The 50,360-nt window shown below is 59.4% G+C and carries 52 protein-coding genes (1 of these 52 running past the window's edge); 23 read left to right on the top strand and 29 right to left on the bottom strand.

Features of this window, described 5'->3' with window-relative positions:
- Window positions 1-1,644: polyphosphate kinase 1 (ppk1, locus tag HCU66_RS14675; protein WP_205889158.1), on the bottom strand; the 1,644-nt coding region annotated here is incomplete at its 3' end.
- An 18-nt stretch (window positions 1,645-1,662) separates the two neighbouring features.
- Complete coding sequence (hemB, locus tag HCU66_RS14670) at window positions 1,663-2,676, bottom strand: porphobilinogen synthase (protein WP_205889157.1); 1,014 nt, start codon at window positions 2,674-2,676, stop codon at window positions 1,663-1,665.
- A gap of 207 nt (window positions 2,677-2,883) precedes the next feature.
- Here hemB and HCU66_RS14665 point away from each other — a divergent pair, with 207 nt between their 5' ends.
- Entirely contained in the window at window positions 2,884-3,516 is a 633-nt protein-coding gene (locus HCU66_RS14665; RefSeq protein ID WP_205889156.1) for a DedA family protein, read from the top strand.
- Here the strand turns inward: HCU66_RS14665 and HCU66_RS14660 are convergent.
- Window positions 3,497-4,732, bottom strand: coding sequence for a sterol desaturase family protein (locus HCU66_RS14660; RefSeq protein WP_205889155.1), 1,236 nt, complete (start codon window positions 4,730-4,732; stop codon window positions 3,497-3,499). The two genes, HCU66_RS14665 and HCU66_RS14660, sit on opposite strands and share 20 nt — an antisense overlap.
- A 114-nt stretch (window positions 4,733-4,846) precedes the next feature.
- Between HCU66_RS14660 and elbB the strand changes: the two genes are divergently transcribed.
- Window positions 4,847-5,515: an isoprenoid biosynthesis glyoxalase ElbB gene (gene elbB / locus HCU66_RS14655; RefSeq protein ID WP_205889154.1), complete on the top strand. Its 669-nt coding sequence runs from the start codon at window positions 4,847-4,849 to the stop codon at window positions 5,513-5,515.
- A 124-nt stretch (window positions 5,516-5,639) separates the two neighbouring features.
- Here elbB and HCU66_RS14650 read toward each other — a convergent pair whose 3' ends face one another.
- Window positions 5,640-6,092, bottom strand: coding sequence for a YaiI/YqxD family protein (locus HCU66_RS14650; protein WP_205889153.1), 453 nt, complete (start codon window positions 6,090-6,092; stop codon window positions 5,640-5,642).
- Between the two features lie 106 nt (window positions 6,093-6,198).
- Entirely contained in the window at window positions 6,199-8,097 is a 1,899-nt protein-coding gene (locus tag HCU66_RS14645) for an FTR1 family protein (protein WP_205889152.1), read from the bottom strand.
- A 327-nt stretch (window positions 8,098-8,424) separates the two neighbouring features.
- On the opposite strand from HCU66_RS14645, the gene HCU66_RS14640 reads away from it, so the two are divergent.
- From HCU66_RS14640 to HCU66_RS14625, 4 genes are read left to right on the top strand one after another with little or no spacing between them, the layout of a single operon-like run.
- Entirely contained in the window at window positions 8,425-9,819 is a 1,395-nt protein-coding gene (locus HCU66_RS14640) for a COG3014 family protein (protein WP_205889151.1), read from the top strand.
- Window positions 9,820-9,834: 15 nt separating this feature from the next.
- Window positions 9,835-10,206, top strand: a complete 372-nt coding sequence (locus tag HCU66_RS14635; RefSeq protein WP_205889150.1) for a YcfL family putative periplasmic lipoprotein — start codon at window positions 9,835-9,837, stop codon at window positions 10,204-10,206.
- Window positions 10,207-10,245: 39 nt separating this feature from the next.
- Complete coding sequence (lpoB, locus tag HCU66_RS14630) at window positions 10,246-10,833, top strand: penicillin-binding protein activator LpoB (RefSeq protein WP_205889149.1); 588 nt, start codon at window positions 10,246-10,248, stop codon at window positions 10,831-10,833.
- A 3-nt stretch (window positions 10,834-10,836) separates the two neighbouring features.
- Window positions 10,837-11,580, top strand: a complete 744-nt coding sequence (locus tag HCU66_RS14625; protein ID WP_205889148.1) for a penicillin-binding protein activator LpoB — start codon at window positions 10,837-10,839, stop codon at window positions 11,578-11,580.
- A gap of 206 nt (window positions 11,581-11,786) precedes the next feature.
- Here the strand turns inward: HCU66_RS14625 and HCU66_RS14620 are convergent, their stop codons facing one another.
- From HCU66_RS14620 to HCU66_RS14610, 3 genes are all read right to left on the bottom strand, one after another.
- Complete coding sequence (locus HCU66_RS14620) at window positions 11,787-12,419, bottom strand: LysE family transporter (protein ID WP_205889147.1); 633 nt, start codon at window positions 12,417-12,419, stop codon at window positions 11,787-11,789.
- 107 nt (window positions 12,420-12,526) lie between these two features.
- Window positions 12,527-13,108, bottom strand: coding sequence for a mechanosensitive ion channel family protein (locus HCU66_RS14615; RefSeq protein ID WP_205889146.1), 582 nt, complete (start codon window positions 13,106-13,108; stop codon window positions 12,527-12,529).
- Entirely contained in the window at window positions 13,108-15,018 is a 1,911-nt protein-coding gene (locus HCU66_RS14610) for an ATP-binding cassette domain-containing protein (RefSeq protein ID WP_205889145.1), read from the bottom strand. Before HCU66_RS14610 ends, HCU66_RS14615 begins: the two co-directional genes overlap by 1 nt.
- A 50-nt stretch (window positions 15,019-15,068) precedes the next feature.
- On the opposite strand from HCU66_RS14610, the gene HCU66_RS14605 reads away from it, so the two are divergent.
- Entirely contained in the window at window positions 15,069-15,533 is a 465-nt protein-coding gene (locus HCU66_RS14605; protein WP_205889144.1) for a TIGR02444 family protein, read from the top strand.
- Here the strand turns inward: HCU66_RS14605 and HCU66_RS14600 are convergent.
- The gene (locus tag HCU66_RS14600) at window positions 15,530-16,618 is read right to left on the bottom strand and encodes an AlgP family protein (RefSeq protein WP_205889143.1); all 1,089 of its coding nucleotides are present in this window, start codon (window positions 16,616-16,618) and stop codon (window positions 15,530-15,532) included. The genes HCU66_RS14605 and HCU66_RS14600 overlap by 4 nt on opposite strands.
- A 192-nt stretch (window positions 16,619-16,810) precedes the next feature.
- Between HCU66_RS14600 and HCU66_RS14595 the strand changes: the two genes are divergently transcribed.
- Entirely contained in the window at window positions 16,811-17,476 is a 666-nt protein-coding gene (locus tag HCU66_RS14595; RefSeq protein WP_205889142.1) for an FKBP-type peptidyl-prolyl cis-trans isomerase, read from the top strand.
- A gap of 78 nt (window positions 17,477-17,554) precedes the next feature.
- On the opposite strand, the gene HCU66_RS14590 is transcribed toward HCU66_RS14595, so the two are convergent.
- The 7 genes from HCU66_RS14590 to HCU66_RS14560 form a co-directional block, all read right to left on the bottom strand.
- A complete protein-coding gene (locus HCU66_RS14590; protein WP_007941595.1) occupies window positions 17,555-18,025 on the bottom strand; it encodes an Rsd/AlgQ family anti-sigma factor in 471 nt (156 codons plus the stop codon).
- A 173-nt stretch (window positions 18,026-18,198) separates the two neighbouring features.
- Window positions 18,199-18,750: a disulfide bond formation protein B gene (locus HCU66_RS14585; RefSeq protein WP_205889141.1), complete on the bottom strand. Its 552-nt coding sequence runs from the start codon at window positions 18,748-18,750 to the stop codon at window positions 18,199-18,201.
- A gap of 251 nt (window positions 18,751-19,001) precedes the next feature.
- Window positions 19,002-20,240, bottom strand: a complete 1,239-nt coding sequence (locus HCU66_RS14580; protein WP_205889140.1) for a heme biosynthesis protein HemY — start codon at window positions 20,238-20,240, stop codon at window positions 19,002-19,004.
- Window positions 20,237-21,391, bottom strand: a complete 1,155-nt coding sequence (locus tag HCU66_RS14575) for a uroporphyrinogen-III C-methyltransferase (protein ID WP_205889139.1) — start codon at window positions 21,389-21,391, stop codon at window positions 20,237-20,239. Before HCU66_RS14575 ends, HCU66_RS14580 begins: the two co-directional genes overlap by 4 nt.
- 16 nt (window positions 21,392-21,407) lie before the next feature.
- Window positions 21,408-22,175, bottom strand: a complete 768-nt coding sequence (locus HCU66_RS14570) for a uroporphyrinogen-III synthase (RefSeq protein ID WP_205889138.1) — start codon at window positions 22,173-22,175, stop codon at window positions 21,408-21,410.
- Window positions 22,172-23,113: a hydroxymethylbilane synthase gene (hemC, locus tag HCU66_RS14565; RefSeq protein WP_205889137.1), complete on the bottom strand. Its 942-nt coding sequence runs from the start codon at window positions 23,111-23,113 to the stop codon at window positions 22,172-22,174. Before hemC ends, HCU66_RS14570 begins: the two co-directional genes overlap by 4 nt.
- Window positions 23,114-23,243: 130 nt before the next feature.
- Window positions 23,244-23,990: a LytR/AlgR family response regulator transcription factor gene (locus HCU66_RS14560; protein WP_205889136.1), complete on the bottom strand. Its 747-nt coding sequence runs from the start codon at window positions 23,988-23,990 to the stop codon at window positions 23,244-23,246.
- Between the two features lie 462 nt (window positions 23,991-24,452).
- On the opposite strand from HCU66_RS14560, the gene argH reads away from it, so the two are divergent.
- Complete coding sequence (gene argH, locus HCU66_RS14555) at window positions 24,453-25,847, top strand: argininosuccinate lyase (protein WP_205889135.1); 1,395 nt, start codon at window positions 24,453-24,455, stop codon at window positions 25,845-25,847.
- A 118-nt stretch (window positions 25,848-25,965) separates the two neighbouring features.
- Here argH and HCU66_RS14550 read toward each other — a convergent pair whose 3' ends face one another.
- Complete coding sequence (locus tag HCU66_RS14550; protein WP_205889134.1) at window positions 25,966-26,625, bottom strand: glutathione S-transferase family protein; 660 nt, start codon at window positions 26,623-26,625, stop codon at window positions 25,966-25,968.
- A gap of 126 nt (window positions 26,626-26,751) precedes the next feature.
- On the opposite strand from HCU66_RS14550, the gene HCU66_RS14545 reads away from it, so the two are divergent.
- The 3 genes from HCU66_RS14545 (at window position 26,752) to HCU66_RS14535 (ending at window position 30,554) form a co-directional block, all read left to right on the top strand.
- A complete protein-coding gene (locus tag HCU66_RS14545) occupies window positions 26,752-27,036 on the top strand; it encodes a hypothetical protein (RefSeq protein WP_205889133.1) in 285 nt (94 codons plus the stop codon).
- Window positions 27,037-27,267: 231 nt separating this feature from the next.
- Complete coding sequence (locus HCU66_RS14540; protein ID WP_007894898.1) at window positions 27,268-27,513, top strand: TIGR02647 family protein; 246 nt, start codon at window positions 27,268-27,270, stop codon at window positions 27,511-27,513.
- Window positions 27,514-27,707: 194 nt separating this feature from the next.
- Window positions 27,708-30,554 carry a class I adenylate cyclase gene (locus HCU66_RS14535; protein WP_205889132.1) on the top strand — a complete coding sequence of 949 codons (2,847 nt, stop codon included), beginning with the start codon at window positions 27,708-27,710 and terminating at the stop codon, window positions 30,552-30,554.
- 6 nt (window positions 30,555-30,560) lie between these two features.
- Here the strand turns inward: HCU66_RS14535 and rnk are convergent, their stop codons facing one another.
- The 3 genes from rnk to cyaY all read right to left on the bottom strand — a co-directional run bounded on the left by rnk (window position 30,561) and on the right by cyaY (window position 31,779).
- Window positions 30,561-30,971: a nucleoside diphosphate kinase regulator gene (gene rnk / locus HCU66_RS14530; RefSeq protein WP_105340669.1), complete on the bottom strand. Its 411-nt coding sequence runs from the start codon at window positions 30,969-30,971 to the stop codon at window positions 30,561-30,563.
- Between the two features lie 252 nt (window positions 30,972-31,223).
- Window positions 31,224-31,442 carry a DUF1289 domain-containing protein gene (locus HCU66_RS14525; RefSeq protein ID WP_205889131.1) on the bottom strand — a complete coding sequence of 73 codons (219 nt, stop codon included), beginning with the start codon at window positions 31,440-31,442 and terminating at the stop codon, window positions 31,224-31,226.
- A 4-nt stretch (window positions 31,443-31,446) separates the two neighbouring features.
- Window positions 31,447-31,779 carry an iron donor protein CyaY gene (gene cyaY, locus HCU66_RS14520; protein ID WP_205889130.1) on the bottom strand — a complete coding sequence of 111 codons (333 nt, stop codon included), beginning with the start codon at window positions 31,777-31,779 and terminating at the stop codon, window positions 31,447-31,449.
- Window positions 31,780-32,006: 227 nt separating this feature from the next.
- Here cyaY and lptM point away from each other — a divergent pair, with 227 nt between their 5' ends.
- Genes lptM through HCU66_RS14490 form a run of 6 tightly spaced genes read left to right on the top strand, consistent with a single transcriptional unit; the run spans window position 32,007 to window position 36,614 of the window.
- Window positions 32,007-32,180 carry an LPS translocon maturation chaperone LptM gene (lptM, locus tag HCU66_RS14515; protein ID WP_105340665.1) on the top strand — a complete coding sequence of 58 codons (174 nt, stop codon included), beginning with the start codon at window positions 32,007-32,009 and terminating at the stop codon, window positions 32,178-32,180.
- A gap of 9 nt (window positions 32,181-32,189) precedes the next feature.
- Window positions 32,190-33,437: a diaminopimelate decarboxylase gene (gene lysA / locus HCU66_RS14510; protein ID WP_205889129.1), complete on the top strand. Its 1,248-nt coding sequence runs from the start codon at window positions 32,190-32,192 to the stop codon at window positions 33,435-33,437.
- Between the two features lie 4 nt (window positions 33,438-33,441).
- Window positions 33,442-34,272 carry a diaminopimelate epimerase gene (gene dapF, locus HCU66_RS14505; RefSeq protein ID WP_205889128.1) on the top strand — a complete coding sequence of 277 codons (831 nt, stop codon included), beginning with the start codon at window positions 33,442-33,444 and terminating at the stop codon, window positions 34,270-34,272.
- A gap of 13 nt (window positions 34,273-34,285) precedes the next feature.
- Window positions 34,286-35,011, top strand: coding sequence for a DUF484 family protein (locus tag HCU66_RS14500; RefSeq protein WP_205889127.1), 726 nt, complete (start codon window positions 34,286-34,288; stop codon window positions 35,009-35,011).
- A 2-nt stretch (window positions 35,012-35,013) separates the two neighbouring features.
- Entirely contained in the window at window positions 35,014-35,913 is a 900-nt protein-coding gene (gene xerC, locus HCU66_RS14495) for a tyrosine recombinase XerC (RefSeq protein WP_205889126.1), read from the top strand.
- Window positions 35,910-36,614, top strand: a complete 705-nt coding sequence (locus tag HCU66_RS14490; protein WP_205889125.1) for an HAD family hydrolase — start codon at window positions 35,910-35,912, stop codon at window positions 36,612-36,614. Before xerC ends, HCU66_RS14490 begins: the two co-directional genes overlap by 4 nt.
- 182 nt (window positions 36,615-36,796) lie before the next feature.
- On the opposite strand, the gene sutA is transcribed toward HCU66_RS14490, so the two are convergent.
- The 4 genes from sutA to glnK all read right to left on the bottom strand — a co-directional run bounded on the left by sutA (window position 36,797) and on the right by glnK (window position 39,572).
- A complete protein-coding gene (gene sutA, locus HCU66_RS14485; RefSeq protein WP_018927530.1) occupies window positions 36,797-37,120 on the bottom strand; it encodes a transcriptional regulator SutA in 324 nt (107 codons plus the stop codon).
- Window positions 37,121-37,221: 101 nt separating this feature from the next.
- Entirely contained in the window at window positions 37,222-37,647 is a 426-nt protein-coding gene (locus tag HCU66_RS14480) for a secondary thiamine-phosphate synthase enzyme YjbQ (RefSeq protein ID WP_007941276.1), read from the bottom strand.
- Between the two features lie 213 nt (window positions 37,648-37,860).
- On the bottom strand, window positions 37,861-39,198 hold the full coding sequence (locus HCU66_RS14475) for an ammonium transporter (RefSeq protein ID WP_205889124.1): 1,338 nt from the start codon (window positions 39,196-39,198) through the stop codon (window positions 37,861-37,863).
- 35 nt (window positions 39,199-39,233) lie between these two features.
- Window positions 39,234-39,572, bottom strand: a complete 339-nt coding sequence (gene glnK / locus HCU66_RS14470) for a P-II family nitrogen regulator (RefSeq protein WP_002555808.1) — start codon at window positions 39,570-39,572, stop codon at window positions 39,234-39,236.
- A gap of 416 nt (window positions 39,573-39,988) precedes the next feature.
- Between glnK and HCU66_RS14465 the strand changes: the two genes are divergently transcribed.
- Window positions 39,989-40,255 (top strand): accessory factor UbiK family protein, encoded by a 267-nt coding sequence (locus tag HCU66_RS14465; RefSeq protein ID WP_019580496.1) that lies wholly within the window; start codon window positions 39,989-39,991, stop codon window positions 40,253-40,255.
- Between the two features lie 397 nt (window positions 40,256-40,652).
- On the top strand, window positions 40,653-41,180 hold the full coding sequence (locus HCU66_RS14460) for a BRO-N domain-containing protein (RefSeq protein ID WP_205889123.1): 528 nt from the start codon (window positions 40,653-40,655) through the stop codon (window positions 41,178-41,180).
- A gap of 11 nt (window positions 41,181-41,191) precedes the next feature.
- Here the strand turns inward: HCU66_RS14460 and HCU66_RS14455 are convergent, their stop codons facing one another.
- Window positions 41,192-41,455, bottom strand: coding sequence for a HigA family addiction module antitoxin (locus HCU66_RS14455; protein ID WP_205889160.1), 264 nt, complete (start codon window positions 41,453-41,455; stop codon window positions 41,192-41,194).
- A gap of 441 nt (window positions 41,456-41,896) precedes the next feature.
- Here HCU66_RS14455 and HCU66_RS14450 point away from each other — a divergent pair, with 441 nt between their 5' ends.
- Together HCU66_RS14450 and HCU66_RS14445 are read left to right on the top strand one after the other, a co-directional pair.
- Entirely contained in the window at window positions 41,897-42,070 is a 174-nt protein-coding gene (locus HCU66_RS14450) for a hypothetical protein (protein WP_205889122.1), read from the top strand.
- Window positions 42,071-42,112: 42 nt separating this feature from the next.
- A complete protein-coding gene (locus HCU66_RS14445; RefSeq protein ID WP_205889121.1) occupies window positions 42,113-43,693 on the top strand; it encodes an anti-phage dCTP deaminase in 1,581 nt (526 codons plus the stop codon).
- Between the two features lie 353 nt (window positions 43,694-44,046).
- On the opposite strand, the gene HCU66_RS14440 is transcribed toward HCU66_RS14445, so the two are convergent.
- Together HCU66_RS14440 and HCU66_RS14435 are read right to left on the bottom strand one after the other, a co-directional pair.
- Window positions 44,047-46,866: a TrlF family AAA-like ATPase gene (locus HCU66_RS14440; RefSeq protein ID WP_205889120.1), complete on the bottom strand. Its 2,820-nt coding sequence runs from the start codon at window positions 46,864-46,866 to the stop codon at window positions 44,047-44,049.
- A complete protein-coding gene (locus HCU66_RS14435; protein ID WP_205889119.1) occupies window positions 46,863-47,096 on the bottom strand; it encodes a hypothetical protein in 234 nt (77 codons plus the stop codon). The genes HCU66_RS14440 and HCU66_RS14435 overlap by 4 nt, the downstream gene beginning before the upstream one ends.
- Before the next feature lie 228 nt (window positions 47,097-47,324).
- On the opposite strand from HCU66_RS14435, the gene HCU66_RS14430 reads away from it, so the two are divergent.
- Window positions 47,325-48,818 carry a YifB family Mg chelatase-like AAA ATPase gene (locus HCU66_RS14430; protein ID WP_205889118.1) on the top strand — a complete coding sequence of 498 codons (1,494 nt, stop codon included), beginning with the start codon at window positions 47,325-47,327 and terminating at the stop codon, window positions 48,816-48,818.
- A gap of 110 nt (window positions 48,819-48,928) precedes the next feature.
- Here the strand turns inward: HCU66_RS14430 and glyA are convergent, their stop codons facing one another.
- Complete coding sequence (glyA, locus tag HCU66_RS14425; protein ID WP_205889117.1) at window positions 48,929-50,194, bottom strand: serine hydroxymethyltransferase; 1,266 nt, start codon at window positions 50,192-50,194, stop codon at window positions 48,929-48,931.
- Between the two features lie 33 nt (window positions 50,195-50,227).
- Window positions 50,228-50,360, bottom strand: partial view of an aspartate aminotransferase family protein gene (locus tag HCU66_RS14420; protein ID WP_205889116.1) — the 3' end only. 1,040 nt of this gene lie beyond the right edge of the window; the window shows 133 of its 1,173 coding nt (coding positions 1,041-1,173); its start codon lies beyond the right edge, outside the window; it ends in the stop codon at window positions 50,228-50,230.

Genomic DNA, 50,360 nt, shown 5'->3' with positions numbered 1-50,360 from the left:
CAGGGTTTTACCCATGCCGATCAACTGGCTGAACAGTTTGCCGACGTCTTCGCACAAGGCATCGTCGGAGGTCAGCAGGCTGTAGTCGGTGTACAGACGGGCGTTGGCGGCGTGGTAGTTGCCGGTGCCCAAGTGGGCGTAGCGGACAATCTCGCCGGCCTCGCGACGCAGAATCAGCATCATCTTGGCGTGGGTCTTGAAGCCGACCACGCCGTAAATCACCACCGCACCGGCCGCTTGCAGACGGCTGGCCAGTTGCAGGTTGGATTCTTCGTCGAAGCGCGCGCGCAATTCGATGACCGCCGTCACTTCCTTGCCGTTACGTGCGGCGTCCACCAGCGCATCGACGATCTCCGAGTTGGCGCCGCTGCGATACAACGTCTGGCGAACCGCCAACACGTGCGGATCCTTGGCCGCCTGGCGCAGCAAGTCGACCACCGGGGTGAACGACTCGAACGGGTGCAGCAGCAGGATGTCCTGCTTGCTGATCACGCTGAAAATGTTCTCGCTGTTCTGCAGCAGTTTCGGGATCTGCGGGGTGAACGGGGTGTATTGCAGCTCCGGATGACTGTCCAGGCCGGTGATGCTGAACAGCCGCGTCAGGTTGACCGGACCGTTGACCTGGTACAGCTCGGTCTCTTGCAGGTTGAATTGCTTGAGCAGGTAGTCGGACAGGTGTTTCGGGCAGGTGTCGGCCACTTCCAGCCGTACCGCGTCACCGTAGCGACGGGAGAACAACTCGCCACGCAAGGCGCGGGCCAGGTCTTCCACGTCTTCGGTGTCGACCGCGAGGTCGGCGTTTCGGGTCAGGCGGAACTGGTAGCAGCCCTTGACCTTCATGCCCTGGAACAGGTCATCGGCGTGGGCGTGGATCATCGACGACAGGAACACGTAGTTGTCGCCAGGGCCGCCGACTTCTTCCGGCACCTTGATGACCCGCGGCAGCAGACGCGGTGCCGGGATGATCGCCAGACCGGAGTCGCGACCGAAGGCATCGATGCCTTCGAGCTCGACGATGAAGTTCAGGCTCTTGTTCACCAGCAACGGGAACGGGTGCGTCGGGTCGAGGCCGATCGGGGTGATGATCGGCGCGATTTCATCGCGGAAATAACGACGGACCCAGGTCTTGAGCTTGGTGGTCCAGTAACGGCGACGGATGAAGCGGACCTGATGTTTTTCCAGTTCCGGCAACAGAATCTCGTTGAGGATCGCGTATTGACGATCGACGTGACCGTGTACCAGCTCGCTGATGCGGGCCAGGGCCTGGTGCGGTTGCAGGCCATCGGCGCCCGCCTGTTCACGGGCGAAGGTGATCTGCTTCTTCAGGCCGGCCACACGAATCTCGAAGAACTCGTCCAGGTTGCTGGAGAAGATCAGCAGAAACTTCAGCCGCTCCAGCAAGGGGTAGGACTCATCCAGCGCCTGTTCCAGCACGCGGATATTGAACTGCAGTTGCGAGAGCTCGCGATGGATGTACAGGCTGCTGTCATCCAGGCCGGGAATGGCAATCGCTGGCGCCGCCACAACGGGCTCGGCCACCACCGCGGGTGGAGCAGGCTCCAGCTCCGGCGGGGTTTCGGCGATTTGCTCCACCACGGGTTGAGCGTCTTTTACGGCAACTTCAGTGAGCACTTCGGTATTCATCGAATGTTCCTGGGAGGGCTATTTCTGCTCTCGTAACAATTGAGCAGCGCGGACGGCAAAGTAAGTCAGGATGCCATCAGCGCCTGCACGTTTAAAAGCGGTCAGGGATTCGAGGATAACCCCTTCGCTCAACCAGCCATTCTGGATCGCCGCCATGTGCATGGCGTATTCGCCGCTGACCTGATAGACAAAGGTCGGCACTTTAAATTCTTCTTTGACCCGGCAGAGGATGTCCAGATACGGCATGCCTGGCTTGACCATGACCATGTCCGCGCCTTCTGACAAGTCCGCCGCCACTTCGTGCAGGGCTTCGTTGCTGTTGGCCGGGTCCATCTGATAGGAGGCCTTGTTGGCCTTGCCCAGGTTCAGCGCCGACCCCACCGCATCGCGGAACGGGCCGTAATAGGCACTGGCGTACTTGGCCGAGTAGGCCATGATCCGCACATTGACGTGACCGGCCAGCTCCAGCGCTTCACGGATCGCCTGAATGCGGCCGTCCATCATGTCCGAGGGAGCCACCACCTGAGCACCGGCTTCGGCGTGGGACAGGGCCTGTTTAACCAGTGCGTCGACGGTAATGTCGTTCTGCACGTAGCCTTCTTCGTCGAGAATGCCGTCCTGACCGTGAGTGGTGAACGGGTCCAGGGCGACGTCGGTGATCACACCCAGCTCCGGGAACTGCGCACGCAGAGCGCGGGTGGCGCGCTGGGCGATGCCGTTGGGGTTCCAGGCTTCGGCGGCGTCCAGGGACTTGAGTTCCGGTGGCGTCACCGGGAACAGGGCCAGCGCCGGAATGCCCAGCTCGACCCACTTGGCCGCCTCTTCAATCAACAGATCGATCGTCAGGCGTTCAACACCCGGCATCGACGCCACTGCTTCGCGGCGGTTTTCACCGTCCAGCACGAACACCGGCAGGATCAGGTCGTCGACGGTCAGTACATTTTCACGGACCAGTCGACGCGAAAAATCATCACGACGATTGCGACGCAGGCGGGTTGCAGGAAACAAACGATTGGCGGGGGTAAAGCTCACGGCAGACTCCTGAGCCCGCGCTGGCGGGCGAGCGTGACAGTTATAAGCGGCCATTATGACGAACGAATGACAGTTGTGCTTAGCCCTGTGACGGGTAGTCGCATCCATTGTCCTTGTAGGAAATGTTCACGTCGAGACACATTTTGACACTTTCCTGAATGTGTCCGAGGGGTTAGGCTGCGCGTTCATTTCGCCAGCACCCAGACAATGCTCCAACAATTCCTACATGACTTCGGCTACTTTGCCCTATTCCTCGGCACGTTTTTCGAAGGCGAAACCATTCTCGTGCTCGCGGGCTTCCTCGCGTTCCGCGGATACATGGACATCAATCTGGTGGTGGTCGTGGCGTTCTTCGGCAGTTATGCCGGCGATCAGCTGTGGTACTTCCTGGGGCGCAAGCACGGACGCAAATTGCTGGCGCGCAAACCGCGCTGGCAACTGATGGGCGATCGGGCGCTGGAACATATCCGCAAGCATCCGGACATCTGGGTGCTGAGCTTCCGTTTCGTCTACGGTCTGCGCACCGTGATGCCGGTGGCGATCGGTCTGTCGGGCTATCCGCCAGGCCGTTATCTGCTGCTCAACGGGATTGGCGCTGCGATCTGGGCCACCGCGCTGGCCGCCGCCTCTTATCACTTCGGTGCGGTGCTCGAAGGCATGCTGGGCAGTATCAAGAAATACGAGCTGTGGGTGTTGGGCGCCCTGCTGGTTCTGGGCTTTGTCCTGTGGCTGCGGCGGCGTTTCAAGAATGCCCGTCTGGCGAAGAAAATCTACGCCGACGAACAGGCGCTGAAGGCCGAACAGGCCAAGTCCAGCGAACCTACGACGCCCATCGAGTGAAGCGGTTTCTACAACAGTAGAGACCGATGCCGCTGAGCAGGCTGTAACTGAGCAGCCCCAGCCAGCCCACCACACTGCCCGGCCATAGTCCGACCATTGGCGCCAGCCATACCAGCGGCAGGTTCGACGCCAGCCGCAACAGCTCCAGCGTCAACGCCTGCGGGCGATTCTCCAAGGCCATGCCCAACACAAACAGCCCCCACGCCACGGCTCCCCAGCCCAATATCAGGGCTGCGGTCGGCAGGCGTTGTTCCAGGTTCATCAAGTAACTGCCCAAGGCGATGTAGACGCAGAACTGCAGCGCCACATACCACTGCTGACGCCCGTCCAGCGGCACCTCGAATTTGCGGAACTGGCTCAGGTCCGGTTTGTTCATCGGGTAATTGGCCGCCACATCCGCTGGCCGCCAACCGGTGCGCATGAACCAGATCCGCAGCTTGTCCCACCAGCGCTCGGCGCGCCGTGCGTCATCCCACAGCTGCGCATAGAACTGCACGTTCGCCCATAAGGGATTCCAGCTCGCCAACGGTGTGGTCACGCCGAAAATCACCGGTTCGTTGTCGTCCTCTTCCTGGAACGAGCCAAATAGACGGTCCCAAATAATGAACACCCCGCCGTAGTTGCGATCCATGTAGAGAGCATTCTGTGCATGGTGAGCCCGATGGTTGGACGGCGTGACGAAGAACCATTCGAACCAGCCGAGCTTGGGAATGTGCCGGGTATGCACCCAGAACTGGTACAGCAGATTCAGCGCCGCAACGCTGACGAACACCAGCAGCGGCACGCCGATCACGGCCATGGGCAGGTAGAAAATCCAGCTCAACAGAAACCCGGTGCTGGTCTGGCGCAACGCCGTGGAGAGGTTGTAGTCCTCGCTCTGGTGATGCACCGAGTGGGCGGCCCAGAGAATATTGCGCTCGTGGCCCATGCGGTGCAGCCAGTAATAGCAGAAGTCGTAGAAGACGAAAGCAAACACCCAGACCCAGACGCTGTCGGCCGACAACTCAATCACGGCCAGATGCTTCAGGGCGAAGGCATAAGTCACCAGGCCGACGCCTTTGGTCAACAGCCCCGTGGTGGTCGACAGCACGCCGGTACTGACGCTGTTGATCGCGTCTGCCACGCGGTAATTGCTCACCCCGCGCCAACGGTCGGCCAGCAACTCGACTGCAATCAGCACAAAGAAAAACGGCACCGCAGACAGAATGAAATCCATGACGCGCCCTGATCGGAATCTTTCAGCAGAGATTAGGTGTAGCCGCGAATTAACCCTATGGCAACGAGTGACAAATTAGTGGACATTTAACGCCATGAATCTGGAGAAAAGCCCATGAGCAAAAAAATTGCAGTGATCCTTTCCGGCTGTGGCGTGTACGACGGCGCCGAGATCCACGAAAGCGTGATCACCCTGCTGCGCCTGGATCAGCGTGGCGCCCAGGTGCAGTGCTTCGCACCCGATATCGCGCAATTGCATGTGATCAACCACCTGACCGGCGAAGAAGTGCCCGAGTCGCGCAATGTGCTGGTGGAATCGGCGCGGATCGCCCGGGGCAACATCAAGGATATCCGTGAAGCGGACGTCGAAGACTTCGATGCGCTGATCGTGCCCGGTGGTTTCGGGGCGGCCAAGAACCTGTCGAACTTTGCCGTCGAAGGCGCCGGATGCAGCGTTCAACCTGACGTCCTGGCGTTGACCGAAGCGTTCGCCGAGGCCGGCAAACCGGTGGGGCTGATCTGCATCTCGCCAGCCCTGGCGGCAAAAATCTACGGCCCGGGCGTGACCTGCACCATCGGCAACGATGCCAATACCGCCGCCGCGATGAACAAGATGGGCGCCACCCATGCCGAGTGTGCCGTGACCGACATCGTCGAAGACAAGGCACGCAAGCTGGTGAGCACTCCGGCCTACATGCTCGCGCAATCGATCAGCGAGGCCGCTTCCGGCATCAACAAACTGGTCGACCGGGTACTGGAACTGACCCACGAAAACGACGCCTGAGATTACCTACGCGACCTGATCATTCCCACGCTCCGCGTGGGAATGCAGCCCGGGACGCTCTGCGTCCCAAAGCGGACGCAGAGCGTCCATTGAGGCATTCCCACGCAGAGCGTGGGAACGATCATTAACTACGCGACAACCGCGTGAGTATCCGGTCCAGCGCATTGGCAAACGCCTGCTTCTCACGATCGCCGAACGGCGCCGGTCCGCCGCTCATCTGACCCTGTTCACGCAGATCGGTGAACAGGTTACGCACCGCCAGCCGATCGCCCATGTTCTGTGCATCGAACTCCTTGCCCCGCGGATCCAGCGCCGCAACGCCTTTCTTCACCAGCCGATCTGCCAGCGGCACATCGCTGCAAATCACCAGCTCCCCCGGCACCGCGTGTTCCACCAGGTAATCGTCGGCGGCATCCGGGCCGCTGGGCACCACGATCAGCTTCACCAGGGCCAGGCCCGGTTTGATCTGCGGCTGCCCGGCCACCAGCACCACTTGGAACTGGCGCTTGAGGGCGAACTTCACCACCAGATCCTTGGCCGCCCGAGGGCAGGCGTCGGCATCGATCCACACACGCATTGGGTTCCCTCTGTTGAAAAGCATCGCGGGCAAGCCCGCTCCCACAAGGTTAGCGCTGAACCTGTGGGAGCGGGCTTGCCCGCGATTATGAGCGCAGCGAATGCTTTTAAGAAACCGACACCCGCCGCTTCTCAGCCATCCGGCTACGGCTGTACAACACGATGATCGCAATGATCGCCACCGCCTGAGCACTCAGCGAATAGGCATCCGCGTGGATACCCAACCAGTCGAAGTCAAAGAACGGCACCGGCCGGGTGCCGAAGATCCCGGCTTCCTGCAAGGCCTTCACGCCATGGCCGGCAAACACCACCGACAACGCGCACAGCAGCCCGGCATTGATGCCGAAGAACAACGCCAGCGGCAGTTTCGCCGAACCGCGCAGAATCACCCAGGCCAGACCGACCAGCGAAACCAGCGCCGTCGCCCCGCCAGCCAGTACGGCGTTATGCCCCGCAGGCCCGGCTTGCAACCACAGGGTTTCGTAAAACAGGATCACTTCGAACAGTTCGCGATAGACCGAGAAGAACGCCAGGATCGCAAACCCGAAACGCCCGCCGCCGCTCACCAGGCTGCTCTTGATGTAATCCTGCCAGGCCGCTGCGTGGCGACGGTCGTGCATCCACACGCCGAGCCAGAGCACCATGACACTGGCAAACAACGCCGTCGCGCCTTCCAGCAGTTCACGCTGGGCACCGCTGACGTCGATCACATACGCCGCCAACGCCCAGGTCGCCAGCCCGGCCAACAGCGCCAGGCCCCAACCGACGTTAACGCTGCGCACCGCCGATTGCTGGCCGGTATTGCGCAGAAACGCGAGGATCGCCGCGAGCACCAGAATCGCTTCCAGACCTTCTCGCAACAGAATCAACAGACCGGAAATGTAGCTCAGCGACCAGCTCAAGCCGTCACTGCCGAGCAGGCCAGCGGATTCTTTCAACTTGACCTTGGCCGCCTCCAGACGCTGCTCGGCCTGGGCCACCGGCAAACCGTCCTGCAACGACTGACGGTAAGCCATCAGGGACTTCTCGGTGTCTTTGCGCACGTTGGCGTCGACGTTGTCCAGAGAGCTTTCGACCAGCTCGAAGCCTTCCAGGTACGCCGCCACCGACAGGTCGTAGGCCTGATCGTGCTCGCCAGCGCGGTAGGCGGCAATGCTCTTGTCCAGCGTAGCCGCGGTGTATTCAAGCAATTGCCCCGGACCACGCTTGACCTGCGGCGGTTGCGCTCGCTGCGCGCGGAAGATCGCGGCCGCTTGCGGACCTTCGGCGGCCTGCACTTCGGCTGGGGTCTGACGCGCCAGGTCGGCGATGTTGTAGGTTTTCTCGGATTTTGCCGCGGCCGGATCGGCGCTGAAGCTGGCGATGTAGGTCGCCAGGTCCCAGCGCTGGCGATCGTCGAGCTGATCGGCGAAGGCCGGCATGTCGGTGCCTTCGACGCCCATGCCCAGCGTGTTGTAGATCGCGTAGAGGCTCAGACGGTCCAGTCGCACGGCATCGCGCAGATTGGCCGGCGGTGGCGTCATGCCGACGCCTGCCGGGCCATCACCAGCGCCCGCATCGCCATGGCATACCGAGCATTGCTGGGCATACAGCGGCGCACCGCGGGTCGGGTCCGGAGTGATGACCGGGGCCTGGCTGACCTCGTAGGTCACCGCCAGTTTTGCCCCCAGCTGCCGCGCCTGACGGGCGACCTGCGCGCCGTCCTTACGAGCGGCGATCGCGGTGCGCAGGCTACTGACGCCCTGCTCCAGCTCTGCGCGTTCGGGTTTGGCCGGCAAATCGGCGATCAAGCCTTGCAGCACCTTCAGAAATTCCTGCTGCTCGCGGTATTCAGACTCATCAATGACATTGCCCGCCTCGACCGTCGCTGGGTAATCGGCGCCAATGTAATCGAGCAGATGCAAGGCCTTGGGCGCACCTTCTGCAGTTTCAGCCAGCGCATTGAAGCTGCAGAACGCGATCATCGGCAGCATGAGCCACGCCAGAAAACGAGAGGAGGCAGTCATGAATAACTCTCAAATGGAAATACGAAGTAACACATTGTTCACTTCCAATGAGTTTCACTCAAGCTTTGTTGTGTTGGGTTTGTCGATAAGGGAACCGCAATAGCTGCCTCAGGCTTGAAATAAATGATGGCACAACCCAACAAACATGACGTTAAAAAGCCATTACATAGCCAGCATCCCTGTTTATAATGCCGCGCCGTCGTTATTGCGATACGGCATTTAAGCTCCTCTTTTTATGAGGAATTGGCAGGAGACAAACCGCCCTGCCAATGGGTCCCAACAGCCCGACCAGCACGCGGCTGCTTACATTCAGGGAAGAAGTACCCTATGGCCTCCCGTGCCCTTACCTCGATCGCGCTCAGCGCTGTCACCCTGCTTTGCGGCTGCTCGGCCTTTCGCAACTATGATTCCGAACTTGCACAAACCAACCAGCAACTGGCTTCCGGCAACGTCGACGCCGCCTTGACCCTGCTGGAAAAGAACAACACCAGCAAAGACAAAGACCTGCTCTATTACTTCGAAAAAGGTGAACTGCTGCGCGCCAAGGGCGACTTGTCCGGCAGCCAGAACGCCTGGACCAGCGCCGATCAGGTGGTGGCCAAGTGGGAAGACGCGGTCAAGCTCGACACCGAAAAGTATCTGGCCCAGTTCGGCAGCTTCCTGGTCAACGACAAGGTCCGTCGCTACGAAGGCTATGACTACGAAAAAGTCATGCTGACCACACAGATGGCCCTCAACCTGCTGGCGGTGAACGACTTCGACGGCGCGCGCACCGCGATCAAGAAGACTCACGAACGTGAAGCGCTGATCGCCGACCTGCGCGACAAGGAATACCTCAAAAGCGAAGAGCAGGCCGAGAAAGAAGGCGTTAAAACCCAGTACAAGGATCTTCGGGGTTATCCGGTGGCCAGCCTCGACGCGCCGGAAGTGGTCAGCCTGAAAAACAGCTACCAGAGTGCGTTCAGCCATTATCTGGCCGGTTTCGTCTATGAAGCCCTGGGCGAGAAAGATCTGGCGGCGCCGGGTTATCGCAAGGCCGTCGAGTTGCGCCCGAACACGCCGCTGCTGGAACAGGCGCTGGTGAACCTCGACAAACCCGCCAAGGACGCGGACAGCGACATTCTGATCGTCGTGCAAAGCGGCCTGGCGCCGGCCCGCGACTCAATCCGCATTCCGCTGCCGTTGCCGATCAGCAACAACGTGGTGATCACACCGCTGTCGTTCCCGATCATCAAACCGGATACCTCCACCACCCCCTTCGCCCAGATCGGCGTGGACGGTCAGCAGCTGAACCTGACGCAACTCAACAGCACCACCGCCATGTCCCGCCGCGCGCTGCGTGACGACATGCCGGGCATCATCCTGCGCACCACCGTGCGGGCGATCACCCGTGGCGTGGCGCAGAAGCAAATCAACGAAACCAACCCACTGGCAGGCCTTGCGGTCGGTATCACTTCAGCCGTGCTCGAAGGTGCCGATACCCGTACGTGGCGCACCCTGCCGGACAACACCCAAGTGGTGCGACTGCGCTTGAAGAAAGGCGAACACCACGTCTCGCTGCCGAGCGCCGTGGGCGGTTCGGTGGTCAAGATCACCGTCGATCAGCGCTATCAGGTCATCAGCCTGCGCGCCGTGGGCAATCAAGTGTTCGCCAGCGGCCTGGCCGCTCATGTGACCCCGAGCGCCAACCCGACCGCCGTGGCCAGCCTCAAACAACCTTAAGAACGGAGTCTTTGCATGCGTTTCAAACTCATCGCCGTCGCAGCCCTGGCCTTGCTGGCCGGCTGCGCCACCCCGCCGCCACCGGAGCCGGGCAGCGCGGCCAGCAAGGTTGTGGCCGTGGGCCCGCAGAAACACATCGTGGTCGGCGCCATGCGCGTCGCCCGCGAGAACGGCTTCATGACCGTTAATGTGCAGTTGAGCAACACCCTCAACAGCAACAAGACGTTCTACTACCGCTTTGCCTGGCTCGGCCCGGAAGGCTTCCCGGTGGCCGAGGAAGAAGTCTGGAAAAGCCAGATGATGTACGGCGCGCAGACCAGTTTCATTCAGGCCATCGCGCCAACCGCCAAAGCCGTGGATTTCCGTCTCGAAATCAAAACGCCTTAAGCCCGACACCCTATTCGTTCAGTTCCAGAGAGCATTCCCATGTTTGCACGCTTTTCGTTCATCGCCGTTGTCGCCCTTCTGGCCAGCGGTTGCGCCAACACTTCGCCGACCCTGGGCAGCAAAAACATCAGCTACGGCGACACCAAAGCCGTGGAAACCGTGACCAACGAGTTCGGCTCCACCGACCTGCAGATGATCGCCGAATCCATGACCCGCTCCCTGGCCCAGTCCGGCATCCTGCAAGGCCGCCCGGTGGTTCAGGTCTATGACGTGAAGAACAAGACCAGCGAGTACATCGATACCCGCGAAATCACCACCAGCATCAAGACCCAGCTGATGAAGTCCGGTGTCGCCCGTTTCGCCAGCGACAACACCGCGATGCAGAGCCAGGTTGACCAGCTCAAGCTGCAAAACCAGAGTGGCCTGTACAAGAAAAGCACCGTGGCCAAGACCGGCAACATGATCGCCGCCCACTACCGTCTTGAAGGCTCAATCAGCTCGATCGTCAAGCGCAGCAGCGATTACAAGGACGTCTTCTACAAATTCAGCCTGCAACTGATCGACGTTGAAAGCGGTCTGGCCGAGTGGATGGACGAAAAAGAGATCCGCAAAACCACGGAGCGTTAATCGATGCGCGCATGGATTGGCATGATGGCCCTGGCTTGCGCGTTCAGCGTGCAAGCGGCCCCGAAAGTCGCGGTAGCGGATCTGGCGTATCAGGAACGGGTAGAGCAATACGTCCATACTATTTCGGCCCAGAGCAACCACAGCCAGAGCGATTACGGCTCCAGTGGTTCGTCCAGTTACGAAGAGTACGAAGCGACCAGCAGCTACATCGAGCAAGGCGAGCTGCGCAAATTCACCGGCGACATCAAGGGCGAGATCCTGCGCACCGGCATGTTCCAGCTGGTGCAGGGCACGCCTTACACCGCATCGTCCAAAGGTGATGTGTATGACGTGATCAAGCGCATCAAGGCCGGCAGCTTCAAGGGTGCCGACTATGTGCTGTTCGGCACCGTGTCAGACATCGACTTCACTCGCGATATGAACGAGCTGGCCAACACCGACAGCTATTCGGCGGTGCTGGGGCTGACGCTGGTGGCGGACTTCAGTCTGATCAACACCAAGACCTTCGAGATCACCTCGGCCTTCACGGCAATGGGCGAAGGTCAGGACACCAAACTGGTGAATGGCCGGGACATTCGGGTTTCCCTGAACCGCCCGCGGGTGGTGCGTGACGTGTCCAAGGCGCTGGGTGAGGACGTGGCTTCGCAACTGAGCCAACAGCTCGGTGGCGGTGGTTACGAACAGCCAGGCCAGGCGCCGCTGCGCAATAACCTGCCGCGGGATACGGCGCCGGTGATTCTGCGCTGATAGTTAAGCGAGTGAGCCGCTTTTCGTAGGAGCCAGGCTTGCCGTAATGCCAATGTAGGAGCGGGCTTGCCCGCGAAAGCGGTGTGTCAGGCAACATCAATGTTGACTGTACCGACGTCTTCGCGGGCAAGCCCGCTCCTACAGGGCGCCTTCGTCGGCAAGCCTGGTTCCTACAGGCCCGATTTTCCCCTAAGTGCCTGACGGTTTTACGCCGCTGCTTTGCGCAATGTCGCCATGAAAGCCGCCGCGCCGATGAACAGCCCGGCAAAGGTGCGGTTCATGCGCTTCTGCTGCTTGGGTGTACGCAACAAACGCAGGACCTTGGCCGCCAGCCCGGTGTAGCCGGCCATGACGATCAGGTCGACACAAATCATGGTCACCCCGAGGATCAGGTACTGGGCCACCAGCGGCGCGTGGGGATCAATGAATTGCGGCAGCACCGCGAGCATGAACACCAAGGCCTTGGGGTTGCTGACATTCACCAGAAAACCGCGGAACATCAGCGCCATCGGCTTGCCGATCTGCCGAATGGCTGCGTCGTCATTCATGTCATTGGGCAGCGCGCGCCATTGCTTGACCGCGAGGTAGACCAGATAGGCCACGCCGAACCATTTGATCGCATAGAAAGCGGTGGACGACGCCGCGAGGATCGCACCCACCCCGGCAGCGACAATTGCAATCTGCAACGCCAGGCCCAGTTGCAGGCCCAAGGCGTTCCAGTAACCGCGCCAGAAACCGTATTGCAGACCGCTGGACATCGACGCAATGGCGCCGGCACCGGGAGACAGACTGATTACCCAGCAGGCGGCAAAAAACGCCATCCATGTTTGAAGCTCCATTGCACACCTCGACTCAGACTCGTGACAGATGTCTAAGCTAATGTGCCTTTGGGGCGATGACTACCAATTTTTTGTAGGACAGAGCGACTGCCGACCAGCGTAGTCGGCTATTTTTCAAACCCGTTGGACGGGAACACATCGGTGCCGCGCCAGCGTCGAACCGAACGCTGGAAGAACAGGCTGTTGGGCACCTGCACCATGGCGCTGCCGGTACCGAGTTCCTCGGCTTCGATCAGCGTGGTGTAGAGCAGATTGATCGCCACCACCCGGCCTTTGACGCCGGGCTTGTCGGTAGTGTCCACCAACTCGACCACATCGCCGATACGGAATGGGCCGACGGTGAAGATCAGGATCGCGCACAGCAAGTTGGACAGCACGCTCCACATGGCGAAAAACGCCACGGCGGCCACCGCCACGAAACCGGACAATGCGGTCCAGAGCACCGTTGCCGACACCCCGAGGCGCTCCAGCACGAAAATCAGCGCGCTGCCCATGATCAGCCAGCGCAATCCACCGCGCAGTGGCATCAAAAACTGTGGCGGAAACGGGTAACGCTCGCCCAATCGCGTCAGGCATTTAGCGACGACACGCTGGGCGATATAGCCGGCCAGCAGGATCAGCAGGATTTGCACGACCAGCCAGATAGGATCGACCCACATCGCCGGCAACGGCAGCTTGAAGGCCTCCATCAGGACAGCGCCTCCAGCTCCGCCTGCATGCTTTCAAGCAGTTCGAGCGCTTCCATCCAGGCTTCTTCCAGTTCGGCTTCACGCACCTTCAGTTTGGCCTGCTCGGCCAGCAGATCACGCAATTCGTTCTTGCGCGCCGGCTCGTAAATATCGCTGTCGCCGAGGCTGGCATCGATCTTCGCCAGCTTCTCGTGCAGCTTGCCCAGTTCGGCTTCGAGCTTGTCGGCCTCACGCTTGTGCGGTGCCAGTTGCTGACGCAACGCGGCGGCGGCCTGGCGCTGGGCTTTCTTGTCGGTCTTGTCCGGGTTGCCCGGGGTATTGCTGACCGGCACGTTGCGCTGACGGTACTCCACCAGCCAACGGGCGTAGTCTTCCAGGTCGCCGTCGAACTCCTCGACCTTGCCGTCGGCCACCAGATAGAAATTGTCGGTGGTGCTTTTGAGCAAATGACGATCGTGGGAGACCACCAGAACCGCACCACTGAATTCCTGCAAGGCCATGGTCAGCGCCAGGCGCATTTCCAGGTCCAGGTGGTTGGTCGGTTCGTCGAGCAGCAACAGGTTCGGCCGGTCCCAGGCGATCAGTGCCAGGGCCAGTCGCGCTTTTTCGCCACCGGAAAAATTCAGCACCGGCTCATCGATGCGCGCACCCCGGAAGTCGAAACCACCGAGGAAGTCACGCAGCGTCTGCTCACGTTCGGTCGGCGCCAGGCGCTGCAAATGCAGCAACGGGCTGGCCTTGGAATCGAGGGAGTCCAGCTGGTGTTGGGCGAAGTAGCCGACCACGGTGTTCTCGCCCCGGGTCAGTCGGCCCGCCAATGGTTCGAGCTCACCGGAGAGGTTTTTGATCAGGGTCGATTTACCGGCACCGTTGGGGCCGAGCAAACCGATCCGCGCGCCAGGGGTCAGTTGCAGCCTGACCTTCTCCAGCACGGTTTTTTCGCCATAACCCAGGCGCGCATCCGACAGATCGATCAGCGGACTGGAAATCTTCGTCGACTCGCGGAAGACAAAGTCGAACGGCGAATCGACATGGGCGGCGGACAGCTCTTCCATCCGTTCCAGCGCCTTGATCCGGCTCTGGGCCTGACGGGCCTTGGTGGCCTGGGCCTTGAAGCGGGCGATGTAGCTTTCCATGTGCGCACGTTGCGCCTGCTGCTTCTCGTAGGCTTGCTGTTGCTGGGCCAGACGTTCGGCGCGGGCCCGTTCAAACGCTGTATAACCGCCGCGATACAGGGTGATCCTGCGTTGATCGACGTGGGCCACATGATCGACCACGGCATCGAGGAAGTCCCGGTCGTGGGAAATCAGCAACAAGGTGCCGGGGTAGCTGTTGAGCCACTCTTCGAGCCAGATGATGGCATCAAGGTCCAAGTGGTTGGTCGGTTCGTCGAGCAGCAACAGGTCCGAGGGGCACATCAAAGCCTGCGCCAGATTCAGACGCATCCGCCAGCCACCAGAGAAATCTCCTACTTGCCGGTCCATTTGCTCGTTGGTGAAGCCAAGGCCTGCCAGCAGCTTTCGCGCCCGGGCATCAGCGGTGTAACCGTCGGCGCTGTCGAGTTCCGAGTGCAGGCGGGCCTGAGCGGCACCGTCATGGGCCGCTTCGGCCGCTGCCAGGTCACGTTGCACCTGGCGCAGGCGCAAGTCGCCATCGAGCACATAATCGACCGCCAGGCGTTCGAGAGTGTCGACCTCCTGGCGCATGTGGGCGATGCGCCAGTCGGCCGGCAGGAAGCAATCACCCGAGTCCGGGTGCAACTCGCCCCGAAGCAAGGCGAACAGGCTCGATTTGCCGGCGCCGTTGGCACCGATGAGGCCGGCTTTGTGGCCGGCATGCAGGGTCAGCTCGGCGTCTTCTAGCAGACGTTGCGGGCCACGCTGTAAAGTCAGGTTCTGAAGTCGAATCATAATGGCGGCGGAGTCTACCAGCTTCGCTCGCAACTGGCGCGAGTAGCACTATGTCCTCTGACCTGTGGAGCTTTTCCGTTACCACTTACTCCCTTCGTGGCGTTGAACACGCGTGCCTGCAATTGCAGTCGACGGGTGTGAACGTGTGTCTGCTGCTGTGCGGGTTGTGGCTGGGAGAACGTGGCGTTACCTGCAACGAACAACGCTTGCAGCTACTTCGCGACGTAGCCGGGCCTTGGGATGCGGATGTTGTGCAACCGTTGCGCGCCTTGCGCCTGCAATGGAAAGCCGCCGCTAGCGAGGATGCCGGGCTGAATGCTTTGCGCGAACAAGTGAAGTCACTTGAGACGGAAGCCGAACGGCACGTGTTGTTGCGACTGGAACGTTTGGCCCAGAGTTGGCCGCAGTGTGAGGCGACCGATCTAACGGCCTGGCTGGAAGGTGTGACGGCGGGCGCCGTCAACCTGGACCGCGACGCGCTGCATCAGCTGCGCGTCGCGGCAACCGGCGCTTAGGAAGCGCTGGTTGGGGTGGTGCTGGTGCTCGACGATGCAGCTGGCGTTGGCGCAGGCGTAGCTGTCGAGGTGGTCGCGGCTGGTGCAGGCGAAGCCGATGCAGCCGGGGCCGGGGTTGCTGGCTTGGCAGCAGGTGCGGCCGTCGGCTTTGCAGCAACGACTGGTTTTTTCACGGCCGGTTTTGCTGCTGGCTTGGCGGCAGGTTTTGCAGCGGGTTTGGCAGCGGCGGGTTTGGCGGCAGCTTTTACAGCAGGTTTCACTGCCGGTTTTGCAGCAGGCTTGGCTGCAGCGGTTTTAGCCGCGACAGGTTTAGCGGCTGGCTTGGCAGCAGGTTTCGCCGCGGCAGCTTTGGCTGCTGGTTTAGCGGCCGGTTTTGCCACTGCAGTTTTCGCCACTGCAGGTTTCGCCACGGCCGGTTTCGCCACGGCCGGTTTCGCAGCAGTGGTTTTTGCAGCCGGTTTAGCGGCAGCTGTTTTGGCAGCAACTGGCTTGGCGGCGGGTTTGGCAGCCGTCGTTTTAGCCGCCGGTTTCGCCGCGCTGGCAGCGACTGGTTTTTTCGCCGCAGGTTTTGCGGCTGGCTTGGCTGCGGCTTTGACCGGTGCCTTGGCGGCAGGCTTGGCCGGCGCTTTTGCAGCAGCCGGTTTGGCAGCGGCTTTCTTCGCAGGTGCCGCAGCTGGCTTGGCCGAACGCAGGGACAACGCCTTGCCGACAGCCTCTTGGACACGACCGACACCCTGGGCCAGTTTCAGGCTTTCTTGGGCGTCGCGCTTGAGTTGCAGGATGTAGCTGCGCGTTTCGGACTGACGATCCTTGAGGGCGTCGAGCAGGTCCTCAAGTTCTTTCACCGCATCTTTGGCCTTGGCTTGTGCCTTGGCTTTGCCGGCCGCCGCAGCGTCCTGCAATTTGGTGCGGGATTTGTGCAGTTTCTCCTGCGCTTTTCCGCGCTGCTTTTCCAGTTTGGCGAGCAGTTTTTCAGCATCAGCCAGGGCTTGGGAACAAGCGTTTTCCAAATGCTCGAGCAGGCTGCCCGAGAGTTGTTGGAGTAAGTGCAACGGAGTATTTACTGGCTTCTTGGTGGCCGACATGGTTTACCTCCTGGCTGGCGTTAATGCGGCTCATACTAGACCTCTGCTGCTGCCGCCGCTAGGGCATGTTGACAGTATCGAAAGCGCTGCGTTGCAACGAAGTCAAAATGTTCTGTGCTGATGTAAAACCAGTTCACCTTCGAGCGCATTCACACTGGCATAATCCTGCGCATCTCAGGCCGGAGAGTGCCCATGTCGCGCTACTTTTTTTTATCGCTGTGCGTGTTTTTTTCCGTGGCCCAGGCCGCCGAAAAAACCACCACGAATGACGCTCACGATCTGGCTTACAGCCTGGGTGCGAGCCTTGGCGAACGCTTGCGCCAGGAGGTTCCGGATCTGCAATTGCAAGCACTGCTCGACGGTTTGCAACAAGCCTATCAAGGCAAGCCGCTGGCGTTGAAAGACGAGCGGATCGAACAGATTCTTGCCGAGCATGAAGCCCGGGTCGCCGAGCAACCCGCCGTCCCGCAAAGCGAAGTCGCCCTCGAAAAAGAGCGGCGTTTTCTCGCCGAAGAAAAAGCCAGGCCGGGGGTTCGCGAATTGGCGGATGGCATATTGCTGACAGAGCTGACGCCGGGCACCGGCGCCAAGGCGGGTCCAGGCGGCAAGGTCCAGGTGCTGTATATCGGACGCTTGCCTGACGGCACAGTGTTCGACCAGAACAGCCAGCCGCAGTGGTTCAATCTTGATAGTGTGATCGCGGGCTGGCGCAGTGCATTGCAAGACATGCCGGTCGGCGCGAAATGGCGCCTGGTGATTCCATCGGCGCAAGCCTATGGCGCCGACGGTGCCGGCGACTTGATCGCGCCGTTCACGCCGCTGGTATTCGAAGTCGAATTGCGTGGTGCTACAAGCTGAGTACCGGAAACGAAAACGGTGCGCATTGCGCACCGCTTTTGGTTTCTTGCTGGAAGGGGGTTTCTGGCCGGGAAGGGTTCAGGCCTGAACCGAACTCTCTTCCTTGTGGGCGGTGTGCAGCACTTCGATCAGGCAATCTTCCAGTTCGAAGCGTTCACGCAGTTGGCTGCCCAGTTTTTCCAGCGCTTCGGCGAAACGCTCGGTGTCGTTGCAGTCACCCTTGTGACAATGATCATTGAACGACAGCGCCATCTCGGTGCTCACATCGATACGCGGGTTGATCTGCTTCACCAGTTCAAGGCCGCCATCGTCGCCAAAGGCCTTGGCCTCATTGACCAGATGCTCACTCACTTCGAAATGCCAGGCCGAAACGTAATCGACAAGAATCTCGCAAAACCGACCGTTCAAGGACTTGTCGGCGAAAGCCGGTTTGGCATTTCGCAAGTCGTGAAACGCCTTTACCAACTCTTCACGCTCTTGTAGCCAGCGGTCAATGAGCTTATGAACCCCACCCCAGCGTTCCTGAGCATTCTGACAACTATCTAACATGGCGATCTCTCTTCCCTAATGGGTCATGCCGTTCTACACCTGCCGCACGATTCGGCGGTCTTGGCCAGGCAGATCAGCAACGAGCAACATAAATCCAATGACACGTGCGGGCCAGATTATGCCCGCGCGCCCATGGCTTCAAGGTACGCAGGAGATAAAGTTCATACAAGTGTTTAATCGCCCGCCAGCACCCGGTGCGACGACTCGCCGCTGAGCGGTCGCTGACACGCGACCCAGACAAGGCGCAACAACTGATGCCCACCCAGGATCATCATCGCCACGAAGAACAGCAGGCTCCACTCCGGGATGCTCAGGTCGAACAACGTCCACGAAATTTCCGCGCAGTCCGCGGTTCCCTTGAACATTCGCTGCACGACACACATCCATGGCGTACTGGCGAACAGATCGGCCAGATTGGGCGAGCACGCCGATAGCTGATGCACCGAATCACTCTGCAACACAACCTGTCGCCACGCCGTGGCGGTACCCGCCAGACTGCAGAGCAGACCCAGCAGCCAATACAGGAACGATCCGAAGCGACCAGGCCCCTGCACTGAAGCCGTCAGACAGATACCCGCAAGCAGCGCCAGGCAAACCCGCTGCAACAGGCACAACCCGCAAGGCTTGAGGCCGACCGCATATTCCAGGTAATAGGAAACGCCCAAGGCCAGGGCACCTGCAATGAAAACCATGAAAAACAAGGAGCGTGAGCAGGCCAAAGACATGGCTTTTCCGTAACTGTAGAGACAAGCGGTTACGGTAGAGGAAAGCGCAGCAGCCTTTCAAGGCGGGCGAGCACGGACACTTCACCAGAAGTGTAGGGAATTCCCGACAGGGTCGAGAGGACTTGATGTAGTCTGCTGTAGGACGTTGCGCACGAAGGACTACAACGCAAAAACAGTGGCGGATTTGGAACGACTGCGCTCTTTTAACAAGATCAAAAGATCGCAGCCTTCGGTGGCTCCTACAGGTGACCTCAAGCGTGAGCCGACACCGGCAGCGGCGCCGCCAGCAAACGCTCATCCAGCAGGCCCAACCCCTCCTGGAACAGTTGATTACTGCGCTCGGTATCACCCAGTTGCGCCAACAACCGTGCCAGTTCGGCGCAGGCTTCAGGATTGCGCTGCACACGCAGACTGCTTTCCAGATAGTCCCGGGCCTTGCCCCACAGACTGCTTTGCAGACACAAACGGCCCAACGTCAGCAACAGGCTCGGGTCGGCCGGATGATCCTTGAGCCAACCCTCGGCAGTGTGCAGTTGCCTGGCCGGATCGCTGCCGCGAACCAGTCCGTACAGACGTGCCAAATGACTGTCGTACTTGCGCTTGAGGGCCCCACGCAAGAGTTCTTCAGCCTCGACCTGCGCCCCCAGTTGCCGTAATTGCTCTGCATAGGCCAGCACCAGTGGTGGCTCCTGGCGCTGGGCAGCGGTGAGTTGCTGCCAGGCACGATTGAGCGATTGCAAGCCGACCGTCCCGTCCTCTTCCCGGTGCGCCGCCAACGACAGATTCTCACCCCAGGCCCGGCGCTCCAGTTCAGCCAACTCGGCTGGTGGCAGCACCTTGTCCTTGCGTAACTCGGGCAACAAGCGAATCACTGCCGACCAGTCGCCCCGCTGCTGATGCAGGCGTTGCAACTGGCGCAGGGTCTGGACGTTATGAGGATGACGTTCGTGCATGGCTTGCAGGGTGACCAGCGCGCCGTCAGTGTCGCCGCGGTCGGTCTGCAATTGGGCATGGCTCAAGGCAATCGCCAGCTCGGCCTGGGGCTGACGCTCCAGGGCGCGTTCCAGCAAGTTGTCGCTTTCCTCGTAGCGACCTTGTTCGTTCGCGGCGCGGGCAGCACCCAGGTAGTAGAGCAGCGGCTGACGCTCGGCCTCCGCTGCGCGATGCAGATGACGCTGCGCACTGGCCCAGCGGCCTTCGGCCAGATCCAGCTGGCCGTGTTCGATCGCCACTTGCACCCGTCGACTGCGATTGCGCCGCGACCATGGATTGACCACTCCACCGGAAGTCGTCACCAGTTCGATCAATGCCTTGACGCCCCAGAACACCAGCCACAGCACCGCCACCAGGGCCAGGGTCGCCCACAGGCTCGATTCATAACGAAAGGTCTTGTAGGCGATCAGCACGTAGCCGGAATGCTCCGCAATCGCCAGCCCCAGCGCGGCGGCAGCGGCGATGACCACGAACACGATCACATAAAGGCGCTTCATGGCGTGGTCTCCTGCGCAGAGCTCGCGGCAGGTTTGGCCAGAGGTTTCACCGAGTCCTCGGCGTTGACGTTGCGCCGCTCAAGGTAAGCCTGAACGGCGCTCAACGTGCCCGTCAGATCCGGCGTGACCACCGTGACCGGCTGCTTGCTCAACTCGGACACCTGCTCCAGCATGATCTTGCTCTGAGGGTTGTCCGGGTTGAAATTACCCTTGAGCACATCCCGCGCCTCGGCCAGCGCCTGGGTGTAAACCGCGGCTTGGCCATTGAGCGCAGCCCACTGCGCCTGCTCCAGCGCCAGGCTCAAGGCCAGACGCACCTGGCTCAGGCTCTGCCCTGCCAGCAATGGACGGACATTCTTGTCGGCGTTGAAATCGATGCGGATGTAACGCGAGATCTCATCCCACCATTGCGCCCAGCGACTGGCACCGTCGCCATCGGCCGTCAGACCCAGCAGGGACTCACCGCGATCCTTGTACTCGGGCGCCAGCTCGGTGAGGTTGATCACCTGATCGCGCAACGCCCCCAAGCGCAAGAACAACCCGGTGCGATCCGGCTGCTCGGTACTGCGCAGCGCCACCAGGGTTTTGGCCACTTGCTCGCGAGCGGCAAATGCCCCCGGGTCGTTCTGTTCACGGAGAATTTCATCGGCGCCCTGCACCAGGGCCTGGGCGCTGCTGACGTCCTGCAAGGCCGACAGACGCAGGCTGGCCAGACGCAGCAAATGCTCGGCCTCGGCCAAACGCCAATCCTTGCGGCTGGCACCGAGGACGGTTTCCAGGCGTTGATTCAAGCGTTGCTGATCGCCCTGAAGTTGAATGACCAAACGACTGCGCGCATCGAGTTCCTCGGCGGCAGGCATTTGTTCGAGACGAGCCGTCAGGCGTTGCTCATTGAGCTTCAGGCTCTGTGCCTGATCGTTCAACGCCTGTACCTGACTCAACTGTTGTTGGTGAGTGGCTTGCAGGTGGCGCACCTGCCAGACTCCCCAACCGCCCACCGCAACACCGGCAGCGCCCAACAGCAGCGCGGCGATTGCCAGCCCATTGCCTCGGCGCTGCCCGGCAGCAGGTGACCCGGTTTCAACCGATGCTTCAACCGGCGCATCAAGCACGGGCTGGACGTTATCTTTAGGCAAGGCTGTTTCGCTCACGTATCCATCCTTTGCATTAGAAAACGGGCACGGGGTGCTCCCGTAACGCCGTCAGCAAGGCCGCGGCACTGGCGCCACGACAATCCACAACTGTTTGGGCCCCGGCGGCGCGTGCCAGCTCGGCGACCCTGGGGCTTGGAACAAACAACGGCAGCCGCGCCATGACCGGCCAGGCATCGCCGGCCAATCGGTGCAGGTGCTCGAAACCCTGTCCACTGCTGACCACCAGCCCGTTCAAGTGTTCCGCTTCGATCCGCTCAGGCAGCGTCGCTGGCGGGTACTGTGGCAGGCCGCGCCGGTACAACTCCAGATACTCGACACTAGCACCAAGCTCGCGCAAACGCTCAGCCAGCAACTCGCGCCCACCCTCCCCGCGCATGATCAGCACCTGTGGGTCGGGCCCGGCGATAGCCTCGCGCAACCGTGGAAGCTCAAGCAAGGCTTCGCTGTCATCGCCGTCGACCGGAAAGCTCACCTCCAGCCCGTTAGCCTCGAGGATCTGCGCCGTCGCCGCGCCCACGCTGAACCATCTCGGAACCGGTGGTTGCGACCAGAACTGTTTAATCAAATCGACAGCGATTCTGGCGGCCGGCTTGCTGACCACAATCACCGCGCAGTAGCGGTCCAGGCTGCAAATCACTTCGCGTATTGTGGCAGAGACAGCAATGGGCTCGATGTCCAAAAGCGGCAAGCTGCTACTGAAAACCCGCGCTTCGGCCAGCACCCGGGCAAGCGCTGCCGACTCGTCTGCCGGACGCGTCAGCAGCAGACGCCAACCAGTCACTCGTGCCCTGCCTCGCCATAGACTGCTTTGAGAATGGCGTCGGCGCCCTGGCTCAGCAGGTCTTCAGCCACCTGCACCCCCAAAGCCTCGGCCTTGCTGCGTGGCGCTCGGGCCTCGGCGCTGAGCAGCAGGCCGCCGTTCGGATCGCCCACCAGACCGCGCAACCAGATCTGCTCGCCTTCAAGCACGGCGTAGCAAGCGATCGGCACCTGGCAGCCGCCATTCAAATGTTTGTTCAAGGCACGTTCAGCAGTGACACGAATGGCCGTGTCCTGGTGATGCAGCGGCGCCAGCAGCGCATGAATTTCAGTGTCGGCGCTGCGGCACTCGATACCGACCGCGCCCTGGCCACCGGCCGGCAGGCTGTCATCGACACTGATGGCCGAGGTGATGCGGGCTTCGAAGCCCAGGCGAATCAAACCCGCCGCGGCGAGGATGATGGCGTCGTATTCGCCGGCATCGAGCTTGGCCAGACGGGTGTTGACGTTGCCACGCAGGAAGCGGATTTCCAGGTCCGGGCGGCGGGTCAGCAACTGAGCCTGGCGACGCAGGCTGGAAGTGCCGACGATGCTGCCCGGCGGCAACTCATCCAGGCTGGCGTAGGTATTGGAGACAAATGCATCGCGCGGGTCTTCGCGCTCGCAGATGCAGAACAGACCGAGGCCTTCGGGGAAGTCCATCGGCACGTCTTTCATCGAATGCACGGCGATGTCGGCTTCGTTTTCCAGCAGCGCGGTTTCCAGTTCCTTGACGAACAGGCCCTTGCCGCCGATTTTCGACAGGGGCGAATCGAGCAGCTTGTCGCCGCGACTGACCATGGGCACCAAGGTCACGAGCAGGCCCGGATGGGCCTGCTCCAGACGAGCCTTGACGTATTCGGCCTGCCACAGGGCAAGAGCACTTTTGCGGGTGGCGATGCGGATTTCGCGAGAGGACATGGATCAATCAATCCGTACTGAATAGATACGGCGGATAATAACAGCTCAGCCAAATCCGCTTTGACTTGTATCAGAAACTGCATGGCCTCCCTGGCATTCAATGTCCGGAAACAGGGTAGAAATTCGCCCTTTAAAGCTGTTGCATCATTTTGCGCACACCGGCCACATGGCGTCGGCTGACGATCAGGGCGTCACCGTTCAGGCCTTTGAGGAACAGCTGAAAATGCCCCAGAGGCGTGCGTTGCAGCCGTTCGATGCGTTCGCGGGCCACCAGTGCGTTGCGGTGGATCCGCACGAAACGGTCGCCGAACTCATCTTCGAGCGCCTTGAGCGGCTCATCCAGCAACACTTCGCCGCCTTCATGGCGCAAGGTCACGTACTTGTGGTCGGCAATAAAGTAGACCACCTGACCCAACGGGATCAGTTCAATACCTTTACGGGTACGGGCGCTGATATGGCTGCGGGGGCCGCTGCCCGTTTCGGCGGCGGGACGAGTCAGCGCCGCAAGCTGTACGCGATTGGGGCGTTCGGCTTTCTTCAATGCTTCGTGTAACTGTTCTGTGCGCACTGGCTTCACCAGATAGCCCACGGCGCTGGCCTGTAGGGCTTCCACGGCAAATTCATCGGGCCCTGTGCAAAAAACCACGGCGGGCGGGGTTTCGCGTTCGCACAATCGTGCCGCCACTTGCAGGCCATCGAGGCCCGGCATGCCAATATCGAGCAGTACGATATCCGGCTTGTGGCTGTCGATCAGTGCCAACGCCTCTTCGCCATTCGTGGCGCTTGGCTCCAGGACGTTGTATCCCTCGAGTTCGCCGACCATTCGGCTCAGGCGCTCGCGGGCCAGGGGTTCGTCATCAACGATCAGGACATTCATATTGCGCTGGATTCCTGCGTGAGTCTCGCACAAAGATAGCGTAGACAGGTGAAGTGACGTCCGTCACCGCGATCCACGCTAAGACTAGCGCGAGGGCCAAAAAGTGCCGCGAGACCGGCGGCTAAATTTTCATCTGCCGGGTAACTGACGGCCCAGGCCCGCGTTGGCGAGACATCGCCATAGGGTTTGGTGATACACAATATGAACACCCCTCTTCTCTCTATAGTCAGCTGCAGCATCGAGAAGTGCGCTGATCCTAATGTCCAACTGTAGACGGTTGCCGGGACGATATTGCTCAATTGATAAATATCGTTGCGCAATTTCCACACTGCTTGCTCCGAGCAGGGGGCGCGCCATGGGAAAAAAACCTGTCGACCAGTGTCAGCGACAGGATTGGCAACCCTGTTATTATCCGCGACAGCGTTCCACACCATCTTTCTTCAAGCCGATACGAGCGAATTCATGAGCACTGACAAGACCAATCAGTCCTGGGGCGGCCGCTTCAGTGAACCCGTCGACGCCTTCGTCGCCCGCTTCACCGCCTCCGTCACCTTCGACCAGCGCCTGTATCGCCACGACATCATGGGCTCGATCGCCCACGCCACCATGCTGGCCAAGGTCGGCGTGCTGACCGATGCCGAGCGCGACAGCATCATCGATGGCCTGAAGACCATCCAGGGTGAAATCGAGGCCGGCCAGTTCGACTGGCGCATCGACCTCGAAGACGTGCACATGAACATCGAGGCGCGTCTGACCGACCGCATCGGCGTGACCGGTAAAAAGCTGCACACCGGCCGCAGCCGTAACGACCAGGTCGCTACCGACATCCGTCTGTGGCTGCGTGACGAGATCGACCTGATCCTGGGCGAAATCACCCGCCTGCAACAAGGTTTGCTGGAGCAGGCCGAGCGCGAAGCCGGCAGCATCATGCCGGGCTTCACTCACCTGCAAACCGCGCAACCGGTAACCTTCGGGCACCACATGCTGGCCTGGTTCGAAATGCTCAGCCGCGACTATGAGCGCCTGGTGGACTGCCGCAAGCGCACCAACCGCATGCCGCTGGGCAGCGCCGCGCTGGCCGGCACCACCTACCCGATCGATCGTGAGTACACCGCGCAGCTGCTGGGCTTCGACGCTGTCGGCGGCAACTCTTTGGACAACGTGTCCGATCGCGACTTCGCCATCGAGTTCTGCTCGGCCGCGAGCATCGCGATGATGCACTTGTCGCGTTTCTCCGAAGAGTTGGTGTTGTGGACCAGCGCGCAGTTCCAGTTCATCGATCTGCCGGACCGTTTCTGCACCGGCAGCTCAATCATGCCGCAAAAGAAAAACCCGGACGTGCCGGAGCTGGTTCGCGGCAAGACTGGCCGTGTATTCGGCGCACTGATGGGTCTGCTGACCCTGATGAAAGGTCAGCCCCTGGCCTACAACAAGGACAACCAGGAAGACAAGGAACCGCTGTTCGACGCCGCCGACACCCTGCGCGACTCGCTGCGGGCCTTTGCCGATATGATCCCGGCGATCAAACCCAAGCACGCCATGATGCGCGAAGCGGCCCTGCGCGGTTTCTCCACGGCCACCGACCTGGCCGACTACCTGGTGCGCCGTGGCCTGCCGTTCCGTGATTGCCACGAGATCGTTGGCCATGCGGTGAAATATGGCGTGGACAGCGGCAAGGACCTGGCGGAAATGAGCCTGGAAGAACTGCGCAAGTTCAGCGACCAGATCGAGCAGGACGTGTTTGCCGTGCTGACCCTGGAAGGTTCGGTAAATGCCCGTGACCACATCGGCGGGACCGCGCCAGCGCAGGTCAAGGCTGCCGTGGCTCGCGGTCAGGCGTTGCTGGCCAGCCGCTAAAAGCTTCGCGGGCAAGCCTCGCTCCAGGTTCTGTGTTGTTCGCACCGTTGCGGCACGACGTATACCCCTGCAGGAGCGAGGCTTGCCCGCGAAGGCATCCTCAAGATCGTTACACAATCTATTTCCTGGACGCGATCATCGCCAGAAACGCGGGCATTGCTGCGTCCTTGTCTGCCGCAATTCGCTGCACGTTCGGACTCTGCCCCAGACGCTCCAGCAGCGCCCTGGCCGCCGGCATCTCAGCCAACAGATCGATATCGAACAACTTCTGTGCCACGGCACAGGCCATCGGCACGCTGTACAGGAAATACAAATCCGCAATGCTGAGACTGTCGCCCGCGACGTAAGGGGCGAACTTGCCGTGCCTGCCCAGTGAGGCGAACCCCAGCAGCAGTTCGGTCTTGGTCTTGTCCTTGATCGCCTCCGGCACTGACATGCCGAAAAATGCTTCGGGGTAGCAGGCGCGCGCCGGCAGTTCGATGTACAGCTCGATTTCCTTGGCCAAAGCCAGGGTCTGCGCTCGCTCGAAGGGCTCACTCGGCAGCAGTGGCGTGCCTTTCTGGCTCTGCTCGAGGTACTCGAGAATCACGCTGGTTTCGTTGACGAAACCCTGTTCGACGCCCAGTACAGGAACCTTGCCGCGCGGGCTGATGGCCAGCGACTCGGGGCTGGTGCCTGGGTAAAACGGCACTTCTTCAAACGACAGTCCCTTCTCCAGCAACGCCAGCTTGACCATGTTGTAGTAGTTGCTGACGCAAAATCCATAAAGCTTGAGCATTACATAGCCTCCAGGCCGTGCAGGGGGTTGGCAGCCCAGAGTTATAGAACGTCCGGGCACTTCTTGCCAGCAGCATCACAGCGCTGAATGCAGGTAAACTGGCCGCCTTTCCTTGAGGAGCCTGCCATGAGCGAGCCAAACGATATCGACAACGACGAAGAAGAGTTCGCCGAAACGACATTGATCGAAGCGATCGAGAACCAGATCGAGAGCGATAACCCGCCAGCGGCCAAGGCGACCTTCAACAAGCTGACCCTGGTCGGTTACGAGCGCGACGACATCCTTAATCTGATGGCTCATGTACTGGCTTACGAGATCGACGCCATGCTCGATGAAGACCGTGCGTTCGACACCCAATGGTATGAAGCGGCGCTTCGCGCTTTGCCGGAGTTGCCGGCGGAAAAGCAATAATCTCAACCCCCTGTAGGAGCGAGGCTTGCCCGCGAAGAACGATGATGCGGTTTTTCAGGAAGACCGCAGCGGGGCCTTCGCGGGCAAGCCTCGCTCCTACAGAAATCACCCCGCTGCCCGCACCACCCGCCGGGTAAGCGAAAAAACCCTGTTGCGAGCACTGGACATGCCTCACCGACGGGTTCACCTTAGGGGCGCTGTCGTCTAATTCCTAGAAAGTCTGGAGTCCTTATGTCGCTTACCCCTGAGCTGGTTGCCGAACTGGAAATCCTCGCACTCTTCAACCTGGACAGTTCCCAGGAAGGTTTGAAAATTCATCAGACCGCTGCCCCGAAAGCCATTGCCGCCGCCCAAAGACTGTTCGACAAAGAATTGATCACCCAGCCCGATGGCGGTTACCTGACCAGCCTGGGGCGTGACGCCGCCCAAAATGTACAAACCGTTCTAACCATTCTGTCCGTGCGGGAAACAGCCTGAGCATCACGCATCGCCCACGGAAAGCTCTGTCACGGGATTTCCGCGGGCACACTCCGTTGCCCGCTGTCGCCCGACAATAGAAATCTGACGCCAGAAAAACAAATTCAGCTTAAAAGTCCCGAGGCCGAGGCGCTAAACTGCCCCTCTTCCCGAGCCCTCCCACGTCCGAGCCCCGCGAGCCGGATTGAGCTGACATGACCCGCACCCATGAAATCCGCCCCGATCTGGACGAGGGAATCGACCGCAAGGTTCTCAGCCAGCTGCGCGCCCGTTTTCTGAAGCTCAACGAGGGCCGCATGGCTCGTGCCATGGAAGGGTTGTCGCCCCGCCAGCAAGCGGTGCTGACCCTGTTGCCGCTGTTTTTCCACGTCAATCATCCGCTGTTGCCAGGTTACGTTTCGGGTAGCACCCCGGCCGGACTGTCGAATTACGACCCCGACGCCAACACCCTCGCCGAAGCTCAACGCCTGACCCGTTCGTTTTCCTACAAGCCACGCCACGGCAGCAACCCGCCGAGACCGATTCACGGCCTGTTCCTGATGGGCAGCCTTGGCACCCTGGCCCAGGCCGATCAAAGCGACATGGATGTATGGGTCTGTCATGCCCCGGACTTGAGCGAAAGCGAACTCACTGAGCTGCGCAAAAAATGCCAGCTGCTGGAAGCCTGGGCGGCCAGCCAAGGCGCCGAGGCGCATTTTTTCCTGATCGACCCGGCCCGCTTCGTGCTCGGCGAGCGCGATACGCAGTTGAGTTCGGAGGACTGCGGCACCACCCAGCACTATCTGCTGCTGGACGAGTTCTACCGCACCGCGATCTGGCTGGCCGGGCGCACACCGATCTGGTGGCTGGTACCGGTTTACGAAGAAGCGGCGTACGACCGTTACACCCACACGCTGCTGTCCAAGCGCTTCATCCGTGCCGATGAAACCCTGGACCTGGGGCATCTTTCGTACATCCCGCCCGGGGAATTCATCGGTGCCGGGCTTTGGCAGTTGTTCAAAGGCATCGAGTCACCGTACAAGTCGGTGCTCAAACTGTTGCTGACCGAGGTCTACGCCAGCGAACACCCCAAGGTCCACTGCCTGAGCCTACGTTTCAAGCAAGCGGTGTTTGCCAATCAACTGGACCTCGATGAGCTGGACCCGTACATGGTGGTTTACCGGCGCATCGAGGAATACCTCACGGCACGGGGTGAACCGGAGCGGCTTGAGCTGGTACGTCGCGCGCTGTACCTGAAGGTCAACCGCAAGCTCACTGGCAGCAGCGCCCGCACCCAGAGCTGGCAGCGTTCGTTGCTCGAACGCCTGGCCCGTGAATGGCATTGGGATCAGCGTCAGCTGGCGTTGCTCGACAGCCGCAGCCAATGGAAAGTCCGCCAGGTCAGTGCCGAACGCCGGGCTTTGGTCGGCGAGCTGAATTACAGCTACCGCTTCCTGACGCAGTTTGCCCGCCACGAGCAGACCGTCAACCTGATCAACAAACGTGACCTCAATGTGCTGGGCCGGCGGTTGTACGCGGCCTTCGAACGCAAGGCCGACAAGGTCGAATTCATCAACCCAGGCATCGCCCCCGATCTGGCCGAAGACACCTTGACGCTGGTGCAGGCCCCGAACAAGAGAGAGCCGGGGCAAACCCAATGGGGTTTGTACAATGGCAGCCTGACCGCCCATGAGTGGGAACATTTCGCGCCGATCAAGCGCAGCCGCCAGCTACTCGAACTGCTCACCTGGTGCCACCGCAACGGTGTGATCGACAGCAGCACCCGTCTGGCCCTGCACCCCGGCAGCAGCGACTTGAGTGAATTCGAACTGTTCAACCTGCTCGGCAGCCTGCAACAAAGCATCGCTTTACCCTTGACCACGGTCGCCGAAGAGCCTTTGCTGCGCGCCAGCGTGCCGAGCGAAATACTGATTCTGGTTAACGTCGGCGTCGATCCGCTCAAGCACCATCGCGACCTGAACATCCTGATGACCACCGAGCGCACCGATTCCCTGAGTTACGCCGGCGTGCGGGAAAACCTGGTGCTGACCCTGGATCAGGTCACGCTCAACAGCTGGAACGAGGTGCTGGTCAGCCGCTTTGACGGCCCCCATGCCCTGCTCGACTGCCTGCGCGATTACCTCAACAGCCTGCCGGACGGGCCACAGCAGCCCAAGCTGCGGGTGCGGTGCTTCTGTCACAACCGCGCGCAATTTATCGCCCGGCGGGTCGAAGAAGTTTTCGACACCGCGCAGAACCTGCTGCTGAGCAAGCTCAATCACCGTTACCTGATTCAGGTCCAGCAGCATTACCACGTGCTGGAGCTGGTGCCCGGTGAGGTCAATCACATTGCCCTCGCCACGCTGCCGGCGCTGTTCGACTACCTGGGCGAAGAACTGGCGAGCTACAGCCCGCTGCATCTGGATCCGATGGCGCTGGAAGACCACGATCTGGCGCTGATCCTGCCCATGGGGCAACCCGACTGCGTTCAGGTGTTCTACCGGATCAACGAACACCAGGCTGATCTGTACGTTCTGGATGAATTCAATGCCCTGTGGCAGCAGCGCTTGCCCTGGCACGACGAACAAAGCCTGCTGGTGCCGTTGCAACGTTTCCTGCAATCGATCCAGTACCGGCGCGATGCCTTGCTGCCGATGGACGCCGCTCAGCCGTTGAGCGTGGAGACTTTGTATTACCAGTTGTTGCCTTCAGGTACCACGCGGGCGCGCCGGATCGAACCCCGGCCTGCACCGCAAATCCCGGTCAACAAACCGTTCTATGACGTGCAGGCGATCGTCGGCAAAGCCGCACCGGGGCAGGTGCAGGTCACGTTGTATTGCAATCAGCGGGAGTTTTCAGAGCTGGAACATGGCGACCAACTGTTCAGTGTGGTCGCCCGGGAAATCGTCGAGCAGCGCCGCGAGACCGAGCGCTATCGCTGCTACATCACCGACCTGGACCTGTCGGGCCTGCTCGGTGATGGTCAGGGTTCCAGCAATCTGTATTTGCGCTACAAGGCCGACCTGGAGCGTGCATTGAACGAGGCGCTCGAGCAGGTCTGAGAGGCTTTATTCCGGGAAGTCGCCGCCATTGGCCGGCTGCGATTCGACTGCCAGCAAGGTCAATTTCAGGGTTTTTCCGCCCGGAGCTGGCCAGTCAATGTGCTGACCGACCTTCAGACCCAGCAGTGCGCTGCCGACTGGCGCCAGAATGGAAATCTTGCCTTCGTCGGCGTTGGCATCCTTGGGGTAAACCAACGTCAGGTGATAGTCCTTGCCGCTGCTTTCTTCACGGCAATGCACTTTGGAATTCATGGTCACGACATCGGCTGGCACCTCTTCGTGACCGACCAGGGTATCGGCGCGATCCAGTTCGGTTTGCAGCGCGATAACGCCCGGCAGCGTGTCATCCAGGCTGTCGATCAGGCGCTCCAGACGTTGCACGTCCAGACGGGTAAGGGTGATGGAAGGTGCGGTCATGATCAGGGCAGACTCCTTTCTTCTGCACGAAAAAAGCAAAACCCCGCCAGAAAAAAAGGCGGGGTTTTCACGAGCCTCGATGGGTTGAGGCGTATCTGGACACTATCACAGCTCAATAAATAAACAAGCCGGTGGCGACCACCGTCCAGCGCTGACCTCTGTGGCGAGGGAGCTTGCTCCCACTGGGGCGCGCAGTGGCCCCAAAAAGCCTGCGGCTGCTTCGCAACCGAGCGGGCCTCGCCACAAAAGCCCTTAAGCCAAGACTTTGCGTTGTGCAGCCTGCGCGCAGATGACTCGGCGACGCTCATCATCCGCCGAGCGCCATTCGCGAATATCTTCGACATGTCGAAAACATCCGAGGCAAACCTTCTGCTCATCCAGCCGACACACGCCGCTGCACGGCGAAGGTACTGCCGGGCTGACGTTGCTATAGAGCGGCTTCGGCGGCCGGACCGGTGCGGTTTGAGTCACGGAATCACAGGCCTTCGAAATCGAGTTCGACGTCGGCTTGCTGTTGGACGATGCGCTCGAGCATCTCGCCCAGTTGTTCTTCACTTTTGTCGCACATCCAGCGCTCGCTTTCTTCGTCGTAATCGAAGTGGAAGCCACCCGACACCGCCGCCAGCCACAACTGGCGCAACGGCTCCTGCCGACTGAAGATCAATTGGCTGCCGTTTTCGAACTTGACGGTGAGCACACCGGCCGAGCTCTCCAGGTCGATATCCAGGCCACTCTCGTCGAAAATATCCTCCAGCGCCTGCTGGGTAGCATCGACCAGATCGTGAAAACGGGCTTCGGTCAAACTCATTGCGGGAACCTCAAAAAGTGTCTACTCACGCTCAAGCGCCGCAAGATACGGGCGAGCCCCGATGATTGCAAAGAATAACCACCACGGTAAGAAATATCCCTGCACGATGCAGGACAAGTTACGACACCGCAGCCAAAGGCCCGCCGGACGGGAGCCGCGTCGCATAGGCAAGCTGCCGGGTGGCCGGTATACTCCGGCGCAATTAACGCATTTTCAAGGATTTCGCCATGAAGCGCCTGATCTCTTCCCTTGCTGCGCTCGTCGCGGTTGCCTGCCTGGTGTCGGCCTGTGGTCAAAAAGGCCCGCTGTACCTGCCCGATGAAAATCAGGATCCTGCAGAGCAAGCCAAGTCGTCGCAACAGTCTCCGTCGAAAGCCCACAAGCACGACGTCTACCAATAAGGGAACGCCATGGACGCTTTTAACTACCGTGACGGTGAGCTGTTCGCGGAAGGGGTTGCCCTGTCCGCCATCGCCGAACGCTTTGGTACGCCGACCTACATCTACTCCCGTGCCCACATCGAAGCCCAGTACCTGGCTTACGCCGATGCGCTGGCCGGCACGCCTCACCTGGTCTGCTTTGCGGTGAAGGCCAACTCCAACCTGGGTGTACTGAATGTCCTGGCCCGCCTGGGCGCCGGTTTCGACATCGTTTCCCGTGGCGAACTGGAGCGTGTACTGGCCGCTGGCGGCAGCGCCGACAAGATCGTGTTCTCCGGTGTCGGCAAGACCCGTGACGACATGCGTCGTGCCCTGGAAGTCGGCGTGCACTGCTTCAACGTCGAGTCCACCGATGAGCTGGAGCGCCTGCAAGTAGTGGCCGCCGAGCTGGGCGTTCGCGCGCCGATCTCGTTGCGCGTCAACCCGGACGTCGATGCCGGCACTCACCCGTACATCTCCACCGGTCTCAAAGAGAACAAGTTTGGCATCGCCATTGCCGACGCCGAAGACGTGTACGTGCGCGCCGCGCAACTGCCTAACCTGGAAGTGGTCGGCGTCGATTGCCACATCGGTTCGCAACTGACCACCCTGGCGCCGTTCATCGATGCCCTCGACCGCCTGCTGGGCCTGGTCGACCGCCTCGGCGATTGCGGCATTTACTTGCGCCACATCGATCTCGGTGGCGGTCTGGGCGTGCGTTATCGCGATGAAGAGCCGCCATTGGCTGGCGACTACATCAAAGCCGTGCGCGAACGGCTCGACGGCCGTGATCTGGCGCTGGTGTTCGAGCCGGGCCGCTTCATCGTCGCCAACGCCGGCGTGCTGCTGACCCAGGTCGAGTACCTCAAGCACACCGAACACAAAGACTTCGCCATCGTCGACGCGGCCATGAACGACCTGATCCGCCCGGCGCTGTATCAAGCCTGGATGGACGTCACCGCCGTGCGCCCTCGCGATACCGCGGCGCGTGCCTACGACATCGTCGGCCCGATCTGCGAAACCGGCGACTTCCTGGCCAAGGATCGTCAGCTGGCCCTGGAAGAAGGCGACCTGCTGGCCGTGCATTCGGCCGGTGCCTACGGGTTTGTCATGAGTTCCAACTACAACACCCGCGGCCGCGCCGCTGAAGTGTTGGTGGACGGTGATCAGGCATTTGAAGTGCGTCGCCGCGAGACGGTAGCCGAGTTGTTTGCTGGCGAAAGCCTGCTGCCGGAGTAAAACCATGCTGCTGCGTTTTACCAAGATGCACGGCCTGGGCAATGACTTCATGGTTCTCGACCTGGTCAGCCAGCACGCGCACATCCTGCCCAAGCATGCCAAGCAATGGGGCGATCGGCACACTGGCATCGGCTTCGACCAATTGCTGATCGTCGAGGCGCCCAGCAACCCGGACGTGGATTTCCGTTATCGGATCTTCAACGCCGACGGCTCCGAAGTGGAACAGTGCGGCAACGGTGCGCGCTGCTTCGCCCGCTTTGTGCTCGACAAGCGTCTGACCGCCAAGCGGCAGATTCGCGTCGAGACCAAAAGCGGCATCATTGAACTGGACATCCGCAACGATGGCCAGATCAGCGTCAATATGGGCGCTCCGCGCCTGGTGCCGGCCGAGATTCCGTTCGAAGCCCCGAGCCAGGCCCTGAGCTATCAGGTCGATGTCGATGGCACTCCGGTCGAACTGGCCGCCGTGTCCATGGGCAACCCCCATGCCGTGTTGCGGGTTCGCGACATCAACAATGCACCGGTGCATGAACTGGGACCGAAAATCGAACATCACCCGCGCTTTCCAGCGCGGGTCAATGTCGGTTTTCTCCAGGTCATCGACCGCAACCGCGCGCAGTTGCGCGTCTGGGAACGCGGGGCCGGGGAAACCCAGGCCTGCGGAACCGGCGCCTGTGCTGCCGCAGTGGCCGCGATCAGCCAGGGGTGGATGGATTCGCCACTATTGATCGACCTGCCCGGCGGGCGTTTGTCCATTGAATGGGCAGGCCCTGGCCAACCGGTCATGATGACCGGCCCGGCAGTGCGCGTATACGAAGGACAAGTGCGTCTTTGAGTGAGCGAAATCCATGACCGACAAGCCCCAGGTTCCCGCCCTGCAGCCCGACGAATCCCCTTCCGAAAGCCTTGAGGCGGCGGCAATTGCCGCGTACCTGGAGGCTCATCCGGATTTCTTCATCGAGCACGAAGAACTGCTCCCGGCCCTGCGTATTCCGCACCAGCGCGGCGACACCATTTCGCTGGTCGAACGCCAGATAACGATTCTGCGCGACCGCAACATCGAGTTGCGTCATCGCCTCTCGCATTTGATGGACGTGGCCCGGGACAACGATCGCCTCTTCGACAAGACCCGCCGCCTGATTCTTGCGCTGATGGACGCCACCAGCCTGGAAGACGTGGTGATCAGCGTCGAAGACAGCCTGCGCCAGGACTTCCAGGTACCCTTCGTCAGCCTGATCCTGCTGGGCGACAACCCGATGCCGGTGGGTCGCTGGGTGACGCATGCCGACGCGCAAACGGCCATCGGCGGCTTGCTCTCGGAAGACAAAAGCGTCTGCGGCAGCCTGCGTGAGCATGAACTGGATTTCCTGTTCGGCGAAGAACAGCGCAAGCAGATCGGCTCCACCGCCGTCGTCGCCATCAGCCACCAGGGCATCCACGGCGTCCTGGCCATCGCCAGCCGCGATCCGCAGCACTACAAAAGCTCGGTGGGCACGCTGTTTCTGAGCTACATCGCCGAAGTCATGGGCCGCGTGCTGCCACGGGTCAACAGCTCCCTGCGCTCGGTACGCTGACCATGGAACGGCAACTGGACGCTTACTGCGAACACCTGCGCAGTGAGCGGCAGGTGTCACCGCACACGCTGCTGGCCTACCGCCGCGACCTCGACAAAGTGCTGGGCTGGTGCGTCAAGCACAACATCGATAGCTGGGCCGCGCTGGACATCCAGCGCCTGCGCAGCCTGATCGCTCGCCTGCATGCACAAGGCCAATCGTCCCGCAGCCTGGCGCGGCTGCTCTCGGCAGTGCGCGGGCTCTATCACTATCTGAACCGCGAAGGCCTGTGCGACCACGACCCGGCCAATGGCCTGGCACCGCCCAAGGGCGAACGCCGTCTGCCGAAAACCCTCGACACCGACCGCGCACTGCAATTGCTGGAGGGCGCGGTCGAGGATGATTTTCTGGCCCGTCGGGATCAGGCGATTCTGGAATTGTTCTATTCTTCCGGCCTGCGCCTTTCCGAACTGACCGGGCTTAACCTTGATCAGCTGGATCTGGCTGATGGCATGGTTCAAGTCCTCGGCAAGGGCAGCAAGATGCGACTGCTGCCGGTCGGCAAGCAGGCTCGCGAAGCGCTGGAGCTATGGTTGCCATTGCGGGCCATGAGCAACCCGGCGGACGATGCTGTGTTTGTCAGCCAGCAAGGCCTACGCCTCGGCTCCCGGGCGATTCAGAAGCGGGTCAAAATCGCCGGTGAGCGCGAGCTGGGGCAGAACCTGCATCCGCACATGTTGCGACACTCCTTCGCCAGCCATTTGCTGGAGTCCTCGCAAGACCTGCGCGCCGTGCAAGAGTTGCTCGGCCACTCGGACATCAAGACCACCCAGATCTATACCCACCTGGACTTCCAGCACCTGGCGACGGTCTACGACAGCGCCCATCCACGGGCCAAACGCATTAAAGGCGATGATTCATGACCATCCAACTGATCACCTTCGACCTCGACGACACCCTGTGGGACACCGCCCCGGTGATCGTCAGCGCCGAAGCCGTATTGCGTGAGTGGCTGATCGAGCATGCACCGAACCTGGGCGCGGTGCCGGTGGAGCATTTGTGGTCGATTCGCGAGCGGGTATTGAGCAACGAACCGAGCCTCAAGCACCGCATCAGCGCCCTGCGGCGGCGGGTGTTGTTTCATGCGCTGGAAGAAGCCGGCTACGGACATGCCGAAGCATCCGAGCTGGCCGATCAGAGTTTTGAAGTATTTCTGCACGCGCGGCATCAGCTGGACATCTTCCCCGATGTGCAACCGACCCTGGAAATCCTGGCCAATCACTATGCGCTGGGTGTGGTCACCAACGGCAATGCCGATGTGCGCCGGCTGGGGCTGGCTGATTACTTCAAGTTTGCCCTGTGCGCCGAAGACATCGGCATCGCCAAACCGGATGCGCGACTGTTTCATGAAGCGCTGCAACGTGGCGGCGCGACCGCCGAGATGGCAGTGCATATCGGCGATCATCCCGGCGATGACATTGCCGGGGCTCAACAGGCAGGGTTGCGGGCAATCTGGTTTAACCCGGCGGGTAAAGTGTGGGAAGCCGAGAAGGCGCCGGATGCCGAGATTCGCAGTTTGACCGAGTTGCCGGGGTTGTTGGCGCGCTGGAACTCAGCTTCGTAAGGTCTTCAAGATCGCCTTCGCGGACAAGCCTCGCTCCCACAGGGTTTGTGTCGTTCACTTAATTTGCGTACGACACAAATCCTGTAGGAGCGAGGCTTGCCCGCGAAGCTCTTCGGCTTATCCTCACCCATGAAAAAGCCCGCAGCGACGGCGGGCTTTTTCAGCAAGCAGGAAGCAGGCGCTTAGATAGGCCGGCTGCCGTACTTGTTATCAGGCTTCTTGGGCGGATCGGCGACCACATTGGCCTCCACTTCCTGCACCTTGCCGCCCCGTGCCAGAAACTCTTCCATGGCCTTGGCCAGGGCATCGCGTTCCTTGTTCTTGGCTTCGACGCTTGGCAGCTCATCGACCGATACCGCTGCCTTGGCCTTGCCTTTGGCAGTCGGAACGGGCACATCACCGCCGTCGTCTTCAGCGACATCTTCAGCCGCCGCTTCCAGGCCTTCTTCGGTTTCGTCGTCGTCGCCTACTTCGAGGTCGTCGTTTTCCAGATCATCGTCGCTCATGTTCTACCTCATGACTTGCGAAAAGCAGATTAGTTATAGCCCAGCTTTGCCTTCTGTCGAAGGCTGCCGGAAAAAATCAACCACCGCTGGTGACCAGCGGTTTATGCCCCTTCACCGTGCACGGTGGCGAGGACTTTGCGGGCACCGCCATGATCACGGTGCTCGCCCAGATAAACACCTTGCCAGGTCCCCAACGCCAGTCGGCCTGCCGAGATCGGCAAACTGAGCTGACAGCCAAGCACGCTGGCCTTGAAGTGCGCCGGGAGGTCGTCCTGGCCTTCGTCGTTATGCTCATAGTCGTCCGTTCCTTGTGGGATCAGACGATTGAAAAATCGTTCGAAGTCGCGGCGTACCGCCGGATCGGCGTTCTCGTTGATGGTCAACGACGCCGAGGTATGCTGCAGCCACAAATGCAACAGACCGACCCGACACGCCTTGAGTTCAGGCAAGCCGGCGAGTAACTCGTCCGTTACCAGATGAAAGCCCCGGGGCCGTGCCCGCAGGGTAATCAGAGTCTGTTGCCACATACAGTTCTCCGCACGTTCGGGGCGCATTCTAGCGCGCTCCGGGAAAAAACAAAGGCCCAAATATTCCTTCAATCGTGTAAGCCTTTGGCCGCAGAAAAACACCCGTTGTAAACGCCCCGGCGCGTGTCTGAAAAAACCTTTCAGCCCTCCCCTCACTGACAAATTCCAGACAAAAAAATGCCCGGCAAGCCGGGCATTTTTTTTAGGGCGTGCTTACAAGTTGTAGCCGCGTTCGTTGTGGAGCGCCAGATCGATACCGACCGCTTCTTCTTCCTCGGTGATACGCAGCCCCATGACAGCGTCCAGCACCTTGAGGATGATGAAGGTGACGATCGCGGTGTAGATCACCGTGAAGCCCACACCTTTGCACTGAATCCAGACTTGAGCGGCGATGTCGGTGACAGTGCCGAAACCGCCCAGGGACGGTGCGGCGAACACACCGGTCAGGATCGCGCCGAGGATACCGCCGATACCGTGCACGCCGAAGGCATCCAGGGAATCGTCATAACCGAGTTTGCGTTTCAGGGTGGTGGCGCAGAAGAAGCACACCACGCCCGCCGCCAGACCGATCACCAAAGCGCCCATCGGGCCCACGGTGCCTGCCGCCGGAGTGATAGCAACCAGGCCGGCCACCACACCCGACGCGATACCCAGTGCACTTGGCTTGCCGTGGGTAATCCACTCGGCAAACATCCAGCCCAACGCCGCAGCGGCGGTGGCGATCTGGGTCACCAGCATCGCCATGCCGGCGGTGCCGTTGGCGGCGGCGGCGGAACCGGCGTTGAAACCGAACCAGCCGAACCACAGCATCGCGGCGCCCATCAGGGTGTAACCGAGGTTGTGCGGAGCCATCGGGGTGGTCGGGAAGCCTTTACGCTTGCCCAGTACCAGGCAGGCAATCAGACCGGCCACACCGGCGTTGATGTGCACCACGGTGCCGCCGGCGAAGTCGAGTACGCCCCAGTCCCACATCAGGCCGCCGTTGCCGGACCAGACCATGTGCGCGATCGGCGCATAAACCAGGGTGAACCAGATGCCCATGAAGATCAGCATGGCGGAGAACTTCATCCGCTCGGCGAAGGCACCGACGATCAGCGCCGGGGTGATGATGGCGAAGGTCATCTGGAAGGTGATGAACACCGCTTCAGGGAACAGCGCCGCAGGACTGGTCAGGCTCGCCGGCGTGACACCGGCGAGGAACGCCTTGCCCATGCCGCCGAAGAACGAGTTGAAATTGACGACGCCCTGCTCCATACCGGTGGTGTCGAACGCAATGCTGTAGCCATAAATGACCCACAGAATGCTGATCAGACCGGTAATGGCGAAGCACTGCATCATCACGGAGAGAATGTTTTTGGAGCGAACCATGCCGCCGTAGAACAGCGCGAGGCCGGGAATGGTCATGAACAGCACCAAGGCTGTCGAGGTCATCATCCAGGCGGTGTCGCCGGAATTGAGGACTGGGGCCGCCACTTCGTCTGCCGCCATGGCCAGGCCGGGCATTACGAGGGACAACAGGGCTCCTAGCCCTGCGATTTTACGCAGAGTCATATTGTTTTCTCCTGGGGCGTTGGGTTTGTGGCGGCTTAGATTGCGTCGGTATCGGTTTCGCCGGTACGGATGCGAATCGCCTGTTCCAGATTGACCACGAAAATCTTGCCGTCCCCGATCTTGCCGGTGTTGGCAGCCTTGGTTATCGCCTCGATAACCCGGTCCAGATCCTTGTCGTCAATGGCGACATCGATCTTCACCTTGGGCAGAAAATCGACCACGTACTCCGCGCCGCGATACAGCTCGGTGTGACCCTTCTGCCGCCCGAAGCCTTTGACTTCAGTAACGGTAATGCCCTGCACGCCGATCTCGGACAGCGACTCGCGCACGTCGTCCAGTTTGAACGGCTTGATGATGGCAGTGACTAGCTTCATGAAAACTCTCTCCCGAATTGGTGGACTTGCCCCAGGAAAACAAACCCGACTCAAGTCTAAGCGCAGTGCCTGGCTTTGTAACGCATCGTCGGCCTTACCTGCCCGTCCGACGCCAGCGAACCACTCCGCACGAAACTTCCCCCGTTCCGCTTGGCGCACTGCATTCGTCACAGCGACTGCATCAGTGCATGGGTCACCAGCGACTAAGCAGAAAGCTTGCCATCTATCCAAAACCCATTGATTTCAAGCCCTTGGCCGCTACCACAGGCCCCTCCAGCCGATTGACGCCACGGTTACGCACAACAACAGTGCGCGGCTGTCCACTCGCATGCGCGAAAAGCGTGCATCCCAGCCGCCGAGATTGACTATAGACACTGCGTGGTACACTGCCCGCCATTGTTGACAGGACATTTCCCATGCTCGCGCCAAAAGACTTCCTCGACGCCCTGAGCGGCACCGCCTCCCGCCTCTTCAGCGGCGACACCCCACTGCCGAAAAGCGAAATCGAAAGCCAGTTCAAGGCTCTGTTGCAGAGCGGCTTCAGCAAGCTGGACCTGGTGAGCCGGGAAGAGTTTGATAGCCAGATGGTCGTGCTGGCACGGACGCGTGCTCGGTTGGAAAGCCTTGAGGCGAAAGTGGCGGAGCTGGAAGCGAAGCTCAATCCAGTTGCTGACGCCGAGTAAGCTGATCGTTCCCATGCTCTGCGTGGGAACGATCATTCAATGTGTCCTGTAGGAGCTGCCGAAGGCTTCGATCTTTTGATCTCAAGCCCTGCAAACATCCCGGCAACGTCCTACAAAGAGCACCACCGCCGTCCGATTGCGCCGCAAAGCCCCGGTTCCTAAGCTCACCTTCTGCTGAATGTTCAGCACTGGGTTTGGCGACCCTGGAAGCTTAAGGCGCACGACAACCATCCGATAGCGGGCTAATTTCCGCCGCATCGAATCATGGCGGCTGTGCGTGGGAGACCTTCGGGTCTGCCGGGTTCCTTTTGCTCCGGTTCGCCAACCCGCGTACAGCTGCCACCCAATTGTTTGGCGACGATTGCAGGCAGCCCTTTAAGCAAAAGGAGCTGTATCAATGAATCGCGATGACGCTTACCTGATCCCCCACTTCTTCACCCGCCACAAACTCCACCTCCACGCCCTCCTCCTGGAAAACCAACCCTGGTTCAGCGCCCGCGACCTCGGCCGATTGCTCAGGCTGTTCCTCGACGAACGAGCGCTACGAAAACTCGATCCCGACCAACACCAGTCCGTGCGAATGCTCATCCACGGCACCGTAGAAAACACACTGCTGATCAGCGAATCCGGCGTCTACGCATTGCTGGTCTACCACTACTGCCCCGAATACCGAGGCCTGCGCGAATGGCTTACCCACGACGTGGTCCCAGCCCTGAGAGATGCCCAGCAACCCACCTCAACCGAACGCCCAATACTGAGCTTGCTGAACTGGCCGGAAATGTCGCTGAGTTTGCTGCACTGGAATAACCAGCCGTGGATTCGGTTGCAGGATGTTCCGCAACTGCTGCCGAATGAGGAACGACCGCGAGGTAGGGTCAATGCGCCGTGGTGGAAGCGTGCTTCGCGGGTGCTGCAGTCTTTTTAATTACCTGAAGCTCAACCACGCTCGATTTCGGCTCTGCGCTGATCGTAGGTCGATTGCAGGTTTAGCCAGAACTCGGGCGTGGTTTTCAGGTGAATGGCAAGCCTCTTGGCAAGATCAGGACTTACACCTCTCTCCTGCATCACTAGGCCGCTCACTTCACTCGCGACCTCATTCAATGAGCTAGCCAAACCTGCCGCCGTAATGCCCAGAGGCTCTAGAAACTCCTCTTTAAGGATTTCGCCAGGATGAATCGGCCTCATTCCAATACGGTTCAAATTGCTCTCACTTTTTAATCGACCAGATGCCCTAGGAACCAGCATATCCAACGTTATTACCGATCCTCATATAATTCATCATCACCAGCCTAGCTTTTGAAGCTGCTGATCGAAACGAGCAAGCACCACAAGCCATGGTCGGTGCTTAGCACTTTAAGCAGCATCCGACCAACGGTATTGATCAGACTTCTCTCTGCTCATCTGTAGGAAGCGGTCATTTTTCTGACGAATTTACAGAATAATCTGAATTGCATGCCCCTAAACCTAGGAGTACAAAGCAGATGGCATGCAATGAAGATTTTTCTCTGGCTAAGCTTGCCTTCACCCCACTACAGGCTAATCTATCGCTTGTAAAGGCATTGATTTTGTGCTTGACAACTGTAGAATGCTCGCACTTTGAAAGTCACACTCCGCGAATCAATAGGAGATAGGGGAACGGAAATGAAGAGATCTGATGAAACAAATGTTTATCAAAATGATAAATTGACCCGTCAAGGGAACAATCAGAACTCCAACATTGTCGGCTTCGCTTCTTTCAAAGAAAAAAAAGCCGAAGACGAATATAAAAAAGCCATAAACAATATTTTGGCACGAGCGAAAAAAGTAGACTGGTAAAAACAAAGTAGACCTTTTGCTCGTGCCCTGAGGGCGCGAAGAATGTCGGCACCAGTATCTAAGGAAAGAGCTACTTCGGTTAATGACTCGAACAACATGCGCAAGATTGGAGAGCGCATAGAAGGTCGTAGAAGCGATGAAATAATTATCGCCTTTTGTGGTCCGGTAGGATGCAACCTAGCCGATGTAATAAGAACCACCCGCGTCCAATTCGAAGAGTACGGATATCTCACTGAACACATAAAAGTTAGTGACATAATAAAAAAGTATTATAAAGACCACGGCCTGCCCGATCATCTGAAACATCTTAGTCTTGACCCTCCACCGGGAAAAAACAGATATACCACCCTCCAAGACCTAGGTAATGATTTACGACAGAAATTTGACTCACAAATTCTGGCTGCCCTTGCAATGGCAAAAGTTGCCGCTTTGCGCGACATTGCAATGGATAAGACCAATGTAAGCAAACCTCCAAAAACCGTTTACATCATAGACCAACTTAAACATCCCGAAGAGGCCGAATTATTTAAACTCGTTTACGGGAATATCTTTTATCTGGTTGGAGTTTTGAGCCCACAAAATGTCAGATTCAACTATCTTACAAGAAACGAACGCATCCCTGGACATGAAGCACAATATCTGATCGATCGCGACAGAAATGAGCACAATACGACTCACGGTCAAAAGCTAGAAAAAACCGTTCAACTTGCAGACTACTTCATTAGAAACAATCAAGACTCCATTTCAAACCTAATAGCTCCATGTCAACGCTTTGTCGCACTAGTTCATGGAAAGAACGGAGTAACGCCTACCAAAGACGAGTCTGGGATGTATGCAGCTTATTCCGCCTCATTAAAGTCTGCATGCCTGAGCAGGCAGGTCGGGGCTGCCATTGCCAACAAAGAAGGAAACATAATTTCGCTAGGTTGGAATGATGTCCCTAAGTTCGGAGGCGGGCTATATACTTCAGATTCGCCAAATGACCAGCGCTGCATTTACCATGGCGGCAAGTGTTATAACGACATCCATAAGTCCGCACTTATCCAAGACATTGTAAAAATTGTAAGTTCAAAAGTAGCTGTTAGCGATGAAACAAAAGAAGCCCTGGCTGAGCTTATTCAGAAAGAAACCAGAGCAGGCTCAATTATTGAATTTTCACGAGCTATCCACGCAGAAATGGAAGCAATACTTGGACTAGCCCGCTCCCAGGGAAACTCTACAGATTCATGTGTTCTTTATACAACCACATTCCCCTGTCACAATTGCGCTCGCCACATCATAGCGGCAGGCATAAAAAGGGTTGTCTACATTGAGCCCTATGAAAAAAGCCTTGCTCTAGACTTACATGAAGATGCTATTACTACAGATGAAAACCATACAGGAAAAACTCTATTCGAGACCTTCTCAGGTGTTTCCCCTGGAAAATATGCAGCTTTTTTTGTAGCACGTGGAAAACGCAAAGACACGCATGGAGTAGCGGTAGACATCATAAAGACAGATGCCATGCATATTGGAACAGAGTACCTTGATCCATATCAAACAATAGAAGGCAAAGTAGTCGAAGACCTTATGTCAAAGGTAGCTCCCCTCCCACCACCCCCGCCGCCTCCAAGAGCAGCGTAACAGCAACATCAACTTAGTTGTTCAGAGCTAGGCGACGTAAATAGCGGCGCCTAGCTATTTTAATAAATGCTAAATCCACCATATGGCATCAACCAACTACAAGACATCTATTCATACCTTCTACCGCAGAAAATACTCCTCCCTATAAATTACGCCGCAACATCTTGAGCGATTTTCTCGTAAGAATGCGATGTAGAAACTGATGTCGACTACTACCCCTAAAAAATCGCAGGAAGCGGTCCGTGTCAACTCAAGGAGCGACCATGTCCCTCTCCATCGCCCATAGCCGCGCCCAAGTCGGCGTGGAAGCGCCCGTCGTCACAGTAGAAATGCAGTGAAGGTTTTATGAGCCTTCAGAAATGGTACTTTTCAAAACGTCGCTTAAACGCCTCTGCTGACCCTTCCATAATGTTCAACACCGCATCGGTGGTATCGGCGTGATCTAGTCCACCGATCGCTAGCCGTACGCCTCGCCCGTCCTTTACATCCAAGGCATAGACCAAGTCCGAATCTGCGTTGACCGGGAGGTTAGCATTATGCGTTGCCACGATCAGTTGCCGCTGGTTCTTCACCGCCCGCAGCAGTGGGACCAGCTCCTTGTAGATAAAGTTGGAGTCGAGTTCGTCCTCGGGTTGGTCAATGATGATTGGCCCGTCACCTTTAGCAAGCAGAAAATTCAGCACGGCGGTATTGCGCTGCCCCTCCGACAGAGCTCGACTCAGAATGCTGCCAACCAGCGTTTTATCTGATCGATACAGCTCGATGTCCATCTGATCCTCCACCCGAGTGAGACGTGCAAGCCGCCAAGCGTCTTTCTGCTCTGCCAAGTGTCTACGAAGGTCCTCCATGTATTCCAAAAGGGGCAGCGGAGTTGGTCGCTCCTTCATCAATACAGATCTGATATGGAGCCAAGGGGATGGAAGCGCGGGCAGACGAACAGCAATCCCCTGTTGAAAGTCGGCAAAAAGTACTCCCCCTATGTACGCCCAAGCACGCCCGAGTTTGCCGCGCCCATCGGGAATCATGCTCTCCCAAATCTTGAGAAAACCTGCTTCATCCGCCATCGGCTGCAGCTTTATCATGATGGCACCATTGACGTTTTGGGTAATCTCTTGCGCAACTCGCTTTCGTACAACGTACTGCTCGGCCCAGAGCGTCGCCAACTCCTCAAGTAGGGCATCACGGCGCGCTACCTGCGGCTTGAGCGCGTCAATGCGTTTGGTGCGGTCCTTCAGACTCTCCTGCTTGGCCTGTCGCAATCGGTCGATTTCTTGCAACCGCGCCACATCTTGTGGCTGCAAACCCCGTTCCTGGCAGGCATTCAGAAATCCTGCCTTGACGGCCCCAAGCTCGTTTTCAACCTGGGCCCATCCCTCGCCTAGGTTATACAGCGCATCCGTTTCCTTGCGCATGTCGGCGGCCATAATGGCGATGTCTTTGGCATATTTTTCGCGCACACTCGCGGCGTCCTGAGTGAACGAGTTGAACCAGTCCGCCCTTGGCCAGCTATCCGCTTTGGCGTCGTTCAATACGCCACGCATCGATAACCGCTCAACTATGGCATTCAGGGCTTGCAAGTCAGCTTCGATCTGCGCGCGGGCATGGTCATGGTATTGGCGCGCCAACTCAGCACGCTGATACTGCAGTGCCTCTTCCTGCACCTCTTTGCGAGCCTGCCATTGTCGCTCGAGCTCTCTCAGCTCTTGTGTGAGTGACTTGGCTTCTTCATTGAGCGCGCTGAGTTGGTCGGATGCGGCAAATACCTGAACGATCTCCGCCCGCAGGGTTTCTTCGCGCCATTTCAAGCCTTGCAGGTCCACAGCGCAGGCATCATCGATCATGCCTAATAGACTGCCTTCCCCGCCGATGTCAGTGAGCTCGCTAAGCTGTTGTTGGCTGTAAAACTGCACAGGCAATTGCTTCAGGAAAACGCCGACGTCAGGGGCCTCGCCTTGAAGCAGGGTGTGCAGAGCATCCGGGCGAAGAGAAATAATATCGACTTGGCCCGGGATACTTTCCCAGCCCACCTGGATTTCGGCGTCACCGCTGAACGTGGCGCGGACCCGTTGAAATTTTGCCCGCGTCGAAGCGGAAAACCTGCCAGCCTGATCGCGGCCGAAAGCGAAACGCAGCAGCTCCAGCAACGTCGACTTTCCGGTTCCTCTGCCACCGATTAGCGTGTTCAGGTTGGGGGAGAAAACCACCTCTTGGTCGGCCAGAAACTTCAGCCCTTGGCATTTCAAGAACACGATTCGAGGATGCGTCTGCTCATTTGAAGGGCACATATCCTGCAGCCGCAGGCGGGACGAACCATCAAGAAATGCCTGACGCAGTGCCGCAATAGATGGTTTTGATGCTTTAACCCAAGTCGATCGATAGCCCAGCGAATTGGCCACTGGTAGCCCATCCGCGCCCACTTTCAGTGATTTGGCATCAGAAGACTGGACATAAGCCGGTTGCCGCCCGCGACGAGACCAGGCGGGGTTACGCCCCTTTAAAATCGAGCGGGTGCGTTCCGGCAACGGATAGCTGGTCACTTCCACGGCGTGCAGATCCGGCAGCTGGTAGTCCGCGATATGATTGGCTGAGGACAGCATGCCATCGTTTTGATCAGCATGGGCCGCGATCACAATGCCGCCATGCTTGTCCTGCACGACTTCCAGCAAGGTCTTCAGGCTGATTGTGTGCCCCTCGCGCCGCAACAATGTCGGTTCACCCGCTCGGAACCGTTCGTTTTCCGCGAGACCAAGCTTGGTCAGAATCATGTTCAAACGCTTAATGTGAAGCATCTTGGTTGCTGGCTCGAAGAGGCACAGCACGTGGTAACCAATGTCGACCTCAAACCCGGGAAAAATTGCGAGCGGCGCCCGTTGCATTTCCCTCGCCACAGATTTGTTCTGTTCGACCAAGTGTGTGAGGAACCAGTCACGCGGTTCGGCCTTATCGGAAAAGTTGTGGTCTGTGATCCCAATGATCTCAAGGCCAAGTTCATGGCACCGCCGGAGAAATCGTGCGGCTTTCTCCTGGATATCCAATTCTTTGAATTCACCATTGGCACCATGACGACGGGGCACCAGCAAGCGCAGATCGTCATCTGCCCAATGCCGGTTGTCTTCTGGTGTCTGCACCTGGAAGTCCGCCTTGAACCAACGCATTCCTTGATAAGTGCTCAATCCTTGCTCCCAAAGCTTAAAGTTAGCCCAGCAAACCGTAGATGAAGACGTCCGGAATCATAGCAAGGGTTGACCAGCTTTTTTACCCGCCCCTGATTGTCGCGACAATTGCTTTCGACCAGACGAGGACGGGCGAGATGTAGAACGCCAGCAGGTTTACTCAATGCCGATCCAAGCAATTTTTGCTTGATCTCAATTCCCTGCTGCTCAACCAGATCGAAGATGGTCATTAACCATGTATTCCATCCCGACGGCGGTGGGTCTCGGCAAGGTCCTACAAAAACATCATCCCGCAACTAATTACATCCATACTCACCCTCGCCTATGCTTGATCGCAACAACGACACTCGCAACATCCTGCGAAAGTTTCCTTCCCTTGCCGCCACGCTAAACCCTCACTCCCCGGCTACCCTTCAAAAACCGCAGGAAGCGGTTCCCCGTCAGCTCAAGGAACGACCATGTCCCTATCCATCGTCCACAGCCGCGCCCAGATTGGTGTGGATGCGCCCGCCGTCACCGTAGAAGTGCATCTGGCCAACGGCTTGCCTTCGCTGACCATGGTCGGGCTGCCCGAGGCGGCGGTGAAGGAAAGCAAGGACCGGGTGCGTAGCGCGATCATCAATTCGGGTCTGCAATTTCCGGCGCGGCGCATCACCTTGAATCTCGCCCCGGCGGATTTACCGAAGGACGGCGGACGGTTCGATCTGGCGATTGCCTTGGGCATTCTGTCAGCCAGCGTGCAGGTGCCGACGTTGACGCTGGACGACGTGGAGTGTCTGGGAGAGTTGGCGTTGTCGGGCGCGGTGCGGGCGGTTCGCGGTGTGTTGCCGGCGGCGCTGGCGGCGCGCAAAGCCGGGCGCACGCTGGTGGTGCCGCGGGCGAATGCCGAGGAGGCCTGCCTGGCCTCGGGGTTGAAAGTGATCGCGGTGGATCATTTGCTGGAGGCAGTCGCGCATTTCAATGGCCACACGCCCATTGAACCCTACGCTTCCAACGGTTTGCTCTACGCCAGCAAACCCTATCCCGACTTGAATGAAGTACAAGGTCAGCTTGCGGCCAAACGCGCGTTGCTGATTGCGGCGGCGGGGGCTCATAACCTGCTGTTCAGCGGTCCGCCGGGGACGGGAAAAACGTTGTTGGCGAGTCGTCTGCCGGGGCTGTTACCGCCATTGGCCGAGAGCGAAGCACTGGAAGTCGCGGCGATTCAATCGGTCGCCAGTTGTGTGCCATTGAGTCATTGGCCGCAGCGCCCTTTCCGGCAGCCACACCACTCCGCTTCAGGCCCGGCGCTGGTGGGCGGCGGCTCGAAACCGCAACCCGGCGAAATCACCCTCGCCCACCATGGTGTGCTGTTCCTCGATGAACTGCCGGAATTTGATCGCAAGGTATTGGAGGTACTGAGGGAGCCACTGGAATCCGGCCATATCGTGATTTCCCGCGCCAAGGACCGCGTACGCTTCCCGGCGCGCTTTCAACTGGTCGCCGCGATGAATCCCTGCCCCTGTGGATATCTTGGAGAACCGAGCGGCCGTTGTTCCTGTACACCGGACATGGTGCAGCGCTATCGCAACAAATTGTCCGGGCCCTTGCTGGACCGCATCGACCTGCATCTAACCGTAGCCCGGGAAAGCACGGCGCTGAACCCGATCAAAACCGGTGACGACACAGCCAGCGCTTCTGCCCTGGTCGCCCAGGCCAGGGAGCGCCAGCAACAACGCCAGGGCTGCGCCAACGCCTTTCTCGACCTGCCAGGGCTGCGTCAGCATTGCGCGCTGTCCAAAGCAGATGAAGGCTGGCTGGAAAGCGCCTGCGAGCGACTAACCCTTTCGCTTCGTGCCGCTCACCGTCTACTGAAAGTCGCCCGTACCCTGGCGGATCTGGAACAAGTAGACGCTATCGGTCGCAGCCACGTAGCCGAAGCACTGCAATATCGGCCATCAGCACCCAGCTAGAGACGCAACAGGTTGGCATCGGATGCACCCATTCGTCCAGGCGCCTTGCCGCGCGCCTGGTTTTACGCCCGATGATGACATCAGCCTGGTAATAGCCTGGAGTAACAGGGTTAACGGTAGACAGGATGACGGCGGCAGAGCTCCACCACCTGTTCGCGCACGTGGTGCCCGACCCTCTCGCTGTCGCCGTTTTCCAGGGCGTCCAGTACGTCGCACAACCAGCCCGCCAATTGTTCACATTCGATCACGCCGAAACCACGGGTGGTGATGGCCGGGGTACCGATGCGCAGCCCGGAAGTCACGAACGGTGAGCGCGGGTCGTTGGGCACCGAGTTCTTGTTAGCCGTGATGTAGGCATTGCTCAGGGCCGCATCGGCGTCCTTGCCGGTATAGGGCCTGTCGGACAGGTCGATTAGCATCATGTGGTTATCGGTGCCACCGGAGACGATCTTGTAACCCCGCTCTTGCAGCACGGCCGCCATGGCCCGGGCGTTGATCACCACCTGTGTCTGATAGATTTTGAACTCGGGCCTCAGTGCTTCCTTGAAAGCGACGGCCTTGGCGGCGATCTGGTGCATCAATGGGCCGCCCTGGACACCTGGGAATACCGCAGAATCGAGCTTTTTGTAGAATGCTTCATCTTGCCCCTTGGACAAAATCAAGCCACCCCGTGGGCCCCGCAGGGTCTTGTGTGTGGTGCTGGTGACCACATGGGCGTGTGGCAATGGGTCCGGGTATTCGCCAGCGGCGACCAGGCCTGCGACGTGGGCCATGTCGACCCAGAAAATAGCCCCGACCTTGTCGGCAATGGCCCGCATGCGCGCCCAGTCTTTGTACCGGGAGTAGGCAGAAAAACCACCGATCAGCATCTTCGGTCGAGTTTCCAGGGCAATACGCTCCATCTCGTCGTAGTCGAGAAAGCCCGTCTCCGGGTCAAGGCCATAAGGAACGATCTTGTAATGACGGCCCGAGAAGTTTGAAGGGTTACCGTGGGTCAGGTGACCACCTTGGGCCAGGTTCATGCCCATCACCGTGTCGCCGGGATTGATCAATGCCAGGAATACCGCGGCGTTCGCCTGGGCACCCGCATGTGGCTGCACGTTGGCATAGTCACAGTTGAACAAGGTCTTGACCCGCTCGATGGCCAAGCGCTCGGCCACATCGACATACTCGCAGCCGCTGTAGTAGCGCTTGCCTGGGTAGCCTTCGGCGTATTTGTTGGTGAGCACGGTGCTCTGGATTTTCATGACCAGAGGGCTGGCGTAGTTTTCGGAAGCGATCAGTTCGACGTGGTCTTCCTGACGATGTTCTTCGTTATGAATCGCCTCACACAGCTCGGCGTCGAATGCTTTAAGGGTCAGCGTTGAGTCGTACATATGAAGGGGTCCTTGGTTGGGAAAGTAAGCCGGTTACGAGAAGAGCCGAGTAACACGCGCTGCGATGTCGTCGATCTGCGAGTCCTCACAGATCAACGGCGGTAGCAATCGGACGGTGGTGCCACGAGTCACCGTTATCAGCAGGCGTTGTTCATCCCGCGCCCGG

This window comes from Pseudomonas frederiksbergensis (assembly GCF_017114915.1).
Taxonomy (GTDB): domain Bacteria; phylum Pseudomonadota; class Gammaproteobacteria; order Pseudomonadales; family Pseudomonadaceae; genus Aquipseudomonas; species Aquipseudomonas frederiksbergensis_I.
This window is presented reverse-complemented; position numbering and strand designations above follow the sequence as displayed.

Excerpts from the sequence above, each read along its gene's own strand:
- argH (WP_205889135.1), top strand. The coding sequence starts at position 24,453 with ATGAGCACTGACAAGACCAATCAGTCCTGGGGCGGCCGCTTCAGTGAA.
- HCU66_RS14605 (WP_205889144.1), top strand. The coding sequence starts at position 15,069 with ATGTCCTCTGACCTGTGGAGCTTTTCCGTTACCACTTACTCCCTTCGT.
- HCU66_RS14480 (WP_007941276.1), bottom strand. The coding sequence starts at position 37,647 with ATGTGGCAACAGACTCTGATTACCCTGCGGGCACGGCCCCGGGGCTTT.
- elbB (WP_205889154.1), top strand. The coding sequence starts at position 4,847 with ATGAGCAAAAAAATTGCAGTGATCCTTTCCGGCTGTGGCGTGTACGAC.
- HCU66_RS14545 (WP_205889133.1), top strand. The coding sequence starts at position 26,752 with ATGAGCGAGCCAAACGATATCGACAACGACGAAGAAGAGTTCGCCGAA.
- sutA (WP_018927530.1), bottom strand. The coding sequence starts at position 37,120 with ATGAGCGACGATGATCTGGAAAACGACGACCTCGAAGTAGGCGACGAC.
- HCU66_RS14590 (WP_007941595.1), bottom strand. The coding sequence starts at position 18,025 with ATGTTAGATAGTTGTCAGAATGCTCAGGAACGCTGGGGTGGGGTTCAT.
- cyaY (WP_205889130.1), bottom strand. The coding sequence starts at position 31,779 with ATGAGTTTGACCGAAGCCCGTTTTCACGATCTGGTCGATGCTACCCAG.
- lysA (WP_205889129.1), top strand. The coding sequence starts at position 32,190 with ATGGACGCTTTTAACTACCGTGACGGTGAGCTGTTCGCGGAAGGGGTT.
- HCU66_RS14635 (WP_205889150.1), top strand. The coding sequence starts at position 9,835 with ATGCGTTTCAAACTCATCGCCGTCGCAGCCCTGGCCTTGCTGGCCGGC.
- HCU66_RS14580 (WP_205889140.1), bottom strand. The coding sequence starts at position 20,240 with ATGAAGCGCCTTTATGTGATCGTGTTCGTGGTCATCGCCGCTGCCGCC.
- HCU66_RS14460 (WP_205889123.1), top strand. The coding sequence starts at position 40,653 with ATGAATCGCGATGACGCTTACCTGATCCCCCACTTCTTCACCCGCCAC.
- HCU66_RS14585 (WP_205889141.1), bottom strand. The coding sequence starts at position 18,750 with ATGTCTTTGGCCTGCTCACGCTCCTTGTTTTTCATGGTTTTCATTGCA.
- HCU66_RS14450 (WP_205889122.1), top strand. The coding sequence starts at position 41,897 with ATGAAGAGATCTGATGAAACAAATGTTTATCAAAATGATAAATTGACC.
- HCU66_RS14645 (WP_205889152.1), bottom strand. The coding sequence starts at position 8,097 with ATGACTGCCTCCTCTCGTTTTCTGGCGTGGCTCATGCTGCCGATGATC.
- HCU66_RS14435 (WP_205889119.1), bottom strand. The coding sequence starts at position 47,096 with ATGACCATCTTCGATCTGGTTGAGCAGCAGGGAATTGAGATCAAGCAA.
- HCU66_RS14490 (WP_205889125.1), top strand. The coding sequence starts at position 35,910 with ATGACCATCCAACTGATCACCTTCGACCTCGACGACACCCTGTGGGAC.
- HCU66_RS14540 (WP_007894898.1), top strand. The coding sequence starts at position 27,268 with ATGTCGCTTACCCCTGAGCTGGTTGCCGAACTGGAAATCCTCGCACTC.
- HCU66_RS14615 (WP_205889146.1), bottom strand. The coding sequence starts at position 13,108 with ATGGAGGCCTTCAAGCTGCCGTTGCCGGCGATGTGGGTCGATCCTATC.
- HCU66_RS14665 (WP_205889156.1), top strand. The coding sequence starts at position 2,884 with ATGCTCCAACAATTCCTACATGACTTCGGCTACTTTGCCCTATTCCTC.
- glnK (WP_002555808.1), bottom strand. The coding sequence starts at position 39,572 with ATGAAGCTAGTCACTGCCATCATCAAGCCGTTCAAACTGGACGACGTG.
- HCU66_RS14560 (WP_205889136.1), bottom strand. The coding sequence starts at position 23,990 with ATGAATGTCCTGATCGTTGATGACGAACCCCTGGCCCGCGAGCGCCTG.
- dapF (WP_205889128.1), top strand. The coding sequence starts at position 33,442 with ATGCTGCTGCGTTTTACCAAGATGCACGGCCTGGGCAATGACTTCATG.
- HCU66_RS14600 (WP_205889143.1), bottom strand. The coding sequence starts at position 16,618 with ATGTCGGCCACCAAGAAGCCAGTAAATACTCCGTTGCACTTACTCCAA.
- HCU66_RS14620 (WP_205889147.1), bottom strand. The coding sequence starts at position 12,419 with ATGGAGCTTCAAACATGGATGGCGTTTTTTGCCGCCTGCTGGGTAATC.
- lptM (WP_105340665.1), top strand. The coding sequence starts at position 32,007 with ATGAAGCGCCTGATCTCTTCCCTTGCTGCGCTCGTCGCGGTTGCCTGC.
- HCU66_RS14445 (WP_205889121.1), top strand. The coding sequence starts at position 42,113 with ATGTCGGCACCAGTATCTAAGGAAAGAGCTACTTCGGTTAATGACTCG.
- HCU66_RS14430 (WP_205889118.1), top strand. The coding sequence starts at position 47,325 with ATGTCCCTATCCATCGTCCACAGCCGCGCCCAGATTGGTGTGGATGCG.
- HCU66_RS14500 (WP_205889127.1), top strand. The coding sequence starts at position 34,286 with ATGACCGACAAGCCCCAGGTTCCCGCCCTGCAGCCCGACGAATCCCCT.
- HCU66_RS14465 (WP_019580496.1), top strand. The coding sequence starts at position 39,989 with ATGCTCGCGCCAAAAGACTTCCTCGACGCCCTGAGCGGCACCGCCTCC.
- HCU66_RS14595 (WP_205889142.1), top strand. The coding sequence starts at position 16,811 with ATGTCGCGCTACTTTTTTTTATCGCTGTGCGTGTTTTTTTCCGTGGCC.
- HCU66_RS14625 (WP_205889148.1), top strand. The coding sequence starts at position 10,837 with ATGCGCGCATGGATTGGCATGATGGCCCTGGCTTGCGCGTTCAGCGTG.
- HCU66_RS14640 (WP_205889151.1), top strand. The coding sequence starts at position 8,425 with ATGGCCTCCCGTGCCCTTACCTCGATCGCGCTCAGCGCTGTCACCCTG.
- HCU66_RS14535 (WP_205889132.1), top strand. The coding sequence starts at position 27,708 with ATGACCCGCACCCATGAAATCCGCCCCGATCTGGACGAGGGAATCGAC.
- xerC (WP_205889126.1), top strand. The coding sequence starts at position 35,014 with ATGGAACGGCAACTGGACGCTTACTGCGAACACCTGCGCAGTGAGCGG.
- HCU66_RS14610 (WP_205889145.1), bottom strand. The coding sequence starts at position 15,018 with ATGATTCGACTTCAGAACCTGACTTTACAGCGTGGCCCGCAACGTCTG.
- HCU66_RS14650 (WP_205889153.1), bottom strand. The coding sequence starts at position 6,092 with ATGCGTGTGTGGATCGATGCCGACGCCTGCCCTCGGGCGGCCAAGGAT.
- glyA (WP_205889117.1), bottom strand. The coding sequence starts at position 50,194 with ATGTACGACTCAACGCTGACCCTTAAAGCATTCGACGCCGAGCTGTGT.
- lpoB (WP_205889149.1), top strand. The coding sequence starts at position 10,246 with ATGTTTGCACGCTTTTCGTTCATCGCCGTTGTCGCCCTTCTGGCCAGC.
- HCU66_RS14660 (WP_205889155.1), bottom strand. The coding sequence starts at position 4,732 with ATGGATTTCATTCTGTCTGCGGTGCCGTTTTTCTTTGTGCTGATTGCA.
- HCU66_RS14550 (WP_205889134.1), bottom strand. The coding sequence starts at position 26,625 with ATGCTCAAGCTTTATGGATTTTGCGTCAGCAACTACTACAACATGGTC.
- HCU66_RS14475 (WP_205889124.1), bottom strand. The coding sequence starts at position 39,198 with ATGACTCTGCGTAAAATCGCAGGGCTAGGAGCCCTGTTGTCCCTCGTA.
- rnk (WP_105340669.1), bottom strand. The coding sequence starts at position 30,971 with ATGACCGCACCTTCCATCACCCTTACCCGTCTGGACGTGCAACGTCTG.
- hemC (WP_205889137.1), bottom strand. The coding sequence starts at position 23,113 with ATGTCCTCTCGCGAAATCCGCATCGCCACCCGCAAAAGTGCTCTTGCC.